47 protein-coding genes and 1 tRNA gene (1 of these 48 running past the window's edge) are annotated in these 44,337 nt (G+C 65.4%); 26 read left to right on the top strand and 22 right to left on the bottom strand.

Features of this window, described 5'->3' with window-relative positions:
* Nucleotides 1-130: 130 nt before the first annotated feature.
* Nucleotides 131-203 (bottom strand) — tRNA-Ala (locus tag M3195_RS13340).
* Between the two features lie 135 nt (nt 204-338).
* Between M3195_RS13340 and M3195_RS13335 the strand changes: the two genes are divergently transcribed.
* The 5 genes from M3195_RS13335 to M3195_RS13315 are packed head-to-tail and all read left to right on the top strand — an operon-like array spanning nt 339 to nt 4,639.
* Nucleotides 339-1,403 (top strand): flavin-containing monooxygenase, encoded by a 1,065-nt coding sequence (locus M3195_RS13335; protein WP_251588240.1) that lies wholly within the window; start codon nt 339-341, stop codon nt 1,401-1,403.
* A gap of 45 nt (nt 1,404-1,448) precedes the next feature.
* Nucleotides 1,449-2,240 carry a hypothetical protein gene (locus M3195_RS13330; RefSeq protein ID WP_251588237.1) on the top strand — a complete coding sequence of 264 codons (792 nt, stop codon included), beginning with the start codon at nt 1,449-1,451 and terminating at the stop codon, nt 2,238-2,240.
* The gene (locus M3195_RS13325; protein WP_251588235.1) at nt 2,237-2,761 is read left to right on the top strand and encodes a DUF3592 domain-containing protein; all 525 of its coding nucleotides are present in this window, start codon (nt 2,237-2,239) and stop codon (nt 2,759-2,761) included. The genes M3195_RS13330 and M3195_RS13325 overlap by 4 nt, the downstream gene beginning before the upstream one ends.
* 38 nt (nt 2,762-2,799) lie before the next feature.
* Nucleotides 2,800-3,456 (top strand): SDR family oxidoreductase, encoded by a 657-nt coding sequence (locus M3195_RS13320; RefSeq protein ID WP_251588233.1) that lies wholly within the window; start codon nt 2,800-2,802, stop codon nt 3,454-3,456.
* Between the two features lie 4 nt (nt 3,457-3,460).
* On the top strand, nt 3,461-4,639 hold the full coding sequence (locus tag M3195_RS13315; protein WP_251588230.1) for a glycoside hydrolase family 3 N-terminal domain-containing protein: 1,179 nt from the start codon (nt 3,461-3,463) through the stop codon (nt 4,637-4,639).
* A gap of 15 nt (nt 4,640-4,654) precedes the next feature.
* Here M3195_RS13315 and M3195_RS13310 read toward each other — a convergent pair whose 3' ends face one another.
* Genes M3195_RS13310 through M3195_RS13300 form a run of 3 tightly spaced genes read right to left on the bottom strand, consistent with a single transcriptional unit; the run spans nt 4,655 to nt 7,227 of the window.
* Entirely contained in the window at nt 4,655-5,518 is an 864-nt protein-coding gene (locus M3195_RS13310) for a 3-methyladenine DNA glycosylase (protein ID WP_251588229.1), read from the bottom strand.
* 1 nt (nt 5,519) lies between these two features.
* The gene (locus tag M3195_RS13305; RefSeq protein WP_251588228.1) at nt 5,520-6,545 is read right to left on the bottom strand and encodes an App1 family protein; all 1,026 of its coding nucleotides are present in this window, start codon (nt 6,543-6,545) and stop codon (nt 5,520-5,522) included.
* 4 nt (nt 6,546-6,549) lie between these two features.
* Complete coding sequence (locus tag M3195_RS13300; protein WP_251588227.1) at nt 6,550-7,227, bottom strand: DedA family protein; 678 nt, start codon at nt 7,225-7,227, stop codon at nt 6,550-6,552.
* Nucleotides 7,228-7,268: 41 nt separating this feature from the next.
* Between M3195_RS13300 and M3195_RS13295 the strand changes: the two genes are divergently transcribed.
* The 3 genes from M3195_RS13295 to M3195_RS13285 all read left to right on the top strand — a co-directional run bounded on the left by M3195_RS13295 (nt 7,269) and on the right by M3195_RS13285 (nt 11,904).
* Nucleotides 7,269-8,588: an anthranilate synthase component I family protein gene (locus M3195_RS13295; protein ID WP_251588226.1), complete on the top strand. Its 1,320-nt coding sequence runs from the start codon at nt 7,269-7,271 to the stop codon at nt 8,586-8,588.
* Between the two features lie 33 nt (nt 8,589-8,621).
* Nucleotides 8,622-11,198, top strand: coding sequence for a leucine--tRNA ligase (gene leuS / locus M3195_RS13290; protein WP_251588220.1), 2,577 nt, complete (start codon nt 8,622-8,624; stop codon nt 11,196-11,198).
* A gap of 112 nt (nt 11,199-11,310) precedes the next feature.
* Nucleotides 11,311-11,904 carry a ComEA family DNA-binding protein gene (locus M3195_RS13285; RefSeq protein WP_251588218.1) on the top strand — a complete coding sequence of 198 codons (594 nt, stop codon included), beginning with the start codon at nt 11,311-11,313 and terminating at the stop codon, nt 11,902-11,904.
* Here M3195_RS13285 and M3195_RS13280 read toward each other — a convergent pair.
* Together M3195_RS13280 and M3195_RS13275 are read right to left on the bottom strand one after the other, a co-directional pair.
* A complete protein-coding gene (locus M3195_RS13280; protein WP_251588217.1) occupies nt 11,894-12,313 on the bottom strand; it encodes a VOC family protein in 420 nt (139 codons plus the stop codon). The two genes, M3195_RS13285 and M3195_RS13280, sit on opposite strands and share 11 nt — an antisense overlap.
* Nucleotides 12,314-12,371: 58 nt before the next feature.
* Nucleotides 12,372-12,521 (bottom strand): hypothetical protein, encoded by a 150-nt coding sequence (locus M3195_RS13275; RefSeq protein WP_251588212.1) that lies wholly within the window; start codon nt 12,519-12,521, stop codon nt 12,372-12,374.
* 142 nt (nt 12,522-12,663) lie between these two features.
* Between M3195_RS13275 and M3195_RS13270 the strand changes: the two genes are divergently transcribed.
* Together M3195_RS13270 and M3195_RS13265 are read left to right on the top strand one after the other, a co-directional pair.
* Nucleotides 12,664-13,542, top strand: a complete 879-nt coding sequence (locus M3195_RS13270) for a ComEC/Rec2 family competence protein (protein ID WP_251588211.1) — start codon at nt 12,664-12,666, stop codon at nt 13,540-13,542.
* A 93-nt stretch (nt 13,543-13,635) separates the two neighbouring features.
* Nucleotides 13,636-15,822, top strand: a complete 2,187-nt coding sequence (locus M3195_RS13265; RefSeq protein ID WP_251588210.1) for a KAP family P-loop NTPase fold protein — start codon at nt 13,636-13,638, stop codon at nt 15,820-15,822.
* A gap of 312 nt (nt 15,823-16,134) precedes the next feature.
* Here the strand turns inward: M3195_RS13265 and M3195_RS13260 are convergent, their stop codons facing one another.
* The 3 genes from M3195_RS13260 to M3195_RS13250 form a co-directional block, all read right to left on the bottom strand.
* Nucleotides 16,135-16,905, bottom strand: a complete 771-nt coding sequence (locus M3195_RS13260; RefSeq protein WP_251588209.1) for a DUF6338 family protein — start codon at nt 16,903-16,905, stop codon at nt 16,135-16,137.
* A 1,896-nt stretch (nt 16,906-18,801) separates the two neighbouring features.
* The gene (locus M3195_RS13255; protein ID WP_251588207.1) at nt 18,802-18,945 is read right to left on the bottom strand and encodes a hypothetical protein; all 144 of its coding nucleotides are present in this window, start codon (nt 18,943-18,945) and stop codon (nt 18,802-18,804) included.
* A 75-nt stretch (nt 18,946-19,020) separates the two neighbouring features.
* Complete coding sequence (locus tag M3195_RS13250) at nt 19,021-19,935, bottom strand: hypothetical protein (protein WP_251588206.1); 915 nt, start codon at nt 19,933-19,935, stop codon at nt 19,021-19,023.
* Nucleotides 19,936-20,271: 336 nt separating this feature from the next.
* Here M3195_RS13250 and M3195_RS13245 point away from each other — a divergent pair, with 336 nt between their 5' ends.
* Nucleotides 20,272-20,760 carry a hypothetical protein gene (locus M3195_RS13245; RefSeq protein WP_251588205.1) on the top strand — a complete coding sequence of 163 codons (489 nt, stop codon included), beginning with the start codon at nt 20,272-20,274 and terminating at the stop codon, nt 20,758-20,760.
* A 24-nt stretch (nt 20,761-20,784) separates the two neighbouring features.
* Here M3195_RS13245 and M3195_RS13240 read toward each other — a convergent pair whose 3' ends face one another.
* Nucleotides 20,785-22,086, bottom strand: coding sequence for a hypothetical protein (locus M3195_RS13240; RefSeq protein WP_251588204.1), 1,302 nt, complete (start codon nt 22,084-22,086; stop codon nt 20,785-20,787).
* A 445-nt stretch (nt 22,087-22,531) separates the two neighbouring features.
* On the opposite strand from M3195_RS13240, the gene M3195_RS13235 reads away from it, so the two are divergent.
* Entirely contained in the window at nt 22,532-23,743 is a 1,212-nt protein-coding gene (locus M3195_RS13235) for an RHS repeat-associated core domain-containing protein (protein ID WP_251588202.1), read from the top strand.
* Here M3195_RS13235 and M3195_RS13230 read toward each other — a convergent pair.
* The gene (locus M3195_RS13230) at nt 23,724-24,347 is read right to left on the bottom strand and encodes a hypothetical protein (RefSeq protein WP_251588200.1); all 624 of its coding nucleotides are present in this window, start codon (nt 24,345-24,347) and stop codon (nt 23,724-23,726) included. The genes M3195_RS13235 and M3195_RS13230 overlap by 20 nt on opposite strands.
* Before the next feature lie 8 nt (nt 24,348-24,355).
* Here M3195_RS13230 and M3195_RS13225 point away from each other — a divergent pair, with 8 nt between their 5' ends.
* Nucleotides 24,356-24,493 carry a hypothetical protein gene (locus M3195_RS13225; protein ID WP_251588199.1) on the top strand — a complete coding sequence of 46 codons (138 nt, stop codon included), beginning with the start codon at nt 24,356-24,358 and terminating at the stop codon, nt 24,491-24,493.
* Nucleotides 24,494-24,506: 13 nt separating this feature from the next.
* Here M3195_RS13225 and M3195_RS13220 read toward each other — a convergent pair whose 3' ends face one another.
* Nucleotides 24,507-25,205: a PIN domain-containing protein gene (locus tag M3195_RS13220; protein ID WP_251588196.1), complete on the bottom strand. Its 699-nt coding sequence runs from the start codon at nt 25,203-25,205 to the stop codon at nt 24,507-24,509.
* Entirely contained in the window at nt 25,202-25,468 is a 267-nt protein-coding gene (locus M3195_RS13215; RefSeq protein ID WP_251588194.1) for a ribbon-helix-helix domain-containing protein, read from the bottom strand. Before M3195_RS13215 ends, M3195_RS13220 begins: the two co-directional genes overlap by 4 nt.
* 117 nt (nt 25,469-25,585) lie before the next feature.
* Between M3195_RS13215 and M3195_RS13210 the strand changes: the two genes are divergently transcribed.
* Together M3195_RS13210 and M3195_RS13205 are read left to right on the top strand one after the other, a co-directional pair.
* On the top strand, nt 25,586-26,215 hold the full coding sequence (locus M3195_RS13210; RefSeq protein WP_251588193.1) for a hypothetical protein: 630 nt from the start codon (nt 25,586-25,588) through the stop codon (nt 26,213-26,215).
* Between the two features lie 124 nt (nt 26,216-26,339).
* Nucleotides 26,340-27,008, top strand: a complete 669-nt coding sequence (locus tag M3195_RS13205; RefSeq protein ID WP_251588190.1) for a hypothetical protein — start codon at nt 26,340-26,342, stop codon at nt 27,006-27,008.
* A gap of 110 nt (nt 27,009-27,118) precedes the next feature.
* On the opposite strand, the gene M3195_RS13200 is transcribed toward M3195_RS13205, so the two are convergent.
* From M3195_RS13200 to M3195_RS13185, 4 genes are read right to left on the bottom strand one after another with little or no spacing between them, the layout of a single operon-like run.
* Nucleotides 27,119-28,198: a hypothetical protein gene (locus M3195_RS13200; protein WP_251588189.1), complete on the bottom strand. Its 1,080-nt coding sequence runs from the start codon at nt 28,196-28,198 to the stop codon at nt 27,119-27,121.
* Complete coding sequence (locus tag M3195_RS13195; protein WP_251588188.1) at nt 28,195-28,725, bottom strand: DUF1643 domain-containing protein; 531 nt, start codon at nt 28,723-28,725, stop codon at nt 28,195-28,197. The genes M3195_RS13200 and M3195_RS13195 overlap by 4 nt, the downstream gene beginning before the upstream one ends.
* Nucleotide 28,726: 1 nt before the next feature.
* Nucleotides 28,727-29,536, bottom strand: coding sequence for an SHOCT domain-containing protein (locus tag M3195_RS13190; RefSeq protein WP_251588187.1), 810 nt, complete (start codon nt 29,534-29,536; stop codon nt 28,727-28,729).
* A 16-nt stretch (nt 29,537-29,552) separates the two neighbouring features.
* Nucleotides 29,553-30,008: an SOS response-associated peptidase gene (locus M3195_RS13185; protein ID WP_251588186.1), complete on the bottom strand. Its 456-nt coding sequence runs from the start codon at nt 30,006-30,008 to the stop codon at nt 29,553-29,555.
* A 210-nt stretch (nt 30,009-30,218) separates the two neighbouring features.
* Here M3195_RS13185 and cmtR point away from each other — a divergent pair, with 210 nt between their 5' ends.
* From cmtR to M3195_RS13165, 4 genes are read left to right on the top strand one after another with little or no spacing between them, the layout of a single operon-like run.
* Nucleotides 30,219-30,578 (top strand): Cd(II)/Pb(II)-sensing metalloregulatory transcriptional regulator CmtR, encoded by a 360-nt coding sequence (cmtR, locus tag M3195_RS13180; protein ID WP_036275916.1) that lies wholly within the window; start codon nt 30,219-30,221, stop codon nt 30,576-30,578.
* Nucleotides 30,575-32,500, top strand: coding sequence for a heavy metal translocating P-type ATPase (locus tag M3195_RS13175; protein ID WP_197491836.1), 1,926 nt, complete (start codon nt 30,575-30,577; stop codon nt 32,498-32,500). The genes cmtR and M3195_RS13175 overlap by 4 nt, the downstream gene beginning before the upstream one ends.
* Nucleotides 32,500-33,108 (top strand): cadmium resistance transporter, encoded by a 609-nt coding sequence (locus M3195_RS13170; RefSeq protein ID WP_251588185.1) that lies wholly within the window; start codon nt 32,500-32,502, stop codon nt 33,106-33,108. The genes M3195_RS13175 and M3195_RS13170 overlap by 1 nt, the downstream gene beginning before the upstream one ends.
* Nucleotides 33,105-33,638 (top strand): signal peptidase II, encoded by a 534-nt coding sequence (locus M3195_RS13165; RefSeq protein WP_251588184.1) that lies wholly within the window; start codon nt 33,105-33,107, stop codon nt 33,636-33,638. Before M3195_RS13170 ends, M3195_RS13165 begins: the two co-directional genes overlap by 4 nt.
* 228 nt (nt 33,639-33,866) lie before the next feature.
* On the opposite strand, the gene M3195_RS13160 is transcribed toward M3195_RS13165, so the two are convergent.
* The gene (locus M3195_RS13160; RefSeq protein ID WP_029153956.1) at nt 33,867-34,178 is read right to left on the bottom strand and encodes a hypothetical protein; all 312 of its coding nucleotides are present in this window, start codon (nt 34,176-34,178) and stop codon (nt 33,867-33,869) included.
* Between the two features lie 268 nt (nt 34,179-34,446).
* Here M3195_RS13160 and M3195_RS13155 point away from each other — a divergent pair, with 268 nt between their 5' ends.
* Nucleotides 34,447-34,728, top strand: a complete 282-nt coding sequence (locus tag M3195_RS13155) for a metal-sensitive transcriptional regulator (RefSeq protein WP_025105234.1) — start codon at nt 34,447-34,449, stop codon at nt 34,726-34,728.
* A gap of 26 nt (nt 34,729-34,754) precedes the next feature.
* Nucleotides 34,755-35,078: a heavy-metal-associated domain-containing protein gene (locus M3195_RS13150; RefSeq protein ID WP_251588183.1), complete on the top strand. Its 324-nt coding sequence runs from the start codon at nt 34,755-34,757 to the stop codon at nt 35,076-35,078.
* 159 nt (nt 35,079-35,237) lie between these two features.
* Here M3195_RS13150 and M3195_RS13145 read toward each other — a convergent pair whose 3' ends face one another.
* On the bottom strand, nt 35,238-35,396 hold the full coding sequence (locus M3195_RS13145; RefSeq protein WP_251588181.1) for a hypothetical protein: 159 nt from the start codon (nt 35,394-35,396) through the stop codon (nt 35,238-35,240).
* 30 nt (nt 35,397-35,426) lie between these two features.
* Here M3195_RS13145 and M3195_RS13140 point away from each other — a divergent pair, with 30 nt between their 5' ends.
* The 4 genes from M3195_RS13140 (at nt 35,427) to M3195_RS13125 (ending at nt 39,557) form a co-directional block, all read left to right on the top strand.
* Entirely contained in the window at nt 35,427-37,355 is a 1,929-nt protein-coding gene (locus tag M3195_RS13140) for a heavy metal translocating P-type ATPase (protein ID WP_251588180.1), read from the top strand.
* Between the two features lie 43 nt (nt 37,356-37,398).
* Nucleotides 37,399-37,881, top strand: a complete 483-nt coding sequence (locus M3195_RS13135; protein ID WP_251588178.1) for a DUF6153 family protein — start codon at nt 37,399-37,401, stop codon at nt 37,879-37,881.
* Between the two features lie 88 nt (nt 37,882-37,969).
* Nucleotides 37,970-38,566, top strand: a complete 597-nt coding sequence (locus tag M3195_RS13130; protein WP_025105230.1) for a DUF305 domain-containing protein — start codon at nt 37,970-37,972, stop codon at nt 38,564-38,566.
* 145 nt (nt 38,567-38,711) lie between these two features.
* Entirely contained in the window at nt 38,712-39,557 is an 846-nt protein-coding gene (locus tag M3195_RS13125; protein WP_251588174.1) for a F510_1955 family glycosylhydrolase, read from the top strand.
* 758 nt (nt 39,558-40,315) lie between these two features.
* Here the strand turns inward: M3195_RS13125 and M3195_RS13120 are convergent.
* Nucleotides 40,316-40,948 carry a tyrosine-type recombinase/integrase gene (locus M3195_RS13120; protein ID WP_285885998.1) on the bottom strand — a complete coding sequence of 211 codons (633 nt, stop codon included), beginning with the start codon at nt 40,946-40,948 and terminating at the stop codon, nt 40,316-40,318.
* Nucleotides 40,949-41,370: 422 nt separating this feature from the next.
* On the opposite strand from M3195_RS13120, the gene M3195_RS13115 reads away from it, so the two are divergent.
* On the top strand, nt 41,371-41,718 hold the full coding sequence (locus tag M3195_RS13115; RefSeq protein ID WP_251588171.1) for a hypothetical protein: 348 nt from the start codon (nt 41,371-41,373) through the stop codon (nt 41,716-41,718).
* A gap of 609 nt (nt 41,719-42,327) precedes the next feature.
* Here the strand turns inward: M3195_RS13115 and M3195_RS13110 are convergent.
* Nucleotides 42,328-43,410, bottom strand: coding sequence for a hypothetical protein (locus M3195_RS13110; RefSeq protein WP_251588170.1), 1,083 nt, complete (start codon nt 43,408-43,410; stop codon nt 42,328-42,330).
* Nucleotides 43,411-43,863: 453 nt separating this feature from the next.
* Nucleotides 43,864-44,337: the 3' portion of a hypothetical protein gene (locus M3195_RS13105; protein WP_251588168.1), read on the bottom strand. It continues 180 nt past the right edge of the window; 474 of the gene's 654 nt are visible here — the last part of the coding sequence; its start codon lies off the right edge, out of view; its stop codon occupies nt 43,864-43,866.

Genomic DNA, 44,337 nt, shown 5'->3' with positions numbered 1-44,337 from the left:
ACACCATCGACCCCACCAAAACCTACTGGCGCAACACGCAGAAAGAGCCCGGCCGATGGCCGAGCTCTTCCTCCAACTAGTCGCCTATGTCGCGACTCACACGTCGCCTATGTCGCGACTCAACACAATGTGGACCTGAGGGGACTCGAACCCCTGACCCCCTGCATGCCATGCAGGTGCGCTACCAGCTGCGCCACAGGCCCAGAACTGCTTCCTTCTGCTCGAAGCAACTTTGAAAGAGTACTACACGGATCACGCACAGCACCAATCGGGGCGTGCACTCCGGGCGCGTCGGCGGTGCACGGAACAACACCGCACGGTCGGGTGTTGACGAGAGCGTGGACATCCTCGACAGCGTGGTGATCGGAGCCGGTCAGGCCGGTCTCTCGGCGTCGTACCACCTGACGCGTCTCGGCATCCGTCATGTGGTGCTGGATGCCGATGACAGGCCAGGCGGAGCCTGGCAGCACCGCTGGGATGCGCTCACGATGCGCGATGTGCACGGCGTGGCCGAGCTCCCAGACGACGCAGCACCGCCGCGCGACGACGAGAGGGCGAACGTCGCGGTGCCGGCGACCTTCGCGGCCTACGAGAGGGCCCACGGACTCCCGGTGGTGCGACCGGTGCGCGTGGATCGGGTCACGGACGACGACGGCGTCCTCATCGTCCACGCGGGCAATCGCGAGTGGCGCACCCGCACGATCGTTAACGCCACCGGCACCTGGACGCATCCGTTCCTGCCGCACTACCCGGGGATGGAGACGTTCTTGGGTGACCAGTTCCACACGGTCGACTACCCGGGACCTGATTTCTTCCGCGGCAAGCGCGTGCTCGTGGTGGGCGGGGGAGCGTCGGCCGTGCAGTTCCTCGGTGCGATCGCGCCGATCGCCGAGACCGTCTGGGCGACCCGTCGGGAGCCGGTCTGGCGCACCGACGATTTCACCCCGGAGGCCGGGGCGGCGGCCGTCGCTCTCGTCGAGCGGCGGGTGGCGCAGGGACTGCCGCCCGAGAGCGTCGTGAGCGTGACGGGGCTGGTGCTGCGCGAGCAGGAGCGGGAGGCCGAACGGCTCGGCGCCTACGCCGACAGGCGGCCGATGTTCGAGCGCATCGAACCCGAAGGTGTGCGCTGGGCCGACGGCGCGTTCGAGCGCGTCGACGTCATCCTCTGGGCGACGGGATTCCGGCCTGCCATCGGCCATCTTGCGCCCCTGCACCTGCGGAGCGCAGCAGGGGGCATCCAGCTCGACCGCAACGGTCGCGGCACCACGGCGGTCGCCGATCCGCGGATCCAGCTCGTCGGGTACGGGCCGTCGGCGAGCACGATCGGCGCCAACCGGGCAGGGCGCGCGGCCGCCAAGGGCGTGCAACGGGCACTCGCCGCGCGGGCGGTTGCTGCGCTCTGAGCCGCTGATTCCACCCCGGCGGTGCGCCGTCGATACGCTGAGGACATGATCCGCATCGCGCTCATGGTCGTGTGGCTGCTCCTCTCGGCATGGCTCGTGATCTGGACCGGGGAAGGGCTGTTCGGCGTCGACCAGCGCGAGTCGATCCTGCCCTTCGCGGGGGAGGACACGCTCGGCGCTCCGATCATCATCGGCGTCGCCTGGGGACTCCTGCTCACGTTCGGCGGCACCATGTCGGGCCTCGGTCGACGCCGGAAGCTCCGCGGCGAATCGCACATCGGGGTGGGCCGCATCGTCGAGGTGTCCCGCACGGGCCTCACCGTCAACGACGTGCCGCAGTACGACCTCTTCATCCGCGTCACCCCTGGCTCTGGCGACGACTTCATCGCCCAGCTGCGCACCCTCGTGCAGCCGACCGACCTGTCGTCGCTGCAGGTCGGCAACCCGCTGCCGGTTCGCTACAGCCTCAGCGACCAGGACTCCGTCGAGCTCGCCGACATCAACGACCCGTCCGTGCGCGAGGCCGTGCTGCAGTGGCGCATCGACCGTGGGCTCATCGATCCGCGTCAGGTGCGAGCACGGACGACGGGCACGCAGGTGCCGGCCTCCGTGATCGCGGTGCGACCGACCGGACGACGTCTGGAGGGGCAGAGCGAACTCGCCCTGACGGTGCTCCTGGCGCCGGAGGGACAATCCACCTGGGAGGCCGAGACCACCGTCTTCGCGTACCCGGAGGCGATCTCGCGCTTTCAGGTCGGCGCACCGATTTGGGCGTTCTACCGGCGGGAGGATCCACAGACCGTGGCGGTCACGATCGAGAAGGAGCCCGGCCGATGAACATCCTCGACACCCTCATGTGGCTGCTGAACTTCCCGGCGGCGCACGGCTATGCCATGGTCTTCATCGCGGGCTTCTCGCTCTTCGGACTCTTCGCGCTCTCGGCGTCGGGCGCGACGCCGGGCAGTGCGCTGCGACGAGTGCGCGAGCGCGAGGGGCTGCTCCGTCCAGAGCACGCGAAGCGCGGTCGATGGGGCGGACGCCTCGCGCGGATCGTGTTCCGCGTGCTCACAGTCGTCATGCTCGCGAACCTCGTCATCGGCATCCTGAGCCTGACCGGCGTACCCGTGACCCGCGCGTACATCTACCAGCACGGGCAGCCGACGACGGGCACGCGCGACGGCGACTGGATCACGTTCACGACGGCCTCCGGAGTCGAGTACACCGTCGAGAGCAACTTCTTCACGCCCGCCGTCTACCCCGACCGCGACGCCTACCTGTCGGGCGATCAGGTGGTCGTGCGCTACCTGCCGTCGCACCCGCAGGCATATGTGATCGACAGTTCGCAAGGCCCCCGCTGACCTGAGCCGATGTCGGATCCGGCGCGTAGGGTGAAGCTATGTCGCGCGTCATCGTCTTCGGCGGCCACGGCCGCATCGCCCTGCTGCTCGCCCCTCTGCTCGTCGCCCGCGGCGACGAGGTCACCGCGGTCATCCGCAATCCCGATCACGTCGCCGATGTCGAGAAGACGGGCGCGACGGCGCTGGTCTCCGACATCGAGCAGCTCGACACGCGTGGACTCGCGGAGATCATCACCGGTCATGACGCGATCGTCTGGTCGGCCGGTGCGGGCGGCGGATCGCCCGAGCGCACCTACGCCGTCGATCGCGATGCCGCGATCCGCACGATGGATGCCGCGGCGGATGCCGGTGTCGGTCGCTACGTCATGGTCTCGTGGATCGGTTCGAAAGCCGACCACGGCATCCCCGAGGACGACTCGTTCTTCCCGTACGCCGACGCGAAATGGGCCGCCGACGAGCACCTGCGTGGCACCGACCTCGACGGCACCATCCTCGGCCCGGGAACGCTGACCTTCGACGAGCCCACCGGGCGTATCGTGGTCGACCCGGAGGGGCGCGGCGAGGTCTCGCGTGCCGACGTGGCGCAGGTCATCGCCGAGTCGATCGGCAATCCGTCGACGTTCGGACGCACGATCCGCTTCGGCAACGGCGACGCCGACAGCGCCGTCCCGATCGATGAGGCACTCAGCGCCTGAGCCGATGAGGTGGCGTCGGGCAGCGGTGATCAGCGCGGCGGTCGTCGTCGGGCTGGGGATGCTGTCGTCACCCGCGGTCGCGGTCGATGCATCGACGCCCGGCGGAGTCGCCTCCGCGGGACGCGGCCCCGGGATCGATGCGCGCGCTGCGGTGCTCGTCGAGCGCATGAGCACTGCCGAGCAGGCGGCGAGTGTCGTCATGGGGCACATCCCGACGACCGACCCGGCAGCGCTCGCGAGCTACATGCAGCAGGGCTTCGGCGGCTTCATCCTCATGGGCGCGAACGTGCCGGAGAACGGAGACGTCACGGGCGTCGTCGACGCCCTCGTGAGCGACTCGGACCCGCCGCCACTCACCGCGATCGACCAGGAGGGTGGGATCGTCTCGCGTCTCGGCGCGGACACCTACCCGGCGTCGACGTCGCTCAAGACGCAGCCGGTCGCTGCGACATCCGCCGCATTCGCGGCGCGCGCTGCGCTCGTCTCGGGCTCGGGACTCGACGTCAACTTCGGCACGGTCGCCGACGTGCCGGCCGACTCCGCGTCGTTCATCTTCGGGCGCGCACTGGGCGCCGACCCGCAGAGCGCGGCGGAGCGTGTCGCCGCGGCGACCGCGGCCCAGGAGCCGGTCGTCGCCTCGACCCTCAAGCACTTCCCGGGGCACGGTGCCGCGCCGGGCGACTCCCACCACGCGATCCCGTCGACGAGCGAGACGCTCGACGAGTGGCGCGCGACCGATGCCGTGCCGTTCGTGGCGGGTGTCGATGCCGGCGCGTCGCTCCTCATGTCCGGACACCTCGCGTACACAGCGGTCGATGCGGCACCGGCATCGTTGTCGCCGGCCTGGCATGAGATCGCACGAGAGGAGCTCGGCTTCGACGGGGTGATCGTCACCGACGACCTCGGCATGCTGTCGTCGTCGGGAGTCGCCGCCTACGCCGACCCCGTGGCCAACGCCGTCACGGCCCTCGCGGCGGGTAGCGACCTGCTGCTGATGATCGCGGGCTCGACGCCCGACACGGCGGGCCAGATCGCTGCCGGGATCACCGCTGCGGTCGAGGCGGGCACGGTGCCGAAGGAGCGGCTCGTCGATGCCGCCTCGCGCGTCATGGCGCTGCGACTGCAGCAGACGGCGGCGACGGCCGAGTGGGCGCTGTGCGCGGAGTGCGAGGCGGTCGACTGACGGTCGAGGCTGTGCTCAGACGGCAGCCGGTGCGTCGGATCCGAGCCACGATTCGAGCAGCCGCGCACGCAGCGCCACCCCGCGCTCCGCGAACCCCCGCTGACGGCGCACGTACTCGGCCTTCCCCTCGGGCGTCTCGATCGGCACCGGCACGACGCCCCACGCGCTGAGGTCGTACGGGGCGGCCTCCATGTCGAGCAGGCGGATGTCCCGGGCCAGCTCGAACGCATCGAGCAGCAGCTCACCGGGAACGAGGGGTCCGAGCTTGAGCGCCCACTTGTAGACGTCCATCCCGGCGTGCAGGCATCCCGGTTGCTCGAACAGCGGTTGGTCGTCGCGCGTCAGGGGCGTGCGATTGCGCGGCACCGCATCGGGGGTGAAGAACCGGAAGGCGTCGAAGTGCGTGCACCGCAGCTCGTGGCTCTCCACGACGAGGTCGGTACCGGCCTGTCCGAGCCGCAGCGGCACCGCATGACGGTGTTCGTCGGCGCGGTAGACCATCGCCCACTCGTGCAGGCCGAAGCATCCGAACTGGCCGGGTCTCGAGGCGGTGCGGCGCAGCATCCGCTCGATGAGGGCCCCGAGCTCGGGCTTCTCCGCCGCGAAGGCGTCCCGGTCGGGGACGGCGCCGTCGGGAGTCCTGCCGGGGGAGTACCAGCGCCAGGTGCGTCGCTCATCGGCATCCTCCAGCTCCACGCCCGCGCCGGGATGCCACCGTCGCAGCTGCGCGGGCTTGTACGAGTAGTAGGTGAAGAGGAAGTCCCAGACCGGGTGGGTCTCGCGGCGCGACGCCCGCGCACGGTGCTCCGCGGTGAGAGCGTCCGCCCGCTCCTGGTGCGCCCGCTCTCGCTCCAGCCAGGTGGTCCGGGGCAGCAGCATGTCAGTCCAGGATGCCGGCTTCGCCGAGGAGATCACGGAGCCCGGCGCCGTCCTCCGCGCTCACCCAGGGGGCGACGTCCTCGGAGTGCGGTTCGCGCCCGGCGCGGCCACCGGCCAGCACCGCCTCGGCGGGCAGCAGCCGTCGGATCGCGACACCGCTCACGGAGTCGGGGTGCTCCTCCATGAACTCGGAGTAGATGGCCTCGTCGTGCTGGCCGTCGTCACCGATGAGCAGCCACTTCACGTGCGGGAACTCGGTCGCCAGGCGACGGAGATTCGTGAGCTTGTGGTCGCGTCCGCTGCGGAACCACCGGTCGTGCGTCGGGCCCCAGTCGGTGAGCAGCATCGACCCGGCGGGGAACAGGTGCCTGCCGAGGAACCGTCGGAGCGTCGGAGCCACGTTCCAAGCGCCGGTCGAGAGGTAGATCATGGGCGCGCCGGGATGCTGTCGCAGCAGCTGGTCGAGGAGCACCGCCATGCCGGGGACGGGGATGCGCGCGTGCTCGTCGACGACGAAGGAGTTCCAGGCCGCGATGAACGGACGGGGCAGCGCCGTGACCATGACGGTGTCGTCGACGTCCGACAGCACGCCGAATCGCGTCGACTCGGCGACGATGAACGCGGTGGCCTCGATGGGATCCTTGCCCTCGACGGAGAAGGTGAAGGTCTGCCAGCCCGGATCGAGCTCGGCGTGGATGACCGAATCGATCACGCCGCCCCGATCCGCGACGACATGGTGAACGGAGTCTCCGATGGTCACGGTGACCTTCGCGAAGCTCACCGGGATCCCGACGAAGCTCCGCCACCCGCGGATGCTCGCCGGCTCGCCGTCGTCGCCCTTGCGCAGCGGGGGGACGATCAGCACCCGCCCGAGGACGCGCACCCAGCCCGGCCCGCCGTACCCGGGGAACGGGAGGACGGTGGCGCTGCGACCGCGACGGCGCGCTCGCCCCTCACGCCACACGTGGAAGCGGTGTTCGAGGCGCGCGAACCAGTGGATCCGGGGCGCCAGGGGTGCAGAAGCCATTGCTTCAGTCTTTCACGTCCGCAGTATTCTGCGCGTCTGCGTCGGGCGCCTCGATGTGACGGGACTCCAGACGCCCGAGGAGCCGCTTGCCCAGGAAGATCAGCAGCAGGAAGACCGCGATGATCCCGACGAAGATGTAGCCGGCGAAGTGCACGCGGTCGACCAGCTCGCGGAAGCTGCCTGCGGCGAGGGAGGTGATGCTCACGTAGGCCGTCGCCCAGAGGAGGCAGGCGGGTGCGGTCCACGCGAGGAAGCGTCGATACGAGTAGTGGCTCATCCCGACCGTCAAGGGGACGAGGGAGTGGAGGACGGGAAGGAAGCGCGACAGGAAGATCGCGATGCCACCGCGACGTGCGAGGTAGTTCTCGGCTCGTACCCAGTTCTGCTCACCCACGCGTTGTCCGATCCATGAACGGCGGATGCGGGGGCCCAGCCAGCGCCCGAGCCAGAAGCCGATGCTCTCGCCGATGAGAGCGCCGATAACGACGGCGATCACCATCGCGATCGCCTCCCATACGCTCGTGACTCCCATCGAGGCGATGATGACGATCGTGTCGCCCGGAACGATGAGCCCGATGAGGATGCTCGTCTCGAGCATCACGGCGACTCCGGCGATGAGCGTGCGCGTGACTGGATCGATCGACTGGATCACATCGAACAGCCAGAGGAGGAGGTCGTCCACTCTCCGAGAATACGGGAGGCGACGCCGCCTAGGCTGGGAACGTGCGAGAGCGACTGACCAGCCGCCTCCTCGGTCGTGCGGTGGACCCCGAAGCGGTGTTCCTCGCTCTCGAGGAGCGTCATGCGGATGTCTTCTGGCTGGATGCGGGAGCGGCGGCCGCCGAGGGATGGAGCTACGTCGGCACCGGGGAGCGCGCCTCGTTCCCCGGCGAAGTGAGGCTCGACGAGACCATGACGCGGGGTGATGATGAGCCGCCGTTCCGCGGCGGATGCGTCGGCTGGTACGACTACGAGAGCGGTGCGAAGACAGCGGGGGCTCCCGTCGCCGAGGTCGGCCAGAGCGGTCCCGGCGCCCGGGATGCGTGGCTGCGGGTGACTCGCCTCCTCGCCGTCCGTCATGACGACGGGGCGGCCTGGGCCTTCGCGAAGGACGATCTCGACGACTGGGCGGCGTTCCTCGACGGGACGTCGACCTCGGAGGTCCGTCCGCTCTCGAGGTCCGAGGATCGTCTTGCCTCGGCCAGACACACGCCGGAGGAATACACGTCCCTCATCGAGCGCTGCCGCGCCCTCATCCGTGCGGGCATCGCCTATCAGCTCTGCCTCACCACGCGCTTCACCGTGACCGGAGTGGACGACGCGGTCGACGTCTATCGCAGACTGCGCACCGCGATCCCTGCACATCACGGCGGCTTCCTGCGCATCGGCGGGAGGTCGCTGCTGAGCGCCAGCCCCGAGCAGTTCCTTCAGGCGGAGGGCGGGGTCATCCGTACCCGACCGATCAAAGGCACGCGTCCCCGTGGTGCCGATCGAGAGGCGGATGCCGCGCTCGCCGCAGAGCTCGCCGTCGACGAGAAGGAGCGCGCGGAGAACGTCATGATCGTCGACCTCATGCGCAACGACCTGTCGCGCGTGTGCGTGCCCGGGACCATCCGCGCGGAGGCACTGTGGAAGGTCGAGACCTACCCGGCGGTGCACCAGCTCGTCAGCACCGTCAGCGGCACTGCGGCGCGCGGTGTCGACGTCGCAGCGCTGTTCGCCGCAGCCGCGCCCGCGGGGAGCATGACCGGTGCTCCGAAGCTCTCGGCCATGACGCGACTGCACGAGCTCGAGGGAGGTGCGCGTGGCGTCTACGCCGGATGCTTCGGGTTCGTCGGCGACGACGGCGTCCTCGATCTCGCGATGGTGATCCGCAGCATCCTCGTCGAGGGGGATCAGGCGAGCGTCGGGGCAGGGGGAGGGATCACCTGGCGATCGATTGCGGCATCCGAGGTCGCGGAGGTCGCGACGAAGGCCCGCGCACCGCTCGCAGCGCTGGGGGCGGATACGCCCGTGGCCTGGGCTTCCGATATCCTGAACTGATCCCTCTTTCCCTCCAGATTGGTCGTGCGTTCGTTGTCTGAGAACCTGTCCACCTCTCCCGTCGCCGAGGAGTCCGTCTCGGCGCACGACATCCAGGCCAAGTGGCAGAAGTACTGGGCGGAGAACGGCACGTTCCTCACGGGTGGCGACGATGACACGCGTCCCCGCCGCTACGTGCTGGCGATGTTCCCGTACCCGTCCGGCGACTTGCACATGGGACATGCGGAGAACTACCTGTACTCCGACATCGTCGCGCGCTTCTGGCGTCACCGCGGTCATAACGTGATGAACCCGATCGGGTGGGACTCCTTCGGCCTGCCGGCCGAGAACGCCGCCATCCGCCAGGGCGCAGACCCGCGCGAGTGGACGTACCAGAACATCGCGCAGCAGAAGGTCGGCTTCGAGCAGTACGGCGTCTCGTTCGACTGGAGCCGCGTCCTGCACACCTCCGACCCGGAGTACTACCGCTGGAACCAGTGGCTGTTCCTGAAGCTGTACGAGCGCGGCCTGGCCTATCGCAAGAAGAGCCCCGTCAACTGGTGCCCGAACGACCAGACCGTGCTTGCCAACGAGCAGGTGATCGACGGACGCTGCGACCGCTGCGGCGCGGAGGTCGTCAAGAAGAAGCTGACGCAGTGGTACTTCCGCATCACGGACTACGCCGACCGTCTGCTCGACGACCTGAACCAGCTCGAAGGCCGGTGGCCGCACAAGGTTCTGCAGATGCAGCGCAACTGGATCGGTCGATCGGTCGGCGCTGACGTCGACTTCCGCATCGAGGGCCGCGACGAGCCCGTCACGGTGTTCTCGACGCGACCCGACACGCTGCACGGAGCGACGTTCTTCGTCGTGGCTCCGGACGGCGATCTGGCGGCCGAGCTCGCAGCCGAGGCTCCCGACGACGTGCGCGAGCGCTTCCAGAACTATCTCGCGGACGTGCAGAAGACGACCGACATCGACCGCCAGTCGACCGACCGCCCGAAGACCGGCGTCTTCCTGGAGCGTTACGCGATCAACCCGGTGAACGGCGAGAAACTGCCGATCTGGGCCGCCGACTACGTGCTGGCCGACTACGGTCACGGCGCGGTCATGGCCGTTCCGGCCCATGACCAGCGCGACCTCGACTTCGCCCGCGCCTTCGACCTGCCGGTCAAGGTCGTCGTCGACACGACAGCGCCCGTCACCGGTGCGATGCGCGCGATCGAGGTGGACGACGAGGGCGTGCCGATCGACGCGGATGCCGCGCTCGACGAGCAGAATCCGGCATCCACCGGCGTCGCGCTCACCGGCGAGGGCCGCATGATCAACTCCGGGCCCCTCAACGGTCTGTCGAAGCGCAACGCGATCGCCCGTGCCATCGAACAGCTCGAGGCGTCGGGCACCGGTCGTGCCGCGAAGAACTACCGTCTGCGCGACTGGCTGATCTCGCGTCAGCGGTTCTGGGGAACCCCGATCCCCATGCTGCATGCGGAGGACGGCAGCATCGTGCCGGTGCAGGAGGACAAGCTGCCGGTGAGGCTGCCGAGCGTCGAGGGCCTCGACCTCAAGCCGAAGGGCACGTCACCCCTGGGCGGCGCCGAGAGCTGGGTGCGCACGATCGACCCGGTCTCCGGTGATCCGATGCTGCGCGACCCCGACACGATGGACACGTTCGTCGACAGCTCCTGGTACTTCCTGCGCTTCCTCTCGCCGAACAGCGAGACGGAGGCATTCGACCCTGCCCTCGCGTCGCGATGGGCGCCCGTCGACTCGTACATCGGCGGTGTCGAGCACGCGATCCTGCACCTGCTGTACGCGCGCTTCATCACGAAGGTGCTGTTCGACATGGGGCTCATCGACTTCACCGAGCCGTTCTCGAACCTCATCAACCAGGGCATGGTCCTGCTCGACGGCCAGAAGATGTCGAAGAGCAAGGGCAACCTGGTGCTGTTCCAGGAGGAGCTCGACGCGCATGGAGCGGATGCTCTGCGCGTGGGCCTCGCTTTCGCGGGTCCGGTGGAGGACGACAAGGATTGGGCGGACGTGTCGACGACCGGCGCCCAGAAGTTCCTGTCCCGCGCCCTTCGTATCGCGCACGAGGTGTCGAGCGACGTCGACGTGGTCTTCAAGGGCGGCGACGCGGCGCTGCGGCGCGCGACCCACAAGCTGCTCGCCGAGGCCCCCGGCCTGGTGGAGCAGACGAAGTTCAACGTGCTTGTCGCGCGCCTGATGGAACTCGTCAACGCGACTCGTAAGACGATCGACACCAGCGCAGCCGGTGCCGCCGACCCCGCGGTGCGCGAGGCAGCGGAGACGGTCGCGGTCATGCTCGACCTCATCGCGCCGCACACTGCGGAGGAGATGTGGGAGGCGCTCGGTCATGAGCCGTCGGTGGGTCTGGTGACCTGGCGATCGGCCGACCCGGTGCTCCTCGTCGAGGACACGGTGACCGCGGTCGTGCAGGTGGGCGGCAAGGTGCGGGCGCAGCTCGAGGTGCCGGCTCGCATCGGAGAGGCTGAGCTCGAAGCTCTGGCCCGCGCCGACGAGCGCGTGATCCGGTCGATCGGCGATCGCGAGATCGTGAAGGTCGTCGTGCGCGCCCCGAAGATCGTGAGCATCGTCGTCAAGTGATGTCTGCGGGCGACCGCCCGCCGCTCCTGCACATATTTGAAGTGTCAAGAGTTGTGCACCGCACGGGTTCGCCCGGCATCGCCGCGTCGGCGGACGCGCCTAGGTTGGCAGGATGTCAGAGTCCCCGCCTCCACCTCGACAGCGTCGCCTGCGGCTGAGCGTCGGCGCTGCCGTCGTGGTCGCGCTCGTCGTTCTGTCGGGCGCCGTCGGTCTGGGTCTGCTCCGCGGACATGCGGCGCCGACCGAGTCGATTCCGATGTCCACCGATGAGCCGGCTGTGTCGGCATCGGGTGAGCTCTACGTGCATGTGCTCGGTGCGGTCGAACGGCCCGGCCTCTACGTGCTCGACATCGACGCGCGGCTCGTGGACGCGGTCGCCGCGGCCGGAGGAACGACGGACCAGGCCGATCTCGCCGGCGTGAACCTCGCCCGCGCCGTCACTGACGGTGAGCAGATCGTCGTCCCGGTGCTCGGGGCTGCGGCCGGCGTGCCCGGGGCGGCCGCGCCGGGTGACGATCGGATCGATCTGAACGCGGCCGATCAGGCAGCTCTCGAGACGCTGCCCCGGATCGGACCGGCGCTGGCGGAGCGGATCATCGCCTGGCGCGACGAGAACGGACGGTTCCAGTCGGTCGACGATCTCCTGGCGGTTCCAGGGATCGGGGAGAAGCTCCTCGCCGGAATCCGCGACGTCGTCAGGGTGTGACGGGGGCCAGCACGAAGTCTCCGGTCTCGCCGGGATTGACCGCGATCTCCCAGCGGAATCCGTCGGGGTCGGAGAAGTACCCGGAATAGCCGCCCCACTCCCGCTCGCGCCCTGGGCTCACGGGAGCGCCGAGGGCGCGCACCTCGTCGAGGACCGCGTCGACCTCGGCAGGCGAGGCCAGGTTGTGCGCGAGTGTGATCGGGGCGATGCCGGAGGCGGGCGCCTCGCCGATCTCCCTTGTGAAGCCCTCGACCGACCAGAGCGACAGGATCAGCCGATCGGCGACGGGCAGCATCAGCACGTCGTCGCCGGCGAAGATCGGCTCCCACCCCAGGCCGTCGATGTAGAAGGCCCGGCTGCGTTCAAGATCGGCTACCGCGAGGGTGATGAAGCTGACGCGCTGTTCCATGCGGCGAGTCTCGCACACACCCCAGACAAACCACTCAGGGAGCGCCCGCGTCGGCCACTCATTCTGCCGTCGTGAGGTGATCGTTCGTGGACACGATGAGCACGAGGAGGAACGGTGAGGATGCCGCGAGCGATCCCCAGCGAGAGGCGATCACCGCCATGGCGGCGATCGCGGCGACGGCTCCCCGCGTGATGCGTGCGCGAAGCATGATGGCGTCGGCATCCTCGACTCTCAAGCCGCCGTGGAGCGCAAGACCGATCGGTACTGCACATCCCGGCTAGGCGAGGGGTTGTTCACGGAGAGTGCATTCGTGGTCGATGCGCGCGTACTCGCGCTCTTAGGTTGTTCGGATGATTGTTCAGGCGGAGGTCGAGCGTGAGCGTCTGGCGCGGGGGCCGGGTGCGAGGCGTGATCTTCGTCTGCTCCCGGTCGCAGGTGCGGCCTGGGGTGTGGCGCTCGTGTGCGTGTTTCTGCCGGATGCGTCGGGATGGTGCGCGGGCGGCTGTTCGGCGGCCGCGCTTCTGACCGGTGCTGCGATGATGCTGCGCCGTCTGTCGGCTGCCTCGGTGGGCGGGCTGATGATCGTGGTCCTGACGGTCGGGGGAGCAGTGGCGTTCACCGTCATGTCCGAGACGGCGCGTCGTGCGGCAGTGCGGGGCTGGGACGGCAGGGTCGTGGAGATGGTGGGAGAGGTTGCATCCTCCGCATCGGTGGGAAGCGACGGGCGCTTGTGGATGGATCTGCAGGTGGGCGGGATCGGATCGCCGGGCGGTGTGCATGCCGCGTCCGCGCCGGTGCGGGTCGGGGTCGGTCCTGTCGAAGGGTTCGACCTCGGGGCGGTCGTGCGGGTGACCGGCGAGAGCGCGGCCACGGATCCAGGGGAGCGTGCGGCGCTCGTGCTATTCGCCAGCTCCGCGACCGTGGAACGGGAAGCGTCGGGTGTCTTCGCCGTGGCGGCCGGGCTGCGGCACGCGTTCATCGACCGCTCCACACGCCTTCCCGACCCGGGTGCCGGACTCCTCCCCGGCCTCGCCGTCGGGGACACGCGCGCGGTCGGTCCGGAGCTGAACGAGGCCATGCGCACGAGCGGCCTGAGTCACCTCACCGCCGTGAGCGGAGACACAAGTACCGACATAGGTGGCTCAACCCCGACGGTCGTAACTGTCGCGGAGCTCGAGTGCTCGCAGTTCGCCTTGGACGCTGGAGCGCTGCATGCGGATCGTACTTGAAGTTGGGCACCACCATACTTATCAATGAACTACTGCGTGCCTCTGGCAACCAGCCCAAACCCAAGCCACGCTGTTCAGATTGGAGTCGACAACTTGAGCACCCCCGCCTCAGAAAACTGGTATGCAGACGACCCGATCTCTTCGATGGACGATGACAATCTTGATCGCTCGAAATTTATCGCTGGGCTCGAGTCGATACTTTTTCGAGTGCACGGCAGTGAGCAGTCATCAGTTCTTGCGCTCATCGGCGCGTGGGGGTCAGGCAAGTCAAGTGTGCTCGCACAGTTGACTTCAAAACTTGAGATGCCGCCGCACACAACGGACGGGGATCCTGGGCGGTCGTGGGTCGCGATCGCATTCAACCCCTGGTATTTCCAGGATCTTGCATCTCTGCAAAGCGGTTTCTTCGCCGAACTGCTTGACGCGCTACCTCTTCGTGCGTCGTGGGACAGGGCGCGCGACTCGATCGCAGGGCTCGGTCGAGCCATTGCGCCATTCGGTGCGATCTTCGGCCTCGTCGGGCTGGACGCGACTGGGCCGTTGAATGGGTTGGCTACCGCGATAGGCACTGACCAAGGAGTTGCAACCAAGAGGCGGATGGCGGAGGATGCTCTGCGCAAGGCAGAGTCGCCAGTTCTGGTGATCATCGACGACGTCGATCGGCTCGACCCACCGGAACTCCTATTGCTCTTCAAGTTGATACGTCTAGTAGGGCGACTTCCTAATGTGCACTACCTACTCGCTTACGACGAAAACACCCTCCTAGATGCGCTAAGCCGTACTGGTCTTGTGGGGAGCCAGGATCCACGTCGCGCAATCGACTATCTCGAGAAGATCGTTCAGATTCGGCTGGACATGCCGCCGGTGCGCGATGAGCAGCTATCGAGTTGGGTGAACTCGGCCCTCGAGCGATTGGCAAGCACACACGGCCTCAGTCTCGATGACGAGGTAAGCCGAAGGTTCAGCAGCGCGTATTTCGGCCACCTCCGTCAGCGGCTCGCAACGCCGCGAGGTGTAAAGCGATACTTCGCGCAGGTCGATGTGTTCCTCGCCGGGTTGCTACAGGAGGTCGACCTCGTCGACTTCCTATTGATCAGTTGGATCAGATCGGCTGAGCCGCTTCTATACCGCGCCATCATCGACAATCGAGGACGTCTTCTAGGTGACTTCTCGACGATCAGTTCGGAGTGGGGCACCGGGAAACGAGATACTGCTGCCGAGCATGCTTTCTGGGAGGGGATTCTTGCCGATGCACGTGTCGCGCCTGAGCATCGCGCCGGCGTAGCGCAGCTGGTCGGACAGCTATTCCCACGATTCGAGCATCAGTGGTCGCAGAGGAACTACTCCTACAGTGGCGACAAACCCGCGTCGACCCGCATTGCTCACCCTCACTACTTCGATCGGTACTTCGCCTTCGCGGTGCCGGCAGAGGATCTCTCTGATCTTATTGTTGCGGCTGCATTCGATCAGATTCGATCGCAAACTCGAGGCTCGGAGCTTGACCAGGTGGAAGCATCATTCGATACGGGAACGGAGTTGGTCCTCGGCAAGCTGGAGTCGCTGAGCGTGCCCGGCTCGGCAAGCAGTGTCGAGGTGCTGAAGTGGCTGGTCCGCCACTACCATAGGGTCCCCGAACACACCGACATCGCGGACGCGCATCAGCGAACGAGGTGGTTCGGCGGACGGCTTTACGTGCGCATGGACGAAAGTCAGCGGCTGGAAGTTCTAGAGGAAGCCAAGCTGACTCCGTCGGGTCTATTCTTCTTCTCCTATCTCAGCCACGCTGCGCGCTCCCGGCCACGAGAAGGCGAGTCGAACGAGCCGACTTCGGCGATGCCAGACCTGGTTGATCAAGCCTTTGCGATCGCGATTTCTAACACCTTGTGGGCGCACATCAAGACTCCACCGATCGACCTCGATCGAACGCTCTGGGGGTTGGTATGGGACTGGGCTCGCATCGATATCGACGCGGCGAGGCAGTGGGTGTGCTCGGGTCTCGAAGATCACGGGTGGGATGCCCTCGACTTCGCCGCGCGTTTCGTGACCGTAACGATCTCATTGGGCGTGAAGGATCCGACGGGTCGGACAGGGGACTTTGACGCGGACTTCCTCGGACAGCTGGTCGATTGGGATGGGTTCGAACACAAACTGCAACTCGATACCGGTGACTCGAGCATCGTTCTCGAGCACGAGCTCCCCGCCACGGTAGAGAACCGTCGTCTCGTCGCCCGCAAACGCCTAGCGCAGTTCTTCGCGGAGCGGGAACAGCAGCGAGGGTAGAGCTCCTCGGGATTGGGCGCGATGGCTCGAAGTTGTTGAGCGGCGCGAGGAACTGGCATTCGTTCGCATAGCGTTGTCCCGGAAACCCTTTTGATGCTTCAACCTGATGGTCAACGAACTGCGATTTGAGTGGCTGGGTGGGCTTGCCAGCGGCGTCTGAGCAGGCACCGTGCCGGGTCGTGGGGGCTGCACCTGCCTCGAAGCCAAGAGGATTCGAACCGGACTGAGGTGCGATACCGAGACGTGCGGCGGACCCACTCCGCATGTGCACTCCAAACTGGTGAGACCGATAGGGTTGACGCCTTCCTGTTCTCACCACGGTCGTCCAAGGGCAAGACCGACGGCTAGCCCCGCGACGAACACGCCAGCAGCGACTAGCGCTTTGGAACGGTGCGCGGGCGAAGGCTTCGGATCGACGCCCCCAGTGGTCAGCCCGAGCGTGGTATCAGGCTCGACGTAGGTCACTGTCAAGTACTGGACTTCCTCATCCTTGATCACGATCAGCGAGCCGTCGTAGGGTTCAGTGGTGCCGCCCGGCGGGCGAATGCTGATGTCTCCGGCCAGTGTCAGGGCTTTGGGTGCGCCCTCCTCTCCAACGTTGCCGTAGGTATCCACGTAGCCCTGGATCCAGGTCCCGTCTTTCAACTGCACGCCAGCGAAGTTCAGGGCGCTGGGTTCGCGTGTAAAGACATATCCCCATGACTCTTTGTCAGGATCCCGAGAGCGGCCCAGGGTGCGATCGTGGACGCGTTCACCTCCAAGAATCCACGCCAGTGCTGACGACGCAACTAGTACGAGGAGACCGATGATGATGAATAGCTCGAAACGGGCGCGAGCGTATGCACCGGGGTGGGCGAGAAAGTGGTGAATCTGTTCCTGTAGCCAGGGGATCCCGAGGGATGCTATGGACAGGAGAAACGCGAGAAGTGACATTATTCCCGCGCTAACAAATATTGCAGTGGCTGTTTCTCTGAAGGCGGATCTCTTGATGCGAGGTCGATGGCGCTCTCGACTGAACGCGAAAACAACGCCCGGGATGATCAGCAACAGGTAGAAGGCGACGCTTGCGAGATCTGTGGGCACTGGCTACCTCGGGACGCGGGCTGTTAGAATCTAGACACGAGTAGGACGGAGGGATGATGGTTCACTACACCACCATGAAGGCGCAGACGATCGAGCACGCTCAGCAGCCTGTGAGTAACCGTATCGAAATTAGAGTGCGGCCGGCTAGCCAGATCCCTCGCCCTCCCGCCGTGTCGCAGACGCAACCTCGCTCGTCTAACTGACCGCAGTGATGGCTTGGCCCCGTAGGTTGAGATTGAGTCCCGGAGCGCCGTAGTCCCCCTAGACGACCCCTGCGGCGCTCCGAGCGAAAGTTGAGCGCGGCTCTACCGTTCCTCCTCAAGGCTGATCCATCCACGACGCGGAGCCATCCCGCGAGTAGAGACAACTGCAATCCTCTTGGAAATAGCGGAGGTCCACACCTGGCTCCACGTCGGCGCGGGAAAGGCGAGCGGCTGCAGCCGATGTAGAGAACTTTGAAGCGCGGCCGTGGCGAATGCCGCCAACTGTCCAGCTAGGTCGTCCGCTACGGTTGGCGCCAGAGAGCTCATCCGCTGATGTCCCACGGCAAGGACTGCTCCGACCCGGTCCGCCGTGCTCGGGTAGTCCTCAACGGAGAGGAACCAGTGGCGATTGATCTGTGCCTCCGCGACCAGGCATACGACGGCACCAATAAGTGCCGATACCCAATCTTCCCCCGAAGCGCGGCCATCAACGTCTCCGGCCTGCAAGATCAGCCCTAAAATGTCGCATTGCAGCTCTCGAGACGCGGGCATGCTTCGCTCAAAGACAAATTGTTCGAGGCGCGAGTCTTGCGCTACGTCCCGGACGAACTGATGCACATCGGCCCTCCGCGCCGACCTACTCGTGTGCCCGAGTAAGTGGTGCGCGTACTCGTGCGAGACGGCCCAAGCTTCGGCGTGCCCGCTTACGTCGCTGTAAAACGCTGCTCCGCGGCGATTTGGACCCAAGGACGCGAGGGGATGAGAGCCGACCATCACTTTTGATTGCCAACCCTCTGCGTGAGCTTCGATGTGGTCAAAAACTCCGTCCAAGTTCGATTCTGGGAGCGACGAGTCTGTTAACCAGGCTTCGAATACCGCGCGAAACCTGTCCAGCGCAGTCGCAACGGGGGGCAGGACGATCGTCAACTGCAATGACAGCGAGATGTACGCCTTACCTCGAAGCTGCTTTGCTTCTGCGTTGACGTCGGCAGCCATGGTCCTGCCGACGAACACGCCGCTGGCGACCGAGTGCCACTCATTCGGCAGGGAATCCACGATTCCCGTAGCCACGACGTCCAGTTCTGGGCAGTTCGAGCGGTCAGGCGTCCACCGAAGGCTCGGGTCCGCTTCAATCTCTGCCCGCGTGCGGCTGAAGTCGAAGCGTCTCGCAGCCCACCACCAAAAGCTTCTGTCTCTTCGGGGCATGCCGTGTTTGCCGAGGAAGTAGGCGCGACTGCGCGAGAGGTCCCAGCGAGGTCGTGGGATTGAGGGCGCAGAGGGTCTCATACGTCTAAACTGCCAGATCCCGGCGGCTCCCGTAGCTATCGGGAAGCCAAGGCGCTCGGGACGGCGGGCTCTCGTCCACGGGGCGCAGTGTTGGTCAAGTGAATGTGCTGCCGGGCCAAGCTCAGCTGACGGGAACAAGAATTGCGGTCGTGGCTGGTTCCTCGCCGAAGTGGCCTGGGCGCAGAGCGACACCGTGGCGACCCTCAGCAATGGCATACGCCCCCAAACAGCCCCACGAGCCGATGGGGCGACACCCGATAGTCCGGATAAGTGTTCTTATCGTCGGTAATGGGCCAGACGTTGAAGTGAGATGGGGCTGAGTACGTGAGCGGCTCTTGACCAGTCGCCGAGCGGGATCGGCGGGGTCTGCGCCGTCGCAAAGTAGATCAGCCCAGAACGATGCCGTTCAGGTGATCTCGCCCGCCTTCAGCGCGCGCTTGATCTCCTTCAGCGATCGCCACGGGCGCCCCTTCAGCTGGTCGTCCTGCATGATGACGAGCGCTCGGATGTGCCGGGCTGCCTTTGTGTCCGTCTTCGTGGGCTCGCTCATGGCGTTAGTCGTCTCGGGGTACGCGAAGAGCCGCCCAGCGCGGGGAGGCGCGGACGGCTCTTCGGGGTGTTTGGGTTAGGCCTCGTGAGATGATCTCCACTCAGCGAGGAGAGTGCGTCCCACGAGCTGCGCCTCGTAGTTGTAGCCCATGGTGTCCATGATCTCTTGGAGGTCATCGGCCGAATGAGCGGGCCGGTGGTCGCTGTCTTCGACGCCGGCGAGATAGTCGCGGGCGAAGCGTCCCTCATCGCCGCGCCTGCGCTGCTGCGCCGAAAGCCACCGGTGGAAGGCTGAGTACTTCTTGCGGGTTGCCAGCGGAATTGCCAGCGCCGAGTCGATCGGTTCGCCCTCCACGGCCAGGTCCACGACCGCCTTGAGACGTGCGTATCCCGGGGGCATGAAGTGCTCCCCACGACGTGCACCGAAGCGGCGATACGTTCCCTGTCGGAGCCACTTCAGCTCCGTCTCGGGGATGGCGATGTCGAAGTTCGGCGCCTCGAGGTCACCGTCGTTGTAGCGCAGCGGGAGTCCCAGTGAGGCGGCAGCCCAGATCATGGTGCCGTTGCTCACGTAGCCGTCGACGGTGCCGGCCAGGAAGACCTCCGCCTGGTGCTTGAGCAGGTAGCTACCCTGCCACGTCCGTCGGGCAGCAAGTTCGCGCGCAGACGGAGCGCCGAACATGCGAAGGAACTCCATCGACAGGATTACTCGACGCAACAGGTTGCTATCGAGCTCGTCGATCAGAGGGGTGGAGGCGCCGAATCCCCGTAGACCGAGGGTCGAATCGAGATGTCGGGATCCGATCTGGGGGTGGTCTTCGAGGACGCGAAGCAGGTCGCGCACTACGATGCGATCGCCGAGGATGCCCTGGTGAAGCGGATCCTCGATCAGTCGCAGCGCCTCCGTGTATTTCACGCCGGCGGTGTGACGCCATGCCTTCGCATCGCGGGTGATCGCCGGGTCGCGGTCGACGGTGGTGGTAGTGGTCATCTCATACTCATCTCTGGACGTCGCACCCCACGCCTACGAGGCCCTCGTGAGGAGGTGACTTCGGTAGGTAATGCAGCTCTGGATCCGCCTTGGTTGTCCTCTGCGTCCGACCCGCGTGGGGGATCGGACTTGGAGTGTGGCGGTCCAGACCGCCGAAGTATCAGTGTAGCCGCGGGGTCGGACGTCTCGGTCGATTGCCCTAACTCTCAGGGGTACGAAGAGGAGACCGCCTGCGTTGCGGTGTCTGCTCATAATGGGGCTTACCGCGCTCTGACGAGCCACGAGTTATCCACAGGACGCATCGAGCAAGACTGCCGGGTGCACGATGATGGCTTCATGCCCGACGACGTCCGCCTGATCCTGAATCGCACCAGCGAGCCTCCGCGCGTGCTTCACCGCGAAGACTGCCCGACCATCCAGCATCAGGTGCGAGGCGACGTCCGTGAGGAGCGGCCGCGCGGCGGGTTCGCGATTCTCGAGTCCTACGAGGACGGGCTCTCGCTGATCGGACCGGTCGAGGGAGTAGATCGGAGCTACTACACGGCGTCGTATGTGACCATCGAACAGCTTGCCAGCGTTGGGCGGTACCGGCGGTGCAAGACGTGCGCACCGGACGCTCCTGACGGCCCACCACCCCTGCAGGTGCACCGCAAGAAGGCGGAGAACCTCGAAGCATCCGACATCGGCCGCGTCAGCGTCGACGGTGCGATCGAACGCATCGAGCACTCGAGCGAAGGGACCACCGTGACGCTGAACGGCGGCGTGGTTCTGACGCTCGGCGCGGGTGACACCGTCTCGTTCCCGAAGAAGCCGCAGTCGGCGTAGAGTCGTCGGGATCGGGCCAAGCGGTCAGTCGAACGCCGGGGTGTCCCGCACGAAGCAGGTCAGCACAGAGGTCGCGTTCATGATCGCGAGCACGGCGTTGATGCGGTTGTATTGGTGCCGAGTGATCGCGTGTGCGGTGGCGTTACGCCGGTAGCCATCTGGACGGTCATCCAGCGTGTAGCGTCCACTCATGATGGTGGTGGCCGGGTGCACCGCGAGAGTCAGACGCCAGCTCTGCTTGCGGAACTTCTTGTACGAGGCGACGTTCGTGACGACGCCGAGCGGCGCGTCCAGAGCATCTCTTGAGTGGTGGGACAGGAGCGTGTCGAGCACGTTCGTGGCCAGTGCCTGCGCAGCTTCCACGTGACCATCACGCAGTGCGTGAATCGCCTTGCGGATCATGTCACCGTAGAGCAGAGCTCGCTTGTGGGGCAGACGCGATGCGAGACGTTCGCAGCTGGTCAGGATGCCCTTGTGGTTGTTGCTGATCACCCGCCGCCGGCTCGAGGCGTCGGGGGCTGCGAGCAGCAGCTCGATCACTCGCGCTGACGGCACCCAGGCAAGAGGAATTCCCTCTTCGAGGATCGCTCGCACGTCGACCTCGAGCTCGTCAGGCTCGGCATCCACGCCTCGCCAGTTCGACGGGAGGTGGGGCCTGCCGAGATGCAGCCCCTTCGTGAGTTCACTGATCCACCCCAGCTCGCCGAGGAGACCCACCGGCACGCCCGTAAACCCCTTCAGCGACGTCAACTGTTCATTGATGATCGACTGGATCGGCGAGAAGAGCGAGGTCGGGAAGCCCATGCTGACGAGCCCTGCGTTCTTTGGATCGAACAGCGATGTCCCGCGCACCACTTTCGATAGCCCGGTCGAAAGCGCCGAGGCCTCAAGTGCCTTCGAGATGCTGCTCTTCATGGTGGGTTCGGAGAGGAAGGACGATGTGACCACTGAACCGAGGATGCTGTTCAGCCCCTGCATTCCCGCGAGAGACGACGCTCGATGCGAGGCGGAGACCGCCGCTTCCAGCGCCGGATCGAAGAGGTACGACGGGACGAGCGCGGTCCCGAAAACCCCCTTGAGGCTCTCCGACACGCTGAACATCGACCCGAGCTTGCCCACCTCTTCGAGCATCCATTGTGTCGAGGCTGACAGCGAAGGGGAAAATGCGCCGGACAAGTCTCGAGCGGCTGCGGCGGTGCGGCCCTCGACAGCGACGTTGCTGTCAGTGGGCTCGACGGAGTACGCGTCGTCAGAGTACGCGTCGTCATGGGTTCTTTCCATCACGGTGCAATGCAAGCACAGGTCACTGACGTCGAAGTGGATCACCAAACTCGTGGCCCCGACGTCTAGCTGGGTGCGGGCGCAACCGGTGTCTTGGCTGAGCGGTTGAACGCAGTGCATTTGTCACTTCACGGAATTAACCCTTCCCAACAGCTCACCGCTGACGCTATGGTTCGAGCAGCTTCCCGCCGCTCTGGCTGGAACAACCCTCATGGATGAGTGGAGCCAGCGTGCGTTCTGGGGTCAAGCGGTGGGTGTCTGCGGTTTCGGTAGCGGTTCTGAGTGCGGGGTTCGTGGTGGGGGTATCTACTCCAGCCAGCGCCGCGCTTCCGACGGGTCCGGTGGCGGTGGGCCAGACGGGCTCTCGTCCGGGCGCGACGGAGATTCCGTTCCAAATCTCGGACCAGGTATCGGCCTATGTCGATGTCGCAACCCGTCTCACACGACGTGGCGCGCGCACACTCACCTGGACTACGACACCACCGGTCGCGTGTCGCGCTCCGTAGCAGAGATCCGGGACAGCGGCGTCACGGGAACTGTCACGACCGTTTTCGACACGTCCTACTGCTACAACACGGCCTCTGCGGCTCCGACGTGCGGGACGACGAAGGCGAACGACCGGTCGAAACTGCAATGGTCGCGCGACAACCTCACCGGTCAGGTCACCGCCTACGGGTACGACACCGCCGGCCGGCTGCTCACCGCCACCCAGTCCGGAGGCACCACCCCGTCGATGTACACCTATACGTACGATGCGCGCGGTAATCGCCTCACCGCCACCGTGACCGGGGCCGGAGCATCGACTCAGTCGCTGACGTTCAACGCCGCGAACCAGGTCACCAACACGGGCTTCGTCTACGACGGCACCGGTAACCTGACCAAGGAACCCCAGGCGGTGTATACGTACAACGGCGCGCAGCAGATGACGAAGGTCAGCAACAGCAAGGGGAACTTCGATTACAAGTACGCAGGCACGAACCAGGTCGAGGTGCTGCAGCAAGAGAGCAACGAGCGCGACTACAAGCTCGTCTACGGGCGTACCAACCAGGTGGGGCTTCCCATCGTCGAGCAGGTCCAAGCTGGAGACCTCACGGCCTACATCGAAAACGACCCGGTGACCGGTGAACCTCTGATGCTTCGGAGCTCGTCGGGAGTCGAAACTCTCTACGTCTACGACGGTCTGGGCTCTCCCGTTGCCATGCTCACCGACTACTCGGCCGTCGCCTACGCATACACATTCGACCCCTACGGGACAGCGGTGCTTTCCGACGAGGGAACCGGCGGCAACGGCCAGAAGCAGAACCCGTTTCTATTCAAGGGCGGCATCCAAGACCGAGCCACCGGATGGGTCCACTACGGCAACCGCTGGTACAACACCACCCTCGGCCGCTGGACTCAGCAAGACACGCTCGATGCGCCGCTCGACGCCACGAATGCCAACAGGTACGCCTACGCAGGTGCGGATCCGATCAACAACGTCGACCCGACCGGACGAGCAGTGGGCTCGGACATCGCCAACGGAGTCTTCAGCAGTTACTTTGGAGCTGTCGTCGGGTTCGTTGTCAGCGGTACCTGCTTCGGCCTCGCGACCGGCGCTGCGATCCCTACCGCTGGCGCGAGCCTGGGCGCCTATGTTGGGTGTGGAAGTCTTGGCTTCATAGCCGGTAGCGCTTTCGGTTCCCTTATCGAAGGACCCTTCTGATGAACAGCTCCAAGAGGTATTGGGGAACCCTTCTCGTGGCCGCCGTTCTCACTGCCGGCTTGAGTATATTCATGCTCGTCACCGACAGAATCCCCTCTATCGTGGGGGTAGCGCTTATCGTCATTGCGAGCTTCATGTTCCTGTGGTCTTCGTACTCACTCATCAGAAAATCGCCGCCTCGATGAGCGACCCGCATCGAATCGGTGTCCTCGCCACGGCTGAAGAACTGCGCGAGCTGAGGGCTGCGGTCGTGGACCCGGGGTTGTGCGAGGATCCACTCGACGTACTGGGGGTCTTGAGCGAGCACGCCCGCAGCCGATCGGCCCTCATACTTGCCGGAAGGGATGGTAGGCGTCGATTCGCCGTCGGCCGATAGCGACAAGGCGAAGCGGCTACGGCTCGAGGAATCACTCTCGGAGGCCACGACCACTGCCTTCACAGCACGACGACGCGGGAGCTCAGCAACATGCTTCTCCCGTATGCGCTGACTGACCGCCCTGTATTCATCACGCTCCACGGTGTGTGCCACGAGTTCCACGACAAGGCATCTCGAAGCGTCAGCGACTATGGGCATCGACGTCTCGATGAGTGGAATCGCGATCACGGGCTGCCTTGGCTCCCAAGCGTGTGAACGAGACGGAGTCCGCGAGCTCGAAGGACCGCGAGGCCATTGCTCGGGTGGTCGCCAAGGCTCCGCCGCTGACGGCGGAGCAACGCGAGCAGATCGCGCGGATCATCAACGGAGCGTAGGCACAGGGACGCCTCAGAGCTGGCGTTCGTCGGGCTGCGAGTCTTCAGGTTCGTTCAGTCCGAAGCGGTCGACGGTGATGCTTCGGAGCTCGGGAAAACGAGCCACGCGCGATGACGCCGCGGCCGCGGATGCTGTAGGTGCCTGTCGAGGTGCGGGGGTCGGCGCGACAGCGCGTACTGGCGCCGGCGAGACGGCAGGAGCCGTAGCGGAGCGCACCATGTGCAAGACGAACTGGCGCGGCTTGAGGATGAGGCGCCCGTTCCATGCTGGGCCAAGGTCGGTCAAGTGGTGGTCGGAGGAGACGATGACGTCGGCGTCGACGGCGGGGTCCTTCGCCAGGGCGAGGATGTGGTTGTCCTCGTGGTCACCGATGCCGTGGTCGCGGACGACTGGGTCGACGATGCCGCCTCCGGTGAGCTGGCAGGTCTCGATGATGAACTCGATGAACTTCTGCCGGGTCTGCTCGCTCTGACCCGTCTCGTGCATGACCCGGTTGATGTTCCGAAGGATGTGCGGCGACACGAAGAGTGCGTACCGGTCGTCGAACGCGAGCGAGAGCGCATCGGCGGCAGGCGACGGAGAAGGGGTGTCCGCCTGCCTGGGGAGCAGAATGCGGCCTTGTGCGCACCCGATGTAGTCGAGGTAGACGTTGACGTCGAGGACGACCGGGATCTTGCGTGGGCCCGCTGCTGCGCGGGTGACGTCGCTCATGGCACCCGGAGGTCCCGGATGAGCGCGAGCGTCTCCTCGGTCGTGTAGACCTTGCCGCCGCGCTCGGCGAGTGCTTCGCCATGAAGAGTCTCGACGCCGGCGCGGATCTCCTGCAGGCGCTTGAGGCGCAGGCGCTCCTTGAACTCGGCCATCGCGACGCGGAGGAACTCGCTGCGGTTGCCGCCGCCGAACTCGGCCGAGAGCTCGTCCAGCAGAGGGATGTCAGTTTCCTCGAGGGCGAAGCTGATGGGTCGAGCGGCCATGGCGAGCTCCTTCGTTGGTAATCGATTATTAAGGGTAGTGCGCACCTGGTAGGGCGTTCAACGGTCAACCGGCTACTCCAGCTGACGGCGCTTTCAAGCCGCAAGTAGGGTGGGAGGATGACTCGACGGCAGAGGCAGCGGACCTGGGTGATTGGCGGCATCGGTCTGATCGTGTGTGGTGTCGTGGGGATCTTGCTCCCGACGTTGAACACCGTGACCGGAACGGCGGGCATAAGCGCTGTTCTCGACGTGGTCTATGCGACGTCTGTGATTCTTTTCGCCGTCGGTCTCTCGCAAGAAGCGAGCATCGTCGCGCGTAAGCCCCTCGGAGTCATCGCTCTTGCCGTAGTGGGACTGTGGCCGCTGACATTGTTCCTGCTCACCCGACTGACACCGGAGAATCCTGCCGAAGGTGTCGGCGCGACCGTCCTTGGTTATCTCGCGATCCTGGTGCCGACCGGCGCGGGTCTCGTGGCGGCGATGCAAGTTGTTCGCGCCAAGGTAGTGGCGAATCCGTGGCGGTGGGCACCTCTGTGGGCCCTGGGTGGACATGTGGGAGCGTGGGTAATAGCCCAGCTCGTCTTCGTTTCTCAAGACGCAGGGGAGATTCAGAGTTTCGCGCCGCTACTTCAGATGCTCGCAACGCTCGCCGGTTTCGCGGGCACAGCAGGCTTGGGGGTTCTCGCCATCGTCCTCGCCGCGAAGCAGCGGCCGGAAACGACCGAGATCTACTCCTCCTCGACGTGATTGACGGCGTCCCGTAATCCCTGATGTCCCCCGAAGTACCTACAGATCTCGTCGCAGGTGCGTTGTTAGCCTGCAAGGACAAGCTGCGGTTGCAGCACCCGAGGTAATCACCGGAGGAAGATCGATGAAGATCAAATCAGTACTGTCAACAGGAGTGCTCGCGGTCGTTCTGGCCAGCATGATGAGCCCCGCTCATGCGGAAGAGACGCCACCGGGAACTCCACCGGAGGACGTTGTCGAGCAGACCCTCGTAGAACCCATCGACGCGACCTTGGTCATCGACGGGAAGCCGACCGACATCGCGGTCATGGCGGACTTCGACCCCGCCGCACCTGCACTCGTCTTCGATGAATCGGGCGAGCCGGTCGCCGTCAGTGATGTCGAACTCGTTTACGCGAACGGGACGAACGCGCGAGTCGCCACCGTCGACCCGACCAACAGAGCAGCACTCGCAGGATGCGACTGGAAGTCCTGGGTCGCTCCGGGAACTGGCACGTGGTACACATCCGGCCTCGGATGCTCTTTCATCGGTCTCAACGCAGCCACTCAGGTGGGCTACGGGTGGAGCGTCGACAGCAGCTCGAGCGGATCCGCCTGCCTCAACGGCCGCGGGTACCAGTACCTCAGCTGGCCTGGGGGCGGCGGCTACTCGGAGCTCTATGGCGGTATCGGCTGCGGAAGCGGCGGCGACTCGGGCGGGGACGTGCTGCCCTGGGGAAATGTCGCGTCGACCAAGCGCATCAAGATGATCTCCTACTCGACCCCGGCGGGTGCCGCCGGGATGTGGCAGTAAACATGTGACCTCGGCGGGTTGGCGCGTAAGCGCCGGCCCGCCGAGTTGACTCTCGCAATCGGGGCAGCAGCCGTTGTCCATGGCGTCCCCGTGTCGTCAGAGATCGGGATTCAGCTGATCTCGGAAGAGTCTCGACTGCGCATCACGGCTGAGATCCCGACGATGCCGGCGAAGCGGGCGACGTCGCGGCCTCCCATGACGCGGTTGAGCGTGAACTTCGCAGGAAACTGCTCGAGCAGCGGGTTCTCGCCGTCGAACGAGCTGCCGGTCTTGAGCGCGAAGATCCGGGTGGTGTCCAGTGCCCGGAAGCTGTCGATCGAGATGATCGATGTCTTCTCGTCGCCCCAGATGAGGCGGTCGAACTCCTTGCGACCTGTCCAGTGCTGGCGGATGCGCTTGGCGATGCCGGTCCAGTCGCTGGTGGCGCCGACGTACACCTGGCAGTAGTCGTCGAGCACCATGATGTAGAGCCCACCGACACCATCCCATTGGGCGAGATTCGTCACCTCGACCATGCCGGGGTTGCTCGCGACGACCTCCTGCAGGGCTCGTTCGAACTCGTCGCGGTCGAGGGAAGCGAAGTGAGCCATGTTCAGGTCGAAGTTCGCCAGCGCCAGTTCCCGCTGTTGTTCGCACCACTCATCGGTGTGAAAGCGGTGCTCCGGGTCTTCGTACGCCCAGTCGATCGCGTCCCAGAGTTCGGGGTCGTCCTCTCGCGACCAGCGCGGACTCGACGAGCGCTTGTTGATGGTCGCGTAGGTGTCGCGCGAGAGTCGGAGACCGAGCCCGCGGTTGCTGCGCACGGGGCCGCCGAAGTGGATGGCGGACTCCGTCGAGCCGGGACGCGGCGCACTCTTGCGGGGGATCGCGACGGGCACACCCCAGACCTTGCGAGCGAGTCGCTTCGTCTGCCATCGGTGCCAGATGAGGCGGTGGCCGTCGTCGGTCAACGCGTGCAGGCAGGCGTTCGCGTCCGGGCCGGTCGTGACGTTGAAGATCCGGGCAGGGTCGAACTCGAGGTGCTCGCCATCGGGGATCAGTCCGTCTCCGGTTAGCTCGACCGGGTCAGCGTCGAGCACGAGATACCCGTCGTCGACGAGCGCGCGGCGAAGCTGCTCAGCCGCGACGGGAGTCGGTGCCCAGACGAGTGTTTCGCGCGGCGTCGCGGTGATCTCGAGTTCGAGGCTCAAGGTCGCGACCATCGGTACGCGCTCATGTCGAAGGGAATGAGAGGCGTCGTCCGAGCCAGATAGAGCGGGTGTCCCGGATGGCCGTCTTGAGTCGTCTTGCCGATGGAAAGCCATTCGGCGCCGGTGGCTTCCGTCAGCTTCAGGATGTCCCTCAGCATCTCAGCAAGGTACGGGCGGATCGTGAGGTTCGTGCCCCACGCGGCCAGAAGCGTGGCGCGTCCCTGAATCGCTGCGGCGATATGCCGCTCGTTCTCCGCCTTCAGCTCCGGAAGGTGCTGGTCATGCATCTTGTCAGGGTCGGTGGCGATCTGCGGGTAGATGTTGAGCATGGTCCAGCTGTCGTAGCCGTTGTTGGCCGCGAACTTCTCAACGCCCTTCACCGTGTTGTCGAGGTCGCCAGGCTTCGCTGTCGAGGGATTGATGCCGAAGCACACCAGCGGGTTCTGCCCCACGACGCCGAGCACGAAGCGTGCGCTTCCATCAGGCGTGTGCTCGTAGAGCCACTCCCTCTGAGTAACGACGGCCATGTCACATGCTGCCGAGGAGTTGCGTCTTTTGCGCCTGGAACTCGTCTTCGCTGAGGACCCCCTTGTCCCGGAGCGCGGCGAGCCTCTCAATCTGCGCGATCGGGTCTGCCGGTGCCGCGACGGTGGGAATGGCGGTGGTCGTGGGCTGTTCCTTCAGCTCTCGGAACTTCCGAGAGATCGCGTCGCCCTGGCCATGCCCCATGCCCGTGATCGTTGCGGAGGTGCCCGAGTGGGTGATGGTCAGCGTTTCGCCACCCATCTTCTTTCCGAGCGACAGCGCTCCGATGGATGCGAGAGAGAACTCGACGACGTTCTCGCTACCGATGCTCTTCTCGAGGAAGATGAGTCGGCGGTCGGTGAGGGCGGCGATGCCCATCTTGCCCCCGAGGGCGCCGACGCCGATCGCGTAGACGTACTCGCCGAAGTCGAGCACGTTCGCGAGATGACGGATCTCCTTGCGGCCGAAGACCTTGAGGGCGACCTTCGCTGCCGCATCCGGGATCCCGTGGTCGTCCAGCGAGCCATCGGGCATGCCCTCGCCGATGGTCACCATGTGCTCGTAGTGCTTGTTCCCGAGCCCGTCGACGACCCATTCGATGTCGGTGCCCTTGGTACCTGGAGTGAGCGTGCCGGTGATCGTCGCACCCCAGCGGTTCTTGAGCATCGCCCGAGGTACGTCGATGACGATCGAGGTCGGACTGGCCGAGGTGATGCTGAAATCGGTGGGTTCCACAGCCGCGGTTATGAGGGCGACAGGGTCTCCCGCACCGGCGAGGACAGTCCAGTGAATCGTGCGCAAGATGGTGGGCATGCCGCCACTCTAGTGGTCACCCGACCGGCTCCAGCAGCGTCGGATCTGACGGATCGACGGTGCGGGAATTGCTGACCTTGCGGTCGACGATGTGCTCGCGGATCGTCGCGGCGACGTCGCTGGAGGTGTGCTCAAGCATCGCCAGAGTCTCCGCCTTGCGGTCGCCGGTGAGTTTCTCCGGCGTCAGCCAGGCGTCCCACATGTCGGGGGTCAGGAACGCGGGCATCCTGTCGTGCACCTCGCCACTGGCGTCGCGCGCCTCGCGGGTGATGACGACGAAGCAGCGGGACTTCTCTCCGTTCGGGAGTTCCATCGACCAGGTGAGGCCGGCGGCCGAGAGCAGGCCGTCACCGTGGAGGAAGTGCGGCGTCTTCGGGGTCTTGTCACCGGTCCACTCGAAGTAGCCACGCATCGGCACGATGCAGCGTGCAGCAGAGAATGCCGGCGCCCAGAAGCCCTGAGCGAGCTTCACCGAACTAAGCAGAGGCCTGCCGAAAACGATCGTTTGCGGCGCGGTGAGTGAAGGCACACCAGATCGAATGCCAGAAACGTGCGCCGTAAGCGGGTTTCGGTAGGCGTATTCGGTGGGGTGTGAGCCGGATGTACTTACACCCAGGCCCCAGAGATGTCGCCTGGGGTGAAGCCGTTCCAATAGGTCATCAATCACTGTATAGTTCAGTGTGTGCTGACTATTTCCTCACGCCTCGATGTCATGAACCGGCTCGGCCGGGCCATGGCCGATCCCACGCGTTCCCGAATCCTAATGTCTCTGCTCGGTGGACCGAGCTACCCGGCTGTGCTCTCTCGTGAGCTGGAGCTGACGCGTTCGAACGTGTCGAACCATCTCACCTGCCTGCGTGACTGCGGGATTGTCGTTGCCGAGCCGGAGGGTCGCCAGACTCGTTACGAGATCGCCGACCCGCATCTTACGGCTGCGCTCGTCGCGCTCGTGGACGTGACGCTGGCGGTCGATGAGCACGCGCCGTGCGTGGACTCTGCGTGCACGGTGGCTGGCTGCTGTGGGACGGGGGCGGACGCGTGAGCGCGGCGTGTGGCTGCGAGCACGAGCCTGCCCAGCCTGCCACTGCGGCGGAGGATGAGACCGAAGAGGTTGTGCGGCCCTGGTGGAGGGACCGTGGGATTATGGTGCCGGTCTTCTCCGGTGTCGCATTCCTGGCCGGTCTGATCCTTGAATGGTCCGGCCTCGAGATCCCGGCGCTGGTGTTGTTCTGGGCCGGTCTGCTCCTCGGTGCGTCGACGTTCACGCCCGGCGCGATCCGGAAACTGTTCAAGGGCAAGCTCGGTATCGGGCTGCTGATGACGATCAGCGCGATCGGCGCGGTCATCCTCGGCTACGTGGAGGAGGCTGCGGCTCTGGCGTTCTTGTACTCGATTGCTGAGGCGCTCGAGGACAAGGCGATGGACCGTGCCCGGGGCGGGCTGAGGGCGCTGCTGAAGCTCGTGCCGGAGACAGCGACCGTGCTGCAGAACGGCGTCTCTGCGCAGGTGCCCGCGAGAGAGCTGACGGTCGGCCAGGTCATGGTGGTCCGTCCCGGCGAGCGGATCGCAACCGACGGGATCGTCCGTTCTGGCCGCTCCAGCCTGGACACCTCGGCGATCACCGGGGAGTCGATCCCCGTCGAGGTCGAGCCCGGCGATGCGGTGTCGGCCGGTGCGATCAACAGCGCCGGCGCGCTGGAGGTCGAAACGACCGCTGCGGGCACCGACAACTCGCTCACCACGATCGTGGAGCTGGTCGAGAAGGCGCAGACCGAGAAGGGCGAGCGTGCACGTCTCGCGGACAGGATCGCCCGCCCGCTCGTACCCGGCGTTCTGATCCTCGCAGCGCTCGTCGCGATCATCGGGTCGCTGCTGGGCGATCCAGAGGTGTGGATCACCCGCGCGCTTGTCGTGCTGGTCGCCGCTTCTCCGTGTGCGCTGGCGATCTCGGTGCCGCTGACGGTCGTCGCCGCGATCGGCGCAGCAAGCAAGTTCGGCGTGATCATCAAGTCCGGCGCCGTCTTCGAGCGCTTCGGCACGGTCCGCCACGTCGCGGTCGACAAGACCGGCACCCTCACCCGCAACGAACCTGCGGTCACCGCGGTGCTCACTGCGAACGGCGTGACCGAGACACAGGCGCTGGCCTGGGCGGCCGCACTGGAGCAGCACAGCACGCATCCCCTTGCCTCTGCGATCACCGCCGCGGCCCCGGGCACACCGGCAGCTGCAGATGTGACCGAGCAGGCCGGGCACGGCATCGACGGCACTGTCGGCGGATCGAGAATCACCGTCGGCAGTCCTCGCTGGCTGGACGCGGGCGACCTCGGGAAGCAGGTCGCGGAGTTGGAGGAGCAGGGCATGACCGTCGTGATCGTCCACCGCGATGGAACCCCCGTCGCCGCGATCGGCGTCCGCGACGAACTGCGCCCTGAAGTCCCCGAGGTAGTCCGGACGCTCACCAACCAAGGCGTCGGCGTGACGATGCTCACCGGAGACAACGCCCGCACCGCTCGTGCACTGGCCGCGCAGGCCGGGATCAGCAACGTGCGCGCGGAACTGCGTCCCGAGGATAAGGCAACCGCGATCGGCGAGCTGTCAAAGGCGGGGCCGGTCGCGATGATCGGCGACGGAATCAACGACGCACCGGCCCTCGCTGGCGCAGACATCGGTATCGCGATGGGCGCCACCGGCTCCGACGCGGCAATCGAATCCGCCGACGTGGCCTTCACCGGCCATGATCTGCGCCTCATCCCGCGAGCGTTCGATCACGCCCGCCGCGGTCGACGGATCATCAACCAGAACATCATCCTGTCGCTGCTGATCATCACTGCACTGCTCCCGCTCGCGCTCTTCGGCGTCCTGGGGCTCGCGGCCGTCGTCCTGGTCCACGAGGTCGCGGAGGTCATCGTGATCCTCAACGGTCTGCGCGCCGCACGCACCCGCACGCCACGACTGGAAAGCTGATGCTCGCAACTATCGGTTCAGCGATCGGCCTGTTCGCGGCAACCAACATCGACGACATTGTCGTGCTCACCGTGCTGTTCCTGGCTTCCAGTCGAGGGAAGCCCCGGCCGTGGCAGATCGTCGCGGGCCAGTATCTCGGGTTCATCACCCTCGTCGTGATCAGCGTGATCGCCGCTCTCGGTCTCACCATCGTTCCGGACGAATGGGTCGGTTTCCTGGGTCTGATCCCGCTCGGCATCGGCATCTGGACGCTCATTCGCGGCCTGCGCCGTAACAGCGATGACGATGATGACGACTCCAAGATCACCGCGGTCGGACTATGGGGCGTCGCAGGGATCACGATCGCCAACGGGGCCGACAACATCTCCCTCTACACGCCGATCTTCCGCACCAGCGCCCTCAGCGACGTCGCGATCATGATCGTCGTATTCCTGATCCTCGTCGCGGTCTGGTGCGCGGCCGGCCGGCTGATCGGCACCAACAAGGCTGTTACCGAGGGGCTGGAGCGCGTCGAGCACTGGCTCGTACCGGCCGTGTTCATCGGCCTGGGCCTGTTCATCCTGATCGAATCTGGGGTCATCGTCCGTCTGATCGAGGTGCTCGCATGACCTCCTCCCAGTCAGAGGCTCATCCGCCCGCTGCGCGCAAGCTGTCGTCGACCCGGCGGCGGCAGCTCACTGGTGGAGCGCTCTTGATCGCCGTGGTCGTCGTGCTGATCGATCAGGGAACCAAGGTGTGGGCCGAAGCGACCCTCACCGACCGTGAGCGCATCCCGCTGATCGGTGACCTGCTGGGTTTGCAGCTCGCCTATAACCCCGGAGCGGCATTCTCCTTCGGGGAAGGCTTCACCTGGGTGTTCGCGCTGCTCGCTGTCGCCGCCACGGTCACAGCGATCGTGTTCGCGTTCCGAGTGCAACGCGTGAGATGGGCGATCGTCATCGGCGCGCTCGGCGGCGCTTCCGCCTCACACGCAGGCGACCGCCTTTTCCGGGACCCCGGATTCGCCCGTGGTCACGTCGTGGACTTCCTCGCCTACGGAAACTGGTTCATCGGCAACATCGCCGACATCGTAATCTTCGCCGCAGCGATCACCGGAGCATTTTTCATGATCCGCGCCGGGGATGAGAGCACCGAGTGAGATCCGTTGTGCGGTGGTGGGACACCCATCAACTCGCCCTCTACATCGGCGCGATCGCCGTGGGCGGCCGTTGAGTGAGTTCACGCTTAGGCAGGCGGGCGGTCGCGATGTAGGCGCAGAGCCACCCACCAGCCGCATCGTCGACAGATGAAAGCGCGATCGTCTCCGAGTGCGTGCAGCTTCTTGCGTGGCAGATGTCGCCCGCAGCACGTGCACGCAACGTCCTCGTCAGTCGCCATGAGCGGAGAGCGCCTCTCGAATCTGTTCAACCGTTGGCATCCCGGCCAGCCCAGCAGGGGTGCTGTAAATACGGCAGGCGAGGTCATTGCTTCGCCCCGACCCCGGAAAGAGATCGTTGCCATCCAGGGTGATCGTGGGGGAGCCCGCGAACGAGACTGCGCCCGCGTCCTCCTCCGTCCGGATGAGTCGGTAGTGAACCTCCGATTCGTCGTGGCCTGTTTCTCGTAGCGCCTCAGAAACACGACGGCCAGCCTCAACCCAGCTGGGGCAACCGGCGATATAAAGCAGCTCAATCTCCACGACTCAATCATCCTCGACTTCGCTGTTGATGTCGTGCCCGGGCTACCACCGAAAACGATCGTTTACGGCGTAGTTCTGTCAGGGAGCAGCCCGAGGTCACAACTAACGGTCTCCGGAATGGGGTTGCGGCAGGCGTTTTTGGTGAGTCCCGTGGCCGGGCGGGTGGAGAAGTCCGGGTGGTGGCCGAGTCAGCCCCCACTTGTGGCGCTCGGCGCCCAGGTCTGACGCTTCCACCCCGCCACATACCCCCAGGGGGTATGCTGAGAGGGTGAATGGATACGAGGGCAACAAGGAGGCGTTGCAGCAGCGTCTGCGTCGTGTTGAGGGTCAGGTGCGGGGGATCGCTCGAATGGTTGATGAGGACAAGTACTGCATCGACATCCTCACGCAGGTGTCTGCGGCGACGAGGGCTCTGGAGACGGTCGCGCTCTCGCTGCTGGGCGATCACTTGAGCCACTGTGTCGCGGAGGCTAGTGCCGAAGGTGGCGAGGTTGCGGCGGAGAAGATCCGTGAAGCGAATGACGCTATCGCTCGTCTCGTCCGTTCCTAACCATCTGAGATCTGGAGGATCACATCATGACCGAACGCATCGAACTCGGGTTGAAGGACGCCAACGCCGGATGTGCATGCTGCGCGTCCCCGACTGATGCCGCGGCCGCGGAGACGAGTCAGTCGGCTCTTGCCCAGGACGTGTTCGTTGACGGGATGACGTGCTCGCATTGCGTATCCAGCGTGACCGAGGAATTGTCGTCTGTTGACGGTGTCGAGAGCGTGACCGTTTCCCTGAACGCCGGGGCGACCTCGCGCGTGACGATTCACAGTGCAGTGGCTGTTGATCCGTCGCTCATCAAGGCCGCCGTGGAGGAAGCGGGATACACGCTCGCGCCTCAACCCAGCTGACCGGCGGGTCTCCTCACCCGACTCTGCACGCATCTGAAGCGAAGGAGGCTCATCGTGAGCCAGCAGGATCACACCTCTATGCACCACCACGGACAGCATGCCGAGGGGACATCCCCGAGGGTGGCTCACGGGTCCCGAGAGGATTACGCGGCACCCGTTTCACATGCGGGACACGACCCGCATGCCGGACATGACCCTCAAGCAGATCACGCGCAGCACGACGGGCATGCCCCACATGGCGGCCATGCGGGCCACGGCGGCCACGGGGGTCACGGGGGTCACGGGGGTCACGGGGGTCACGGGGGTCACGGTGATCATGTCGGGCAGTTCCGGCGGCTGTTCTGGATCATGCTCGTGCTGGCTGTTCCGGTGGTCGCATTCTCGATGATGTTCTCCATGCTGCTCGGGTATTCGCTACCCGATGCGGCATGGGTGATGTGGATCTCGCCTGTTCTCGGCACGGTGATGTATGTCTGGGGTGGCGCCCCGTTCCTCACGGGCGCAGTCAGTGAGCTGCGTTCCCGCAAGCCCGGAATGATGCTGCTCATCGCCCTGGCGATCACAGTCGCGTTCCTTGCCTCATGGGGTGCGAGCGTCGGCCTGCTGCACCACGAGCTGGACTTCTGGTGGGAACTGGCGCTCCTGATCGTCATCATGCTGCTCGGGCACTGGATCGAGATGCGTTCGCTCGCGCAGACCACGTCCGCGCTCGACTCTCTTGCCGCGCTCTTGCCCGACGAGGCGGAGAAGGTCGAGGGTGATGCCACTGTCACAGTGGCCCCGTCCGATCTGCAGGTCGGGGACGTCGTCGTGGTCCGCCCCGGCGGTCGCGTTCCCGCCGATGGGCGGATCGTGCAGGGGTCGGCGAGCATGGACGAGTCGATGATCACGGGTGAGTCCCGTCCGGTGCGCCGCGCCGACGGGGATCAGGTGATCGCGGGCACGGTTGCCACTGACTCCGGTGTCCGGGTGGAGATCACCGCGGTCGGGGAGAACACTGCGCTGGCGGGCATTCAGAAGCTGGTGACGGAGGCGCAGAGTTCGTCGTCGCGGGCGCAGCGCCTCGCGGACCGCGCCGCAGGGTGGTTGTTCTGGTTCGCCCTCGGTGCCGGTGTCATCACCGCGATCGTGTGGACGCTCGTAGGACTTCCCGACCAAGCCGTGGTCCGCACGATCACTGTTCTCGTGATCGCCTGCCCGCACGCGCTCGGTCTCGCGATCCCGCTCGTCGTGTCCATCGCGACCGAACGTGCCGCCAGGGCTGGTGTCCTGGTGAAGGATCGTCTCGCGCTGGAGAGCATGCGCACCGTGGACACGGTGCTGTTCGACAAGACCGGCACACTGACCAAGGGCGCCCCCGCGGTCACCGCCATCGAACCGGCAGGCTCCCTGAGCGCGGACGAGCTGCTCGCCCTCGCTGCCGCGGCCGAGGCCGATTCGGAGCATCCTCTCGCTCGTGCAATCGTCAACGCCGCGAAGGCGAAGAGCCTGACTGTCGCGGCGTCGCAGGACTTCGAGTCCTCGCCGGCGGTGGGGGTCAAGGCCCGCGTCGACGGCCGTACCGTGCAGGTCGGTGGCCCGTACATGCTCGAGCAGGAGCACGCGAGCGAGCTGGGTGTTGCAGATCAGTGGCGCGAGGACGGCGCGATCATCCTGCACGTCCTCGTCGACGGCACGGTGGCCGGTGCCATGCGATTGGCCGATGAGATCCGTCCGGAGTCCCGGGAGGCAATCCGAGCGCTGCATGAGAGGAACGTGCAGGTGGTCATGATCACCGGTGATGCGGAGGCTGTCGCGGCGTCCGTGGCGGCGGATCTCGGCATCGACCGGTTCTTCGCCGGGGTGCGCCCAGAAGACAAGGCGTCGAAGGTGAAGGAGCTGCAGAGCGAGGGCCGCTCGGTGGCGATGGTGGGTGATGGGGTGAACGACGCACCCGCGCTCGCGCAGGCAGACGTGGGTATCGCGATCGGTGCGGGCACGGACGTCGCGATCGCGTCCGCCGGGGTCATCCTCGCCAGCGACGATCCCCGATCGGTGCTGTCGGTGATCGAGCTGTCCCGCGCCAGCTACCGCAAGATGAAGCAGAACCTGTGGTGGGCAGCCGGCTACAACCTCCTCTCCGTCCCCCTCGCGGCCGGCGTGCTCGCCCCGATCGGGTTCGTGCTGCCGATGTCGGTCGGAGCGGTGCTGATGTCGCTGTCCACGATCGTGGTCGCGCTGAACGCGCAGCTGCTGCGACGACTGGACCTCGCCCCAGAAGCGGTCATCACCAGGTAGGCGTTGTCGCGGCGGCGACGTACCCTGGAGGAAAGGAGGTGGAGTGGTGTTGATCACAGTCGCGCGGCGCGTGCATGACCAGCGCTCACTCACCCGCACCCTCCTCACGGTCGTCGCCGTCGCGGTCGCGGTCATCTGTGGGCTCTTGGCGATGCACTCGATGAACACGCACGCGATGACCTCGGGGCACGGTGACACGGTCGCTGTCGGACACGGCGACCTCGCCGCTGCCAGCACCGGCCACACGGCCGGCACCGACCATGCGGGCACTCACCTTTCGCAGTCGGCTCCGGGTTCTGCGGCTGCGGACGCGGGGTGTGCGACGTGCTCGGAGGATCACGGGATGGCGTGGATGGCGTGCGTGCTCGCCCTCCTCGTCGCCGTCGTCCTGCTCGCACGCCCCAGAGGGTGGTGGCGTCAGCTGATCCGCGCGCTCGCACAGCCCACGACGCCGGCCCGGACTCACGGAGCTCTGCACTTTTTCAAGCCGCCTTCGCTCACCGTTCTCTGCATCAGTCGTACGTGATCACCGGCGTGCCGCGGCTTGCCGGCACTGCCCTTGCGCTCAGCATCCTTGCTGGGCGTTTCATCACCGACTCTTGGAGAGAACAATCATGAAGACCCGTTTCGCGGCATCCGCCGCAGTCACCCTCACCGCCCTGCTCGCCCTCGTCGGGTGCGCCGGCACCACCTCCGGCGGTGACATGGAAGGCATGAACCACGGCGGCAGCAGCAGCTCCGCCCCCGCCTCCGCGGACGCCAACGATGCCGACATCATGTTCGCGAGCATGATGAAGGAACACCACGCCCAGGCGATCGAGATGTCCGACATGCTGCTGAGCAAGGACGGCGTCGACGAGCGTGTCGTCGCGCTTGCGGAGAAGATCAAGGCCGCCCAGGAGCCCGAGATCCAGAAGATGGATCAGTGGCTCGAAGAGTGGGGTGCGGACACCTCCAGCATGGAGGGCATGGATCACGGCGACGGCATGATGTCCGAGGACGACATGCAGGCCCTCGAGGACGCCTCCGGCTCAGACGCCGGGCGTCTGTTCCTGGAGCAGATGATCCAGCACCACCAGGGCGCCGTGGAGATGGCGCAGGAGGAAGTCGACAACGGCCAGAACAGTGACGCTGTCGCGCTGGCCGAGACGATCATCGACGCGCAGACCAGCGAGATCTCCGAGATGGAAGACATCCTCGCCACTCTGTGACCCGACCCGTGGGGCGCGGGATCTAGCCGCGCCCCACGGCGTCACTCGACATCGCTCGACATCACGGGGCGCGCGTGCGACCCCGCGCCATCCTCACCCTTTGGGGGTGCGTCTCAGCCGCATCCCGCTGCTACTTCGGAGTTTCATGAACCGCCGCAGACCCCTGTCCGCCCTCTCGCTCACTGCAGCGATCCTGACCCTCACCGGCTGCGCCGCACCACAGCTCGCCGCCACCGGTGCCGCGCCCCCTGTCATCGAGCACATCCACGGCATCGCCCCCGACCCTCGTGGAGAGAACTACCTCGTCGCCACGCACGGAGGGATCTTCACCCTCACATCTGAAGGCGCCGTCAGCGGTCCGATCGGAGGCCACGACTTCGACGCGATGGGCTTCACCGTCCACGGCGACGTGCTGTTCGCGTCCGGGCACCCGGGTACCCAGACGCCGCCCAACCTCGGCGCCCCGAACCTCGGCATCATCCGCAGCGACGACTACGGCGAATCCTGGTCGCCGATCGCCCTCAACGGCACGACTGACTTCCACACCCTCACAGCCGCACCCGACGGCACCCTCTTCGGAATCGCCTCCGACAGCGTCGATGTGCTCATCAGCGCCGACAACGGCGACACGTGGTCGACGGGGGCCGCCCTCTCGGCCGCGGATCTCGCCGCAACCGACAACGGTGTCTACGCGGCAGCGGAAGAAGGCCTCCTCCTCAGCACCGACAACGGCGCGACCTTCACCCCCGTCCCCGACGCCCCGCTGCTCTACACCCTCGACGCACAACCGGACGGGACGCTAGCCGGGATAGGAACCGACAGTGCCCTCTGGGTACAGCAGCCCGATGGCACCTGGGAGAGCCTCGAACGTCTCCAGGGCGCCGCGCAAGCCTTCACAGCCCTCGCAGAGGACCGGTTCCTCGTCGTCGACGACAGGGGCATCGTCGAGATCACGCCCGACACAACCACGGTCCTGGCACCGGCCCGATGACGCGCGAAAGATCCCGACCATGATTCAACGGCGCAACCCCTTCCGGCACATGTCCGTCTTCATCGCCGGTGCCACCGTTCTCGCTGTCCTGCTCGCTATCGGCAGCTTCTTCCTCATCGGAGCGATGTTCTCGTGAACCTCCACCACCTCACACCACACCGGACCAAACAGCCCACGGGTAACCGCCTCTCGGCCCGACGATCTCCCCTCCAGCGGCATCATCGGCTCGTGCGGCTCGGGATGCTTATCGTCTTGCTGGCGGCTGTGTTGTTCGCCACCCACTTCACCATCGACCTGACGAGCTCCGCGAGTTCGTTCTGGACCTACACCGTCGGGAGCTCCGAAACAGCCGTCATTCTCGCCATCATCGGAGCCGCCCTCATCTGGCGGGAACCACCAAGGAACAACGCATGACTCTCGACAACTACTGGGTCAACGCCATCTGGTCCATCATTCCCACGATAGGGATCGCCGGGCTCTTCTGGTTCGTCATCCGATCGATCCTGCGAGCGGACCGCACCGAACGGAGAGCGCGAGACCGAGTAGAAGCTCAGCTTCGCGCCGAGCGGAATCAGCCGCGACCAGGGCCAGACCAGGCCCGCCGATAACGATCGATTTCGGTGGCCTGATGAAAGTTACCTGCCGCAAGTGCGACACGCCGAGGAACGACCCGCCGCAACCCCCTGCCGAAACCCAAACACGCCGAAACGGGTGGTGTACCGTTTGCGGCTGAAGATCTGTCCGAGAACCGCGAGGGGTCAAGGCGTGGGGTTTTCACCGTCCGGACGACGTCGTTCGAGGGTCAGCCGGACAATCTGAGTCATCTGACCCAGTTTCTCCTCGGCTGCCCCGATGCTGATCTCAATTCCTTCGAGTTCACCGAGCCACCCCATGCGCTTGGCCTCGGCCCGTCGCTCGTGCAGATTCGCGAGGATGTTCTCGAGGCGGCGGCGCTGCGCCGGGTCGGGTCGGAGCATCGGGCAGCGGATGCACGCGTGCTCATGAATACAGGGGGTTCCGTAGCCGCGTGAGCAGGATCCGAGTTCGACCTTGCGCTTGGAGAAGTGCGCGTGGAACTCCTCGAGCTCAGTCGGCGATGGGTCGCGGTAGTCCTCCGCTGGCCTCAGTGACCGGCGGCGATCAACGAACTGCCGGAAGTGCCGGGCAACGTCCTCGTCGAAGACCGCCGCGTAGCTCTGGGTGGTGGAGATGTTCAAGTGCCCCATCACCTTGGCGAGAATGTGCACCGGCAGTCCCGACCTCAAAGCGTCCGTCGCGAACAGCCGCCTGAAGTCGTGGGCAGTCAGTCGCGTCTCGGGGGCATCGAGGCCGGCCGCTTGCACCGCGTACGCGACGAAGTTCTTGAATGCGGCGGGCCGTTTCTCTTTCAGTGGAAAGACGGGGATGTTCGCCGCGTGTTCTCGCCTGGTGATCCGCTATGACTCGCTCGAGCGAGAGTTCTCCCCACCGCTGCCAGTCCCAGCGCACGAGCTCGAGTATCCGCCCCTCGCCGCGGTCGCGAACGATCGGTGCATCCTGCGTCGGGGCCATCGAGTAGGCGCCGGCCCACGACTTCCACCAGTCCTCGGGCTTGCCTCCGTCGGCGACGTACTCCTGGATCAGCTCGTCGGTCTTGGCGTCGTTCGCGAAGCGGCCACGCATACGAGCGACCCTACGCCCCGAGGTGGCGAGGACCGCTAAGTGTCGACGAGTGCAGCGTGGATCGGCAAGCACTGCACCCGCCCCGTTCGGAGGCGGTTCCGAGCGCTTTTCGTAAACCTCCACGTCGTCGAGCACGAGTAGGATCGCGCTCGTGACCTCACCGGACCCAGTCGATCTCGCCCGCCGTCTCATCGCAGTTCTCGGCCCGACGCTCGTCTCGACGCTCGCTGGATCGCGCGATACGAGAGCAGCGCTTGCATGGAGCGAAGACGACGGCGCACGTCCAGACGCGGATGCGGTGCGTCGCCTCGAGTGGGCCGATGCGGTATGGCGTACCGTCAGCGACGCTGAAGGTGACCAGGTAGCGAGACTGTGGTTCATCGGCGGCAACCCGTTCCTCAGCGGCGATGACACCATGATAACGGCGATCCGCGAGGGTCGGTTCAACGAGGTTGCCCGCGCCGCTCAGGCGCTGGTGGATGAATCCTTCTCGGGATGATCGGTTCGCCGTTCGTCCTCAACCAGGGCCTGAAGCGCAGCATGCATCTCGGTTCGAGCGTCCTCGGGCGATAGCTCGCCGACGAGGATACGCCGAGCACGATCGAGATCCGCTGCGGTGGGCCGGTGTCCTCCGAGCTGTTGCCCTTTCTTGACAAGAGCAAGAGCACGGGCGGCTTCTGATGAACCTAAAGGCTGCTGATGATCCATCCTCTTCCTCTGGCGGCTTGTTGGAGTGGCGTCTGAGGCGAATCCCAAGGGCACGGCTGTTCTGCACAGTCTGGTCTTGAGAAAGCGGCCGATCAACACCGTCGAGATATTCGTAGCCACGCGGTAGCGGCGATGTAGCGCCATAGTTGAAGACCGAAATGCCCCACGAACGGGAATTTATGATGGTTGTAGCTGTGTAGCTCGCTCGAGGCTGTCGTCCTCAACGAGGAGGGGTAGTCTCCAGCTGATCGCTACTGTGGCTGTCGGACAGTCCCATTTCAGGGCTACTCAGCTACAGTTCACAAAAACCCCGGTTCAACTGGCAAATTGCGCGTAGCTGGGCGGTAGCTCGTAGGTGTTCTTGCGCTACCGCCCGCTACATGCAACTAACTCGCCACCATCACTTGCGCGCGTACCCGCTGAGGTATTGGCCGCGCTTCGGCATCGGCCAACGGCCTGCGAGCAGGCGAAGTCGTTCGTTCTCCAGGGAAGGATCCTCGTCCCAGTACTTCCTGTCCCAGCGCCAGCCGCCGACCATTTTGATGGCGTGCTTCAGTTGCTGAGCAAAGCCGTGCGCGGGCTTCACTCGCTCGACGCCGAGAGATGCTTGCTCGTTGACCCACCCGTCGTACAGCGCCTCGAGCAGCGAGTATGGAACGTACGACGTGGTGAAGCGAGGCATGAAAAGCAGTGCGAAGCACAGTATGTCGGCGTGCGCACCCTTTGTGAAAAAGGGACCGTCGTGACCAGCGTGCCGAGGTCTCTGGCGATCGATGTGGTTGAGAAGCCGACTCGTGCTGTTCTCAACTGCTGACATAGTTGCGATGTGAAGCTCCTGTAGCTGGGCACCTACGCTAATGGGGCGCTCTGAAGGCGACTCGACGTCCATCCATTCGGCGACAGTCACCAGTGTTTCGCCGGCACTCCTGTAGCTATTCACGACGTGCACGCTGATGGGGATGTCGTTCTCGCGCAGTCGCCTCACCGCCTTTAGGGTGGCTACGTCGACGCTCCCCGCGACCAATTCCATCGTCTGGGTCTGATTCAAGGTGAGGGGCATGGGGATGCCGAAATGCTCTTCGAAGGCTTCGGCGAGGGTGGGCATCACTGATCCCAGCGATCGCGTACGATTCCGCGTGTACTCCTCGAAGATTCTCTCAAGCGCGACGCGGTCCAGGGTGTCGACCCATGCCGCGTACGCCACCAGCTGGCCGACTGCATCGGCCTTCGCGCGGCCTCTCTTGCACTCTGTTGTGATCGTCGAGCCTGTTGCCCTGAGCTTGAGTAGGTCGAGCACGTGACCGTCCGGCGTTCTCACTTGTCGGCCGATGGTCATGGTGTCCTCGCCGGTCAGCCCTGGTGTGGTCTCGACAATATCCTCGAGATCCATCTCGTACCTGAACTCTACGGGACGGAGCGGTTCGAGACTTTTCGTCGCGAGTCTCCAAAGCGAGGCCGGGCCAGCTATCCGGCGGACACTCATGCCGTGACTCCGGATGTGAGGTCATCGCCAGGGTCCGGGGCTTGAACGCGGGGCTTGCTAGTTGTACTCATCCTCGGAATCTAGCGATGACCGCAGACATGCTCGTCGGCTGGACGCAGCTCCGGTAGTGGGCTGATTGCAGGGCTCATCACACATGGATCTGGATGGTCTCCTGGTGGCCCCCGCATGGTCTCCACGAGGCCTCCCGGTGTCCACTACTCAACGCAGTTGGTGGCCAGACAAGCCGGAGTGGCCTCTTTCAGGTCTCGAGGTGGCCACGGAAAGGCCTGTTCGAAGCCGCGAAGAGACCGCCGCGGCCTGCTTGTATTCGGGTGTCCACTGTGAGGCCATTGCGAGGCCAGCTGGAGACCAAGGAGAGCCCAGATGGCCTACTTGCGAACGAAGAAGCTGCGAGCAGCGATACGCGACACTGGATTCTTAAACAAGCAATCGTCATCGCCACCGCTGAGCTTCGAGGATCGCCTCAAGCGCATCAATTCCGCCGCCAGCACGGAACCACTCCACCGGTGTGTGCTTGCCCTCAATCACCATCGTGTCCTGGGGCGTAGACATCAGTCCAGAGACCGAGATCCAGTGCTTCTTCCCGAGGAGCGCGATGATCTCGGTCAGGTGCGGCAAGACTTTGCCGGGAGACGACAGGCTGAACTGCCACCACGGGAAGCGGCGATGACCCGCGACATCGACGGCGTAGAGTCTCCCCGCGGTTACCAGGTCGTCGAGTTCCTGATTGTTGAGATCCAAGAAGCCTCGTACGGCGTCGTCCGACATGCTTCGGTGCAGCCCCGCGACGAGGGTGTTGGCCGCGATGGCGGGTAACGAGCCCCGACGCACTCGTAGCTCGATGTCGTCGAATTCTTCGGGAGTGAACTCACCGGAGGTGATCAGGAAGTCGATCTCCTCGGGGGA

It is taken from the genome of Microbacterium hydrocarbonoxydans (assembly GCF_023715885.1).
GTDB lineage: Bacteria > Actinomycetota > Actinomycetes > Actinomycetales > Microbacteriaceae > Microbacterium > Microbacterium hydrocarbonoxydans_C.
Note: the sequence above shows the minus strand (reverse complement) of the source record. Positions and strands in the feature narration are given on the sequence as shown.

What these genes read in the sequence shown, in the direction of transcription:
- M3195_RS13125 (WP_251588174.1), top strand. Translation starts at nt 38,712, where the DNA reads ATGAACCGCCGCAGACCCCTGTCCGCCCTCTCGCTCACTGCAGCGATC.
- M3195_RS13195 (WP_251588188.1), bottom strand. Translation starts at nt 28,725, where the DNA reads ATGGCCGTCGTTACTCAGAGGGAGTGGCTCTACGAGCACACGCCTGAT.
- M3195_RS13110 (WP_251588170.1), bottom strand. Translation starts at nt 43,410, where the DNA reads ATGAGTGTCCGCCGGATAGCTGGCCCGGCCTCGCTTTGGAGACTCGCG.
- M3195_RS13140 (WP_251588180.1), top strand. Translation starts at nt 35,427, where the DNA reads ATGCTCGTGCTGGCTGTTCCGGTGGTCGCATTCTCGATGATGTTCTCC.
- M3195_RS13190 (WP_251588187.1), bottom strand. Translation starts at nt 29,536, where the DNA reads ATGCCCACCATCTTGCGCACGATTCACTGGACTGTCCTCGCCGGTGCG.
- M3195_RS13330 (WP_251588237.1), top strand. Translation starts at nt 1,449, where the DNA reads ATGATCCGCATCGCGCTCATGGTCGTGTGGCTGCTCCTCTCGGCATGG.
- M3195_RS13165 (WP_251588184.1), top strand. Translation starts at nt 33,105, where the DNA reads ATGACCTCCTCCCAGTCAGAGGCTCATCCGCCCGCTGCGCGCAAGCTG.
- M3195_RS13255 (WP_251588207.1), bottom strand. Translation starts at nt 18,945, where the DNA reads ATGAGCGAGCCCACGAAGACGGACACAAAGGCAGCCCGGCACATCCGA.
- M3195_RS13305 (WP_251588228.1), bottom strand. Translation starts at nt 6,545, where the DNA reads ATGGCTTCTGCACCCCTGGCGCCCCGGATCCACTGGTTCGCGCGCCTC.
- M3195_RS13320 (WP_251588233.1), top strand. Translation starts at nt 2,800, where the DNA reads ATGTCGCGCGTCATCGTCTTCGGCGGCCACGGCCGCATCGCCCTGCTG.
- M3195_RS13150 (WP_251588183.1), top strand. Translation starts at nt 34,755, where the DNA reads ATGACCGAACGCATCGAACTCGGGTTGAAGGACGCCAACGCCGGATGT.
- M3195_RS13245 (WP_251588205.1), top strand. Translation starts at nt 20,272, where the DNA reads ATGCCCGACGACGTCCGCCTGATCCTGAATCGCACCAGCGAGCCTCCG.
- M3195_RS13285 (WP_251588218.1), top strand. Translation starts at nt 11,311, where the DNA reads ATGTCAGAGTCCCCGCCTCCACCTCGACAGCGTCGCCTGCGGCTGAGC.
- M3195_RS13270 (WP_251588211.1), top strand. Translation starts at nt 12,664, where the DNA reads ATGATTGTTCAGGCGGAGGTCGAGCGTGAGCGTCTGGCGCGGGGGCCG.
- M3195_RS13215 (WP_251588194.1), bottom strand. Translation starts at nt 25,468, where the DNA reads ATGGCCGCTCGACCCATCAGCTTCGCCCTCGAGGAAACTGACATCCCT.
- M3195_RS13280 (WP_251588217.1), bottom strand. Translation starts at nt 12,313, where the DNA reads ATGGAACAGCGCGTCAGCTTCATCACCCTCGCGGTAGCCGATCTTGAA.
- M3195_RS13170 (WP_251588185.1), top strand. Translation starts at nt 32,500, where the DNA reads ATGCTCGCAACTATCGGTTCAGCGATCGGCCTGTTCGCGGCAACCAAC.
- M3195_RS13220 (WP_251588196.1), bottom strand. Translation starts at nt 25,205, where the DNA reads ATGAGCGACGTCACCCGCGCAGCAGCGGGCCCACGCAAGATCCCGGTC.
- M3195_RS13310 (WP_251588229.1), bottom strand. Translation starts at nt 5,518, where the DNA reads ATGCTGCTGCCCCGGACCACCTGGCTGGAGCGAGAGCGGGCGCACCAG.
- M3195_RS13210 (WP_251588193.1), top strand. Translation starts at nt 25,586, where the DNA reads ATGACTCGACGGCAGAGGCAGCGGACCTGGGTGATTGGCGGCATCGGT.
- M3195_RS13205 (WP_251588190.1), top strand. Translation starts at nt 26,340, where the DNA reads ATGAAGATCAAATCAGTACTGTCAACAGGAGTGCTCGCGGTCGTTCTG.
- M3195_RS13250 (WP_251588206.1), bottom strand. Translation starts at nt 19,935, where the DNA reads ATGACCACTACCACCACCGTCGACCGCGACCCGGCGATCACCCGCGAT.
- M3195_RS13275 (WP_251588212.1), bottom strand. Translation starts at nt 12,521, where the DNA reads ATGCTTCGCGCACGCATCACGCGGGGAGCCGTCGCCGCGATCGCCGCC.
- M3195_RS13325 (WP_251588235.1), top strand. Translation starts at nt 2,237, where the DNA reads ATGAACATCCTCGACACCCTCATGTGGCTGCTGAACTTCCCGGCGGCG.
- M3195_RS13130 (WP_025105230.1), top strand. Translation starts at nt 37,970, where the DNA reads ATGAAGACCCGTTTCGCGGCATCCGCCGCAGTCACCCTCACCGCCCTG.
- M3195_RS13315 (WP_251588230.1), top strand. Translation starts at nt 3,461, where the DNA reads ATGAGGTGGCGTCGGGCAGCGGTGATCAGCGCGGCGGTCGTCGTCGGG.
- M3195_RS13145 (WP_251588181.1), bottom strand. Translation starts at nt 35,396, where the DNA reads ATGATCACCGTGACCCCCGTGACCCCCGTGACCCCCGTGACCCCCGTG.